This window comes from Flavobacterium notoginsengisoli, assembly GCF_042686225.1.
Lineage (GTDB): Bacteria > Bacteroidota > Bacteroidia > Flavobacteriales > Flavobacteriaceae > Flavobacterium > Flavobacterium notoginsengisoli.
On sequence record NZ_JBHUOT010000005.1, the window covers coordinates 1 to 57,671 of the forward strand.

Annotated in this window: 47 protein-coding genes (1 of these 47 running past the window's edge); 12 read left to right on the forward strand and 35 right to left on the reverse strand. The window is 33.1% G+C overall.

The annotated features are described in order from the left end of the window. The coding region (locus ACFS3A_RS12385) for a hypothetical protein (protein ID WP_379825852.1) at window positions 1-263 on the forward strand (263 nt) is incomplete at its 5' end. Between the two features lie 490 nt (window positions 264-753). On the opposite strand, the gene ACFS3A_RS12390 is transcribed toward ACFS3A_RS12385, so the two are convergent. After that, window positions 754-1,989, reverse strand: coding sequence for an ABC transporter permease (locus ACFS3A_RS12390; protein ID WP_379826267.1), 1,236 nt, complete (start codon window positions 1,987-1,989; stop codon window positions 754-756). Between the two features lie 98 nt (window positions 1,990-2,087). Further along, window positions 2,088-2,582 carry a YkgJ family cysteine cluster protein gene (locus ACFS3A_RS12395; protein ID WP_379825853.1) on the reverse strand — a complete coding sequence of 165 codons (495 nt, stop codon included), beginning with the start codon at window positions 2,580-2,582 and terminating at the stop codon, window positions 2,088-2,090. A gap of 72 nt (window positions 2,583-2,654) precedes the next feature. Between ACFS3A_RS12395 and ACFS3A_RS12400 the strand changes: the two genes are divergently transcribed. Then, window positions 2,655-3,362: a class I SAM-dependent methyltransferase gene (locus tag ACFS3A_RS12400; protein WP_379825855.1), complete on the forward strand. Its 708-nt coding sequence runs from the start codon at window positions 2,655-2,657 to the stop codon at window positions 3,360-3,362. A gap of 19 nt (window positions 3,363-3,381) precedes the next feature. Continuing rightward, a complete protein-coding gene (locus tag ACFS3A_RS12405) occupies window positions 3,382-3,927 on the forward strand; it encodes a YfiT family bacillithiol transferase (RefSeq protein WP_379825857.1) in 546 nt (181 codons plus the stop codon). A 59-nt stretch (window positions 3,928-3,986) separates the two neighbouring features. Here the strand turns inward: ACFS3A_RS12405 and ACFS3A_RS12410 are convergent, their stop codons facing one another. The 8 genes from ACFS3A_RS12410 to ACFS3A_RS12445 all read right to left on the reverse strand — a co-directional run bounded on the left by ACFS3A_RS12410 (window position 3,987) and on the right by ACFS3A_RS12445 (window position 10,458). Beyond that, window positions 3,987-4,619 (reverse strand): 7-carboxy-7-deazaguanine synthase QueE, encoded by a 633-nt coding sequence (locus tag ACFS3A_RS12410; RefSeq protein WP_379825860.1) that lies wholly within the window; start codon window positions 4,617-4,619, stop codon window positions 3,987-3,989. A gap of 99 nt (window positions 4,620-4,718) precedes the next feature. Next, window positions 4,719-6,386, reverse strand: a complete 1,668-nt coding sequence (locus tag ACFS3A_RS12415; protein WP_379825862.1) for a tetratricopeptide repeat protein — start codon at window positions 6,384-6,386, stop codon at window positions 4,719-4,721. Between the two features lie 16 nt (window positions 6,387-6,402). Next, window positions 6,403-7,326, reverse strand: a complete 924-nt coding sequence (locus ACFS3A_RS12420; RefSeq protein WP_379825864.1) for a PstS family phosphate ABC transporter substrate-binding protein — start codon at window positions 7,324-7,326, stop codon at window positions 6,403-6,405. Between the two features lie 2 nt (window positions 7,327-7,328). Continuing rightward, window positions 7,329-7,559, reverse strand: coding sequence for a hypothetical protein (locus ACFS3A_RS12425; protein WP_379825866.1), 231 nt, complete (start codon window positions 7,557-7,559; stop codon window positions 7,329-7,331). After that, entirely contained in the window at window positions 7,559-8,362 is an 804-nt protein-coding gene (locus tag ACFS3A_RS12430) for an energy transducer TonB (RefSeq protein ID WP_289663365.1), read from the reverse strand. The genes ACFS3A_RS12425 and ACFS3A_RS12430 overlap by 1 nt, the downstream gene beginning before the upstream one ends. Before the next feature lie 39 nt (window positions 8,363-8,401). Further along, a complete protein-coding gene (locus ACFS3A_RS12435) occupies window positions 8,402-8,959 on the reverse strand; it encodes an ExbD/TolR family protein (protein ID WP_379825867.1) in 558 nt (185 codons plus the stop codon). A 19-nt stretch (window positions 8,960-8,978) separates the two neighbouring features. Next, window positions 8,979-9,590, reverse strand: coding sequence for an ExbD/TolR family protein (locus ACFS3A_RS12440; protein ID WP_379825869.1), 612 nt, complete (start codon window positions 9,588-9,590; stop codon window positions 8,979-8,981). Window positions 9,591-9,633: 43 nt separating this feature from the next. After that, window positions 9,634-10,458 (reverse strand): MotA/TolQ/ExbB proton channel family protein, encoded by an 825-nt coding sequence (locus ACFS3A_RS12445; RefSeq protein WP_008464979.1) that lies wholly within the window; start codon window positions 10,456-10,458, stop codon window positions 9,634-9,636. A gap of 380 nt (window positions 10,459-10,838) precedes the next feature. Between ACFS3A_RS12445 and ACFS3A_RS12450 the strand changes: the two genes are divergently transcribed. Next, a complete protein-coding gene (locus tag ACFS3A_RS12450) occupies window positions 10,839-12,356 on the forward strand; it encodes a helicase HerA-like domain-containing protein (RefSeq protein WP_379825870.1) in 1,518 nt (505 codons plus the stop codon). A 68-nt stretch (window positions 12,357-12,424) separates the two neighbouring features. Here the strand turns inward: ACFS3A_RS12450 and ACFS3A_RS12455 are convergent, their stop codons facing one another. Continuing rightward, window positions 12,425-13,768, reverse strand: coding sequence for an FAD-dependent oxidoreductase (locus ACFS3A_RS12455; protein WP_379825871.1), 1,344 nt, complete (start codon window positions 13,766-13,768; stop codon window positions 12,425-12,427). Window positions 13,769-14,064: 296 nt separating this feature from the next. On the opposite strand from ACFS3A_RS12455, the gene ACFS3A_RS12460 reads away from it, so the two are divergent. The 5 genes from ACFS3A_RS12460 (at window position 14,065) to ACFS3A_RS12480 (ending at window position 19,222) form a co-directional block, all read left to right on the forward strand. Next, window positions 14,065-14,856, forward strand: coding sequence for a helix-turn-helix domain-containing protein (locus tag ACFS3A_RS12460; RefSeq protein WP_379825872.1), 792 nt, complete (start codon window positions 14,065-14,067; stop codon window positions 14,854-14,856). A 75-nt stretch (window positions 14,857-14,931) separates the two neighbouring features. Next, window positions 14,932-16,461 carry a serine hydrolase gene (locus ACFS3A_RS12465; RefSeq protein WP_379825873.1) on the forward strand — a complete coding sequence of 510 codons (1,530 nt, stop codon included), beginning with the start codon at window positions 14,932-14,934 and terminating at the stop codon, window positions 16,459-16,461. A 26-nt stretch (window positions 16,462-16,487) separates the two neighbouring features. Continuing rightward, window positions 16,488-16,862, forward strand: coding sequence for a nuclear transport factor 2 family protein (locus tag ACFS3A_RS12470; RefSeq protein ID WP_379825875.1), 375 nt, complete (start codon window positions 16,488-16,490; stop codon window positions 16,860-16,862). A gap of 308 nt (window positions 16,863-17,170) precedes the next feature. Next, entirely contained in the window at window positions 17,171-18,622 is a 1,452-nt protein-coding gene (locus tag ACFS3A_RS12475) for a serine hydrolase (RefSeq protein ID WP_379825877.1), read from the forward strand. Window positions 18,623-18,772: 150 nt separating this feature from the next. Continuing rightward, on the forward strand, window positions 18,773-19,222 hold the full coding sequence (locus tag ACFS3A_RS12480) for a hypothetical protein (protein WP_379825880.1): 450 nt from the start codon (window positions 18,773-18,775) through the stop codon (window positions 19,220-19,222). A 160-nt stretch (window positions 19,223-19,382) separates the two neighbouring features. Here ACFS3A_RS12480 and ACFS3A_RS12485 read toward each other — a convergent pair whose 3' ends face one another. Beyond that, entirely contained in the window at window positions 19,383-21,773 is a 2,391-nt protein-coding gene (locus ACFS3A_RS12485; RefSeq protein ID WP_379825882.1) for a penicillin acylase family protein, read from the reverse strand. A 120-nt stretch (window positions 21,774-21,893) separates the two neighbouring features. Here ACFS3A_RS12485 and ACFS3A_RS12490 point away from each other — a divergent pair, with 120 nt between their 5' ends. Continuing rightward, window positions 21,894-23,450 (forward strand): hypothetical protein, encoded by a 1,557-nt coding sequence (locus tag ACFS3A_RS12490; protein WP_379825883.1) that lies wholly within the window; start codon window positions 21,894-21,896, stop codon window positions 23,448-23,450. A gap of 359 nt (window positions 23,451-23,809) precedes the next feature. After that, window positions 23,810-25,618 carry a hypothetical protein gene (locus tag ACFS3A_RS12495; RefSeq protein ID WP_379825884.1) on the forward strand — a complete coding sequence of 603 codons (1,809 nt, stop codon included), beginning with the start codon at window positions 23,810-23,812 and terminating at the stop codon, window positions 25,616-25,618. 62 nt (window positions 25,619-25,680) lie between these two features. On the opposite strand, the gene ACFS3A_RS12500 is transcribed toward ACFS3A_RS12495, so the two are convergent. From ACFS3A_RS12500 to ACFS3A_RS12610, 23 genes are all read right to left on the reverse strand, one after another. After that, window positions 25,681-26,130 carry a YMGG-like glycine zipper-containing protein gene (locus ACFS3A_RS12500; protein ID WP_379825886.1) on the reverse strand — a complete coding sequence of 150 codons (450 nt, stop codon included), beginning with the start codon at window positions 26,128-26,130 and terminating at the stop codon, window positions 25,681-25,683. Window positions 26,131-26,546: 416 nt separating this feature from the next. Further along, window positions 26,547-27,824, reverse strand: coding sequence for a kynureninase (gene kynU, locus ACFS3A_RS12505; RefSeq protein ID WP_379825887.1), 1,278 nt, complete (start codon window positions 27,822-27,824; stop codon window positions 26,547-26,549). Window positions 27,825-28,135: 311 nt separating this feature from the next. Further along, window positions 28,136-29,185: a tRNA preQ1(34) S-adenosylmethionine ribosyltransferase-isomerase QueA gene (queA, locus tag ACFS3A_RS12510; RefSeq protein ID WP_379825888.1), complete on the reverse strand. Its 1,050-nt coding sequence runs from the start codon at window positions 29,183-29,185 to the stop codon at window positions 28,136-28,138. A 365-nt stretch (window positions 29,186-29,550) separates the two neighbouring features. Next, the gene (gene aroA / locus ACFS3A_RS12515; RefSeq protein ID WP_379825889.1) at window positions 29,551-30,780 is read right to left on the reverse strand and encodes a 3-phosphoshikimate 1-carboxyvinyltransferase; all 1,230 of its coding nucleotides are present in this window, start codon (window positions 30,778-30,780) and stop codon (window positions 29,551-29,553) included. 135 nt (window positions 30,781-30,915) lie between these two features. Then, window positions 30,916-31,242, reverse strand: coding sequence for a nucleotide pyrophosphohydrolase (locus ACFS3A_RS12520; RefSeq protein ID WP_012022600.1), 327 nt, complete (start codon window positions 31,240-31,242; stop codon window positions 30,916-30,918). A 2-nt stretch (window positions 31,243-31,244) separates the two neighbouring features. After that, window positions 31,245-33,230, reverse strand: a complete 1,986-nt coding sequence (locus tag ACFS3A_RS12525) for a hypothetical protein (RefSeq protein ID WP_379825890.1) — start codon at window positions 33,228-33,230, stop codon at window positions 31,245-31,247. An 8-nt stretch (window positions 33,231-33,238) separates the two neighbouring features. Further along, window positions 33,239-35,161, reverse strand: a complete 1,923-nt coding sequence (locus ACFS3A_RS12530; RefSeq protein WP_379825892.1) for a DUF3857 domain-containing protein — start codon at window positions 35,159-35,161, stop codon at window positions 33,239-33,241. 2 nt (window positions 35,162-35,163) lie between these two features. Then, window positions 35,164-37,182 (reverse strand): DUF3857 domain-containing protein, encoded by a 2,019-nt coding sequence (locus ACFS3A_RS12535; RefSeq protein WP_379825893.1) that lies wholly within the window; start codon window positions 37,180-37,182, stop codon window positions 35,164-35,166. A 70-nt stretch (window positions 37,183-37,252) separates the two neighbouring features. Continuing rightward, window positions 37,253-39,160 carry a DUF3857 domain-containing protein gene (locus ACFS3A_RS12540; RefSeq protein ID WP_379825894.1) on the reverse strand — a complete coding sequence of 636 codons (1,908 nt, stop codon included), beginning with the start codon at window positions 39,158-39,160 and terminating at the stop codon, window positions 37,253-37,255. Between the two features lie 62 nt (window positions 39,161-39,222). Continuing rightward, a complete protein-coding gene (gene dtd / locus ACFS3A_RS12545; RefSeq protein ID WP_379825895.1) occupies window positions 39,223-39,675 on the reverse strand; it encodes a D-aminoacyl-tRNA deacylase in 453 nt (150 codons plus the stop codon). Between the two features lie 103 nt (window positions 39,676-39,778). Beyond that, a complete protein-coding gene (rsgA, locus tag ACFS3A_RS12550; RefSeq protein ID WP_379825896.1) occupies window positions 39,779-40,756 on the reverse strand; it encodes a ribosome small subunit-dependent GTPase A in 978 nt (325 codons plus the stop codon). A 139-nt stretch (window positions 40,757-40,895) separates the two neighbouring features. Further along, the gene (locus tag ACFS3A_RS12555) at window positions 40,896-44,237 is read right to left on the reverse strand and encodes a VIT domain-containing protein (protein ID WP_379825897.1); all 3,342 of its coding nucleotides are present in this window, start codon (window positions 44,235-44,237) and stop codon (window positions 40,896-40,898) included. A 219-nt stretch (window positions 44,238-44,456) separates the two neighbouring features. Next, window positions 44,457-45,539: a bifunctional 3-deoxy-7-phosphoheptulonate synthase/chorismate mutase type II gene (locus ACFS3A_RS12560; protein ID WP_144217355.1), complete on the reverse strand. Its 1,083-nt coding sequence runs from the start codon at window positions 45,537-45,539 to the stop codon at window positions 44,457-44,459. 13 nt (window positions 45,540-45,552) lie between these two features. After that, window positions 45,553-46,410, reverse strand: coding sequence for a prephenate dehydrogenase (locus ACFS3A_RS12565; protein WP_379825899.1), 858 nt, complete (start codon window positions 46,408-46,410; stop codon window positions 45,553-45,555). A 132-nt stretch (window positions 46,411-46,542) separates the two neighbouring features. Next, entirely contained in the window at window positions 46,543-47,688 is a 1,146-nt protein-coding gene (locus tag ACFS3A_RS12570; protein WP_379825900.1) for a pyridoxal phosphate-dependent aminotransferase, read from the reverse strand. A 64-nt stretch (window positions 47,689-47,752) separates the two neighbouring features. After that, a complete protein-coding gene (locus ACFS3A_RS12575) occupies window positions 47,753-48,580 on the reverse strand; it encodes a prephenate dehydratase (protein ID WP_379825902.1) in 828 nt (275 codons plus the stop codon). A gap of 448 nt (window positions 48,581-49,028) precedes the next feature. Further along, entirely contained in the window at window positions 49,029-50,192 is a 1,164-nt protein-coding gene (locus ACFS3A_RS12580; RefSeq protein ID WP_379825903.1) for a DUF1501 domain-containing protein, read from the reverse strand. 12 nt (window positions 50,193-50,204) lie between these two features. Beyond that, window positions 50,205-51,602, reverse strand: a complete 1,398-nt coding sequence (locus ACFS3A_RS12585; protein WP_379825904.1) for a DUF1800 domain-containing protein — start codon at window positions 51,600-51,602, stop codon at window positions 50,205-50,207. Between the two features lie 284 nt (window positions 51,603-51,886). Further along, entirely contained in the window at window positions 51,887-52,141 is a 255-nt protein-coding gene (locus tag ACFS3A_RS12590) for a hypothetical protein (RefSeq protein ID WP_379825905.1), read from the reverse strand. A gap of 7 nt (window positions 52,142-52,148) precedes the next feature. Further along, on the reverse strand, window positions 52,149-52,523 hold the full coding sequence (locus tag ACFS3A_RS12595) for a hypothetical protein (RefSeq protein ID WP_379825906.1): 375 nt from the start codon (window positions 52,521-52,523) through the stop codon (window positions 52,149-52,151). A 115-nt stretch (window positions 52,524-52,638) separates the two neighbouring features. Further along, window positions 52,639-55,032 (reverse strand): ribonucleoside-diphosphate reductase subunit alpha, encoded by a 2,394-nt coding sequence (locus tag ACFS3A_RS12600; protein WP_379825907.1) that lies wholly within the window; start codon window positions 55,030-55,032, stop codon window positions 52,639-52,641. A 265-nt stretch (window positions 55,033-55,297) separates the two neighbouring features. After that, complete coding sequence (locus ACFS3A_RS12605; RefSeq protein ID WP_109190762.1) at window positions 55,298-56,275, reverse strand: ribonucleotide-diphosphate reductase subunit beta; 978 nt, start codon at window positions 56,273-56,275, stop codon at window positions 55,298-55,300. Between the two features lie 336 nt (window positions 56,276-56,611). Beyond that, on the reverse strand, window positions 56,612-57,181 hold the full coding sequence (locus ACFS3A_RS12610; RefSeq protein WP_109190763.1) for a DUF3109 family protein: 570 nt from the start codon (window positions 57,179-57,181) through the stop codon (window positions 56,612-56,614). Between the two features lie 315 nt (window positions 57,182-57,496). Here ACFS3A_RS12610 and ACFS3A_RS12615 point away from each other — a divergent pair, with 315 nt between their 5' ends. Beyond that, window positions 57,497-57,671 carry the 5' end (the start) of a MarC family protein gene (locus tag ACFS3A_RS12615; protein ID WP_091494800.1) on the forward strand. It continues 404 nt past the right edge of the window, so 175 of the gene's 579 nt are visible here — the first part of the coding sequence; its start codon is at window positions 57,497-57,499; its stop codon lies beyond the right edge, outside the window.

The following is a 57,671-nucleotide window of genomic DNA, read 5'->3' on the forward strand; positions in this document are numbered from 1 at the left end:
GTTTTTCAACTTTTCCTTCCAATCTTTCAATGAGCTTCCGTGTTTTGCGGGGTGCAAATGTAAAAAGCATTTTCAAATCTCACAAGCTTTTCCGAATCTTTTTTTTGAAAATTTCTTTTCTCTTGATCCTTGTTTCCTGTCAGTATTTCTGTGAACGTTTTTCGTTGTTGCGGGTGCAAAAGTACACAACAATTCCAGTTACGCAAGGCTTTTTCCAAACTATTTTTATTCTTTTTTTGTTCTTTTTCTTAACACTCTCATAACTCGCAGGTTATAATCGAAGTTTTTTCTACTCCTTGTGGGGTTTTTCCTCGTTTGGCTATTGTTTCTCTTGTTTTGCCACCAAGGCGCCAAGTCCCAAAGCCTTGTTTTCTGCCCTTTTTGATCTCGAAAAGACGCAAAGGCATTGGTTTTTTAATTCCCTTTCTTGTAAAAACGTCTTTTCCTTCCGAAATTCTCTTCTGAAAACTGGTGCCATAGCCCCGATAGAAGTGGAAATCCTTTTGCTTTTTCCTTTAAAAAGCAAAAGATTGAAACGGATAGCGGGATTTTGCTCCTCAAAAACATTCAAATCTCAATATCGAAATTCCAAAACTGAGGTTTAATTCAAATTCTCAATATTACATATTAGACGTACATCTACGGAAAAATAGGATTTGATTAATTATACTATTACATATATGTACACAAAAAACAAACCCGACAGGTTTTTAAAAACCTGTCGGGTTGAAATATTTTAAACACCTTCTCCTTCTAATCGAACCTAATAGCTTTTACTGGAGATATTTTCGTTATTATATATGATGGAATAAGCAATACTATAAAACAAACAACAACAGTAAGCAGATTCAACAAAAGAATATAAATCCAATTTAAATATACCGGGGCCTGATTTACATAATAGTTTTCAGGATTTAATTGCACTATTCCGAAGTGCTGCTGCAGTAACAAAATCGATATACCGATTAGATTACCCCAAAACAATCCACGAAGAATTAAATAAAAAGCATTATATAAAAATATCTTTCGAACCGCCCAGTTATTCGAACCCATCGATTTTAAAATACCAATCATTTGGGTTCTTTCTAAAATAAGAACCAACAAAGCTACAATCATATTAATAGTAGCTACCAAAATCATAATAGCTAAAATGATCACAATATTAAAATCAAATAACTTAAGCCAGTCAAAAATATAACTGTATTTCTCTACAATAGTTTTAGTATCCAGATTAGAATTTGTTTCCTGATAAATTTTATCACCTACCTCTTTAATAGCATTAAAATCATTTACAAAAACTTCAAACGCTCCTATTTGATCCTGGTTCCATTTATTGATTCTCTGAATATGACGGATATCACCAATTATATATGTTGCATCAAAATCCTGAAATCCTGAATTAAATATAGCTGCAACTTTAAACCTACGACTATTAGGAAGTTTTCCTTGTTCTTCTTTTATAAAAAATGTATTAAACTGATCTCCTACTTCTAAATTAAGCCGATCTGCAAGAAATTTTGAAATAACAATATCTTCATTCAACGCATTTGCAAAATTCGGAAGTTTGCCGGCTACTATATATTCATTAATATTACCCCAATTATAATCCGAACCTACTCCTTTGAAGATAATTCCTTCAAATGCTTTTTCTGTTCTTATAATTCCCGCTTTAGTAGCGATTGCCTGAATATGACTTACTTCAGGAACTGATTTAAAATTGGGATAAAAATCTTGTTTCTTTGAAATTGGAACTAAAGTAACTTCAGAATTATTATTATCGTAATTTGAAATTATAATTTGCCCATTAAATGCCGAAACTTTGTCACGTATTTTTTTCTGCAATCCAATTCCAGTCGCGACAGAAACAATCATCATAATCATTCCTATTGCAATTGCCGAGATAGCAATTTTAATTATAGGCGCCGAGATACTGCTTTTGTTGTCCTTTGCAGTAATAAGTCTTTTAGCTATAAAATATTCTAAATTCAAATTAATAGTATTTCTTCGTATTATATAATCATTACTTTTCAAAAGTACAGCTTAAAAAAAGAAAACAACATGTTCTTCAAAAAACAATTATCTTTTTATTACAACGGAAGTTTCTTTTTCATCTCTTCTACTATATTATAAGCTGCAGGACAAATTTCAACATTTTTCAATGTTAAGTTCGAAATTTGATAAAACTTATTACGATCTGTATGAGGAAATTCACGGCAGGCTTTTGGACGCACATCGTAAATCATGCAATAATTTTCATTATCTAAAAAAGTACAAGGAACACTTTTCAAAACATAATCCTTATCCTCATCAATTCTAAGATATTGCTCAATAAATTGTTGTGGTTTTTGTCTAAAATGTTTTGAAATTCTTTCAATATCTGCCAAAGTAAACAATGGCCCTGTTGTTTTACAACAATTAGCACACTTTAGACAGTCGGTTCTTTTAAACTCGGCATTGTGCAAATCCTGCATAATGTAATCCAAATTTTTGGGCGGCTTCTTTTTAAGCTTATCGAAATACTTTTTATTCTCGATATGCTTATCTTTGGCTAACTTACTTAAGTTATTTAAAATCTGTTTCAAGTTTAAAATTTAAAGTTGATCTGCAAAATTAAGCAACTTTAAACTTGAAACCTTAAACTTTGAAATAAAACAATGAAAGATCTTTTTGGAAAAGCAATATTTGATTTTCACACCCATAACTCACCTGAAGACATTATTACAGAAACTTCAATTTCCGAAGAAGACGAAATGAGCGTTGAATACCTTTTTCGAAGTTACAACGAAATGCCCAAAATCGAACAAAAAGCCCTTCAATTAGCAAAAGGAAAAATCCTAGATGTTGGATGCGGCGCAGGAAGCCATACCTTATCACTGCAAAATGATCGGAATTTAGAAGTTACAGCAATTGATATTTCTAAAAAAGCAATTGAAACTTGTCTTCTAAGAGGAGTTAAAAATGCTAAAGTTGAAAACATTTTAGATTTTGAAGGAGAAAAATTTGACACTATTTTACTTTTAATGAACGGAACCGGCATTTTTGGTAAATTGAAAAACTGCAACCAATATCTCAGTAAACTAAAATCGTTATTGAATCCTGACGGACAGATTTTAATTGACAGCTCGGATATTATTTATATGTTTGACGAAGATGAAGATGGAGGTAAGTGGATTCCTTCTGAAAATGATTACTATGGCGAACTCACTTTCAACATCAGCTATAAAAATGAAAAAGAAGAACCTTTTGACTGGCTGTACCTAGATTATAATACACTTCAAAATGCCGCAATTGCCAACGGATTAAAATGCGAACTTATAACCGAAGGCGAACATTATGACTATTTAGCAAGGCTTTCTATCTAAACAAAAACTATTTAAACCCATGAAAGAATTAGATTTGGAAAAATTAAAATATCCTATTGGAAAATTCACAGCACCCGACCATTATTCTACAGAATATCTTTCTGAAAAAATTGAAGAAATCGCTACGTTTCCAACAAGGCTAGAAAAAGAAGTCGCTCATTTATCCAATAAACAATTGGATACTCCATATCGTCCTGAAGGATGGACAGTAAGACAAGTTATTCATCATTGTGCCGAAAGCCACATGAATTGTTATATACGAATAAAATGGGCTTTAACCGAAAACAATCCGGTAATTAAAGCCTACGACGAAGTGCTTTGGTCTGAATTAAACGATAATTTAACGATGCCAGTTGAACCAACTATTGAATTATTAAAAGGACTTCACTTCAGACTGGCTTATATCATGAAAAATTTATCTCAATCTGATTTAGAAAAGACTTTTGTACATCCTTCAGATAATTCAGAAAATAAAATCAAAAAAATAATTGGTTCTTATGCCTGGCATGGAAATCACCATTTGGCACACATCACAACTCTAAAAAAACACAAAAACTGGAAGTAAATATTATTTCCTCTCTGCCACAAATAAAAAATCTCTTCAGTAAAGAGATTTTTTTATTTTTAAGGGATATTCAAATACTTATGTGTCTGTAATGACACTCTCCATTTTGGATTATTCATAACATAATCGACAATAAGCGGAGTCATTTCTTCTTTTTTACTCCATTCCGGCTGAAGGAATAAAATCGCATTGTCATTAACCAACTCAGCTTGTTCTTCTGCAAAAATAAAATCATGCTTGTTATAAATAATCACTTTTAACTCATGTGCATTATCATAAACAGTCTTCGTTGGTAACTTATTTTTTTTAGGAGAAAGACAAATCCAGTCCCATGTTCCGGATAACTCAAAAGCTCCTGAAGTTTCAATATGAACTTTTAAATTTTTCTCTTTTAATCGATTTGTCAAAAGTGTCATATCCCAAGATAAAGGTTCTCCTCCCGTCACGACGACTGTGTCAGCATATTTCGCTGCATTTTCCACAATTAAATCAATACTCGTTGGCGGGTGAATTTCGGCATTCCAGCTTTCTTTCACATCACACCAATGACATCCGACATCACATCCTCCAATTCTAATAAAATAAGCAGCCCTTCCCGTATGCGAACCTTCTCCCTGAATGGTATAAAATTCTTCCATCAAAGGAAGCATAGCTCCTTTATTTACCTCTAATTGTATTTCTTTTGATAACATTATTATATTTTAAAGTGCAAAGATAGTCAATAATATACGGAACAAAAAAACCGATAGTTTATTGAACTATCGGTTTTCTGTTTATTTTAAAAATCTAAATTATTTTAGAGATTTAATAGACTGTGAAGCGTATGAATTTGCTGGATCTAATACTAAAGTTTTATTGAAATATTCAATTGCTTTAGCTTTATCTGTATTTGCATAAGCAGCACCAATAGCATTATAAGCCTCAATAACTTTTTTAGTTGTTGCAGGTTTTGCTAATTCTTCTGCTCCTTTAGCTGTAATTTTAGTTACGTACTCTTCGTAGTTTTTAATGATCATGTCATCTTTATCCAATGCACTGTTGATTCTTCCTTTGTACAAGTAAGCTTCGTCATATGATGGAGATGCTTCAAGAACTTTATCAAAAGTAGCACTTGCATTTTCTAAAGCAGCTTTATCACGGCTTTCAGCAGGTTTACCAGCATTACCATAGTAAACAGAAATTCCATAATACACAGCATCATCTAAATAATTTTTAGATTCTTTATTGTTTGCACCAAGTTCAAAAATCGCAGCTGCTTGATTATATTGTTTTTTACCAAACAATTCTTTTCCAAAATCTGCAAATTCCTCAACTACCAAAGGCTCTAATTCAATTGCTTTTTTGATATCAGCTAAACCTGCATCAAAAGCAGCCTGATCGATTGTTCCGTCTGCAGCAGTTCCTTTTTTAATTTTTGCTAATCCTAAATAGTAATAATCTCTACCAATCACTTTGTTTGATGGAGTATTAATATAATCCTGGATAGATTTGATAGCTACATCGACATTTCCATTTTCGTAAGCAGCATATCCTAAATATCTGAAGATTCTTGGATTTACTTTATCCTCAGCAATCATTTTGTTTGCAACAGTTTCTAATTGCTTGTAATCTTTTACTAAGATTAAGAAATCTGCATGACGCATTTTAGAATCTAAAGAATAATCTGTCAAAGTCAAATATTTCTCATAGTTCGTAATTGCATTTTGCAAGTTAACTTTAGCTGTAGAAGGTTTGTTTCTTGCCCATTTGTAATACGTTTCAGCAAGCTCTCTGTAAACTGGTCCGTAATTAGCGTTGATAGCAATTACTTCATTGAAAGATTTAATTGCTTCATCGTAAGATTTTGCTCCTTTCAATAAAACACCTAATTGCATTTTTGCTCTTAACAAAGTATTGTCAGCAGTAAATGCATCACGGTAAGCTTTGTAGGCATCATTTTGATTATTTGATCCATAATATGCATCACCAATTGCTAAAAGAGCCTGAGCATTTTGAGGATCCACTAATAAAGCACGTTTTAAAACATCAACCGCACTTTTGTAGTCAGGGTTCTCAGAATTCATGTATGCTCTTGCGATATAGACGAATTCATTTGTATCTTTCTTTCTCATATCTTTAGTTGCCAACGCAAAATTTGCCTGAGCAGCCGCAGTATTTTTAGCATCTAAATCCAATTGCCCTAAACCAATATAGCTTAAGTTCTTTTTATCTGATGCTTGTAATCCATTGTTATAATAGATTTTCGCAGAATCTACTACAGACTGATTTAAATAAACGTTACCTAAAACAAAATTTGCCTCACCATCAGATGGTTTAGATTTGATAATCGATTTAAGGATTGTTTTTGCCTTATCGAATTGTTCTGCATCAATCGCTTTTTTTGCTTCGTTGATGTCTTGCGCTTTTGCCGCGGTAGCCGAAACAACTAAGGCAAGACTAAAAATTTTAAATTTATTCATCTTTATCGTAATTAATTTATTCTTTATCTTTTATAATTTCACTTCTAATGTTAAGTTTACGCCCCGGAGTTTTATATGGAAGTAAACCTGATTTTAAAACTATACGCTGACCGATATCTCCAGCTATAAATGAAGCAAACCCCATTCCTAGCCCAGTATATCCCTGACAATTAATAATAAACAAATCACGTGCCAAAGGATACTTCCCTATTTCCAGGTCGTTTTGAGTAGGACTATAGTATTCATTATCGCTTAATCCTTTAACATATAAAACATTTACTTTTTTTACGGTCTCCAGCATATCAGGAGTTGGCTGATAAATCCAGTTTACTCCGATAACACCAATCATTCCCTCATTCTCAGAAACAAATTTGATCACCTCATTATTTGTTTTAAAAGAAAAAACTCCAGACTTCGGAACTTCATTTATTTTTGCCAGATCCTTCATGTAACGAACCGTACTAGAGTTAGGATTATCGAAAACCAAGCCTTTAATTTTTGAATCTGATTTTCCTTGTAGAAAATCAATTACACTTTTCAACGCAATTAGTGTATCATTATTGCTTTTACTTGAAATAAATGCAATAGCATCATGAGCAAAAGGTGTTACTCTAGGATTAATCTTCTTTTTTTCAAAACGAGCTTTTTCTTCTTCTGTTAAATTTCTTGTTGTAATTGCAACCTTAGCTCTTTGATTCAACAAATCATTTATTACTTCAGCTTCCGATTTTGGTTTAACTATAATTTTTGCATCATAGTAAGTACCTTCAAAAACAGCAACCTGATCATCTACAATTTGCTTAACAGTTTCGTCTACTGCAATGTCAAGTGAGCCTTTTAAAATAGTTTCTTTTTCAGCTTCGTTCTTGTTTTTTTGGTTGCACATTACAAACAAAAAGACAAGAATAACCAATCCTAAAGTCTTACTATATTTCAACATAATTATTCATCTTTTGAATTAATCAATCTTAAAAATCTTATTCCGGAATACACTATCAGTAAACCACCGAAAGCATATCTATACTTCCACTCCATGTTAAGCGGGAGTTTTTCCCAAAACATAATCATTAAACCGAGTACAAGATAAATTAAAAAAAACAGTATTCCTAAAACAAGAAGAAATCGCTCTTTGAGCGATTTCTTCTGAATATTATTAAGTATATCTTTTAACATTATTCTGCAGATTGAATAGTAATAGGCAGCGAGTATAATACCCTAACCTTTTTACCATTTTGCTCGCCAGGAGTCCATTTTGGACATTTTTTAAGAACACGAATTGCTTCTGCTCCTGTACCGTAACCGATATCCCTTAAAACTTTAATGTCGGTTAATGAACCGTCTTTTTCAACTACAAATGTAACGTAAACTTTACCTTTTAAACCTTCTTCTTCCGGAGTTTTGTAATTGTTTCCTACGAACTTGTAGAACTTCTCAATTCCTCCTGGGAAATCTGGTTTTACCTCGATACCAGCTGTGTTATATACAGTGTTATCTTCCTGGATTACTTCTTGAACTGGTCCTTTACCAACTGGCTCATCAACAGTTAAAACTGCATCCGGATCTCCTTTGATAGTTTCAGCACCAACTTTTTTGTCCTTTAAATCCACAATTTTTGGTGGATCTTCAGTAACTTCTTCAGCCTTAGCAACCACAGGTTTTACGAATTTAACCTGATCCACTTTTGGTGGTGGTGGTGGTGGTGGTGGTTGATTTGGTTTAATTTCCTCTTTTTTCTTTGGAGGTAATTTTACCGTTGCAATCTTAACATCGTTGTTTTCTTCCACTTCTTTAGAATCTGGTAAGAAACTCGCAATAAGAGGGGCAGCAACAGCAAAGCTAAAGATCAGTGAACCAATCACAAGTGCTTTCACAGTTGTTTTTCCGTTCGATTTTCTCAGCTCGTATGCTCCATATATCTTATTACGTCCTTCGAATACGATATCAAGCCACTGATTTTTTATAATATCTAATTTCATATCTCTTGATTTTTTAATTTGATAAAACTAAGATCGCTCTTATTTTTTATCTATTAATTTCGTTTCCTCTGGTGAAAACTCAGGAACAATCGCATAAGTATCTACTTCTGAAATTGCCATCTCATCCAAAATATCAACCAAATTACGATAATTTGATTTTTTAGTTGGTTTAATGATTACAATTATCCCTTGACCAGGTTTCCCTTTAGCAGCAGAATACGCTAAAACATTCTTTTTCTCTTTTAGCAATTCTCTACGAATACCATCTTTACCATACGCAACGTCTTTAGGCCCTACCTTTGGAGTAGCTAACAAACCCATATAGTAAACCATTTTGTTATCTGCACCTAACATTACTGTCATGGTACGATTTTCATCTACCTTAGTATCATCTACTGGTTTATCTTCTGGACTCTTATCCGGCAATGACAAATCCATCGATTGAGGTTTTGACAACGAAGTAGTTAACATAAAGAATGTGATCAATAAGAATGCCAAATCCACCATTGCCGTTAAATCGACTTTTGAATTCTGCTTTTTACTTCTTACTTTACCACCTTTACCACCACCGCCGTCGCCTGTATTTAATTCAGCCATTTTAGTGTATATTTTTTAATTAAAAGTCTCTCCCTCTCTTACCTGTAACTAAGTTAAAGGAATTGATTTTCTGATCTTGCAAAATATCCATAATTTTTTTGATTTTTGGATATTCTTCCTTAGCATCTCCTTTAATTGCAATCTGCAATTCTTTGTCATCCAAATCAATTGTTGCTCTTCTAGAAATTAGAAGCCAATCTTTTAATTGATTATCTAATGAATCCAAAGGAATTCCAGGTTGGTTTGCTTTGGTTCTGTCCGCCGCTTTCATGTCAATGATTTGCTTTAAACCTGTAATTGGCACACCAAAATCGTCCATAAGAGCAAATTTGGTTTTATCTTCTTCTGAAAATTCTATACCATATTTTGCACCCATTCCTTCAAGAGTTCTTTTACGAACTTCTCTCCCTTTGATGTCAAAAAACACTTTTCCTTTTCCTATTGTAATAATAGCCAAATCAGTATCCGGCAATTTAGTTTGAGCAACAGAAGAAGGCATGTCTACAGGAAGTGCCTCTGGCACTTTAGCAGTAGCGGTCAAAATAAAGAACGTTAGCAAAAGGAATGCAACATCACACATCGCAGTCATATCTGTCGATGTCGACTTTTTTTTCATTTTTATTTTAGCCATTATCTTTTATTTTATTTTTTTGATATTAAATATCAAAAATTAATTATTGTCTTAAACTTCCTCTGAATTTTCTGTAAGTATTAACGATAGTAGTACCAGCCTCATCGATAGAGTAAGTTAAATCGTCAATTTTAGCAGTAAAGAAGTTGTAAGAAACAATTGCTAAGATAGAAGTAGAGATACCTGTAGCAGTATTGATAAGTGCCTCAGAGATACCTGTTGCAAGAGCAGCCTGATCAGGAGTACCAGCAGAAGCTAACGCACCAAACGCTTTAATCATACCAGATACAGTTCCTAATAATCCTCCTAATGTACCTAAAGATACTAAAGTTGAGATAATAGTCATGTTTTTCTCTAACATTGGCATTTCTAATGAAGTTGCCTCTTCAATTTCTTTGTGGATTACTTCTGAAGCTTCTTCGCTGTTGAATCCTTCTTTTTTAACATCTTGGTATTTTACCAAAGCAGATTTAATTGCGTTTGCAACTGAACCTTGTTGTTTGTCACATGAAGCGATAGCAGCCTCGATGTTTCCTTCTTTAATACTACCTTGAACACTTTTCATGAATTTGTCAAGGTTAGTTTTTCCTGCAGCTTTACCGATAACAATAAATCTTTCAATAGAAAAAACAACAACCATTAAAAACATACCTAATAATACTGGTACGATGAAACCTCCTTTATATACTTGTCCTAATGTATTGATTGGATGTCCTGTTTCTGGATTACCTCCTTCGAAGTTAGCAGAATCCCCCATGATTACTTTCCAAATAAACACCCCTACTAAGATACACGCTACAATAATGATTCCCGTAATCATTCCTCCGCCATTTGAAGTGCTTTCTTTTTTAACTTTAACGTTTGCCATTTTTTTTAATTTTAATAGTTTTAAATAATTTTTATTTTTTAGTTATATTTAACTTGTAGAGGAGCAAATTTATACGTTTAGTTTAAATAAAAAAACTTTTTTTAATTTTATTGACCGAAATTTAACTTCAATTTAAAAAATATCTCATTAAATTGCCGGTATCATTTTTTAGATAAAACAAAAAATGGGACGATAATTAGAAAAATTACAACGTTTTAGTAAATATTCAAAGATTCCTTTGATATCTTCTTAAAAAGCTGCGAATTTTTTTTTTATTAAATTTTCAATCAAAAAAAGCTTTTTCTTACTAAAAAAAACACATAAAAAACGCCCGAAAACAGAGCTATACTTATATAACCCTCTAAATTACAAATAAAAACATGAATATAAAAGATAATTTTATTGAAGCTATAAATAAAGGGTATTCTTCTAAGGGAGACAGCATTATTCTAGGAGGCGCAATCCTTGATGGTGAGCCACTTGCAGAGGCACATGTTAAAATTCCTTTAAAAACTTTAAATCGCCACGGACTAATTGCCGGAGCAACCGGAACAGGTAAAACCAAAACAATTCAGGTTTTTTCTGAACAGCTTTCAAATGCCGGAATTCCAGTTTTAATGATGGATATAAAAGGAGATTTTAGTGGTATTGCAAAAGAAGGCAAAGAAGAAGGCTTTATTACAGAAAGACATGCTAAAATAAACCTTCCTTATAATGTAGCTGCATTTCCTGTTGAACTGATGTCGCTATCAAAACAAAATGGAGTTCGTTTGCGTGCTACAGTTTCTGAGTTTGGACCGGTTTTGTTTTCCAGAATATTAGACCTTAATGATACTCAGGCAGGAGTTGTAGCCGTAATCTTCAAATATTGCGATGACAAACAAATGCCCTTATTAGATTTAAAAGACATTAAAAAAGTTATCAATTATATTACAGAAGAAGGTAAAGATGAAATCGCAGCAAGTTATGGCAAAATCTCCACTGCTACCACCGGAACTATTCTTAGAAAAATAATCGAACTGGAACAACAGGGCGGTGATTTATTCTTTGGGGAATTATCTTTTGAAACGGATGATTTAATGCGAATTGACGAAAACGGAAAAGGTTATGTAAATATCATTCGCCTTACGGATATTCAGGATAAACCAAAACTATTCTCTACTTTTATGTTGAGTCTTTTGGCAGAAATTTATCAGAAAATGCCAGAAAAAGGAGATGCAGATCAGCCGGAACTAGTAATCTTTATTGACGAAGCTCATTTAATTTTTAATGAGGCAAGTAAAGCTTTACTGGAACAAATTGAAACTATTGTAAAACTGATTCGTTCGAAAGGTGTCGGCGTTTATTTTGTAACTCAAAACCCAATGGATGTTCCTAGCGGAGTTTTGGCTCAATTGGGATTAAAGATTCAGCACGCATTAAGAGCTTTTACAGCCAATGATCGACAAGCGATTAAAAAGACGGCTGATAATTACCCAACTTCTGAATATTATAAAACGGATGAATTATTAACCAGCTTAGGAATTGGTGAAGCATTGGTTACAGCACTTAATGAAAAAGGTGTTCCAACCCCTCTTGTTGCTACCATGATGCGCGCACCTGAAAGCCGAATGGATATTTTATCTGCTTCAGAAATCGATGAAATAAACAGCAAATCGAAATTGGTTAAAAAGTACGCTGAAGAGATTGATCGCGAAAGCGCTTTCGAAATTCTAACTAAAAAACTGACCGAAGCTGCTGAAGCTGCTGCACAACAAGAGGAAGAAGCTCCTGCTAAATCCTCAAAATCTGAACCTAGCACCGCAACAGTTGTCGGAAAATCGGTTTTAAAAGTAGTAACCAGCGCAACTTTTATACGAGGTGTTTTTGGTGTCTTGAATAAAATATTTAAGAAATAATAGCAATATCAAAAAGTAATAACAATATCAATGTCAATTTAAAATTGATTTTTGATATTGTTATTGTTTTATTTCTTTAGCAATAGCTCTAAAATTTTATTCTCAACCTCCGGAGTATTCCAGATATTTTCGATGTTATCCATTCTCAAAACTTCTTCCATAATTCCGTTTTGATAATCTCCAATTGCCAAAGCTTCAGCATACGGACGATCACTAAAAGTGACACGACTGTAAAGCGGAATCCATTTATCAGGATGTTTATCTGAAAAAACTTTCTCTATTTTCTTTTGTAGCAAGAATTTTTCATCTGCCGTTTTGGTACTCATTTCTAAGAAATTTCGATATGAAAGTTCTGCAATGGCATCTGCATTTGGTTTGCGTGAAATTTGATATTCTGCAAAGATCTTTTTCCAGTCGTCTCCGTACTTTTCTATCATTTCATTCAAAACCGTAATATCTTCAAAACCGGCATTCATTCCTTGTCCGTAAAAAGGAACAATGGCATGGCAGGCATCTCCAATTAAAGCAATTTTATTTTCAAAAGTCCATGGAAAACATTTCATTGTTACCAAAGTACTCGTTGGATTTTTAAAGAAATCATTTGCCAGTTCCGGAATTACTTCAATTGAATCCGGGAAATTTTTCTCAAAGAAATCTTCGACCATTTTACGATCTGTAAGCGATTCAAAAGAGTTTGCTCCTTCAAAAGGCATAAATAAAGTACAGGTAAAACTTCCGTCCAGGTTTGGAAGTGCGATTAACATATACTCTCCTCTCGGCCATATATGAAAAGAATTTTTATCCAGTTTGTGCGTTCCGTCTGCATTTGCCGGGATATTCAATTCCTTATATCCCATATTTAAAAATTCCTGAGAATAATTAAACATACTCTGGCGCTGCATTCTGTGGCGAATTCTTGAAAATGCACCATCGGCGCCAAAAACCATATCAAATTTTCTTTCTTCCCACTCGCCTCGTTCACTTTCTCCAATATGAAGTGTTGCATCATTCAGCGTCACATCCCAAACTTTTTGTTCAAAATGAAATTCTGCCCCTGCTTCTTCAGCCAAATCAATCATTTTACGGTTTAGTTTTCCTCTTGAAATTGAATAAATAGATTCGCCTTCCTGTCCGTAGTTTTGAAAATTCAGCTTATCAACCAAATGAATGGCACGTTTGTCCATTGGAATCGCAATTTCACGTACCGAATCACCAACGCCGACAGCGTCAAGTGCTTTCCAGCCACGATTAGACATCGCTAAATTAATAGAACGTCCAGAAAAATTAATTTTTCGAATATCGGGACTACGATCATAAACATGAACAGTATGACCGGCTTTTTTAAGATAAATTGCCAGCAGTGATCCTACAAGTCCAGAACCTACGACTGCAATTTTTAGTGAAGTTTGCATCAGGGATAATCTAATATTGGGTCGTAAAAATAACTAATAATTGTACATGAGCTTTAAAATAACTGAAATATTTGCTTATAAAACCCAATATTTAGCAGACATACTAAACAATATTACTTTCTGCCGTAAAAAAGCAAAATTATTTCTTCTTCAAATAAATTGTATTTTTAGCTGTTAAAATTGCTTATTTTTTCGATAACCATAAAACAAAAATTATTGAGAAAGAAAGCAAGAAAATTAAAACTAAAATATATTTGAATACATTAAAATCTAATACGATTCAAGAAAGCCACAAAATGAACCTATACTCAGAACATTACGTATCTCAAAAAACAGAAAGGTTCATCAACAAAATTTGGTGTCTCGATAACAGCATCGGCGAAAGCCTGATCGAAAACAAACTCGTTTTACCAAATGGCTGTTTTAATCTCGCCATTATAAATGGAAATGGTATCGAAGTTCATACGAGTAAAAACAAATATGAAATGAACGAAGGTTTTTACTTTTGTTCTCAAATGACCAATAAAGTTTTGGTTAATATACAGCCTAAAACCAAAGTCACTATCATTCAGCTTCACGCCTGGACAATTTCATTTTTTCAAAAGTACGATTTAAGTAATTTTATAGATTCAATTCTAAAAATTGATATTCAGGAGTTGCCTTTTAAAATTCAAACTAACACCGATATTGCGACTTTATTAGAAACCATTAATGTTTATTTTGAAGAATTATCCAATACTAATCCAAACAAAAACAGTATTGAAAAAATAGCCGATTTTATTAAATCTCACGAAGAAATTTCAGTTTCTGAAATTAGCTCTACATTGAAAACTTCACAACGTTTATTACAGATTAAATTTAAAGCTGCGACAGGATTAACCATTAAAAAATACATTCAGATTTTAAAGTTTAGAAAATCGGTTGACCAAATGGTGAATGCCAATTTAGAAAAGATGAGTCTGACCGAAATCGCTCTTTACAACAAGTACTTTGATCAGTCACATTTTATTAAAAAATTCAAAGATGTGACCAAAACAACTCCTAAAATGTTCGATCCCGATTCGTATTTTCTTTCTCAAAAAAGATAAGATTTCGCTTTTGTACAATTTTGTGAATTCTGATTGGATTATTTTTGCAAAATCATCAATCAATCATTAATTACAATGAAAATCAATCCTTTCTTTTTTCTATTAAAAATCTTTTTATTTGGAATCTTATGTTTTCAATTCCAAATGGGATTTTCTCAGGAGCAAAAAAACTCTCCATTGTACAAAATCATTATGTCAAGAGACAGTCTTTTATTTAATATTGGCTTTAATACCTGCGACATTTCTGTTTCCGAAAGCCTTTGTAGCGATCAGTTAGAATTTTACCACGATAAAAATGGGCTTTCTAACAAAACGGATTTTGTAAAAACAATGAAAAGCGGTTTATGTGCTTCTCCATCAACGTATCAATCTAAAAGAGAACTAATTGACGAAAGCACTAAAATTTATCCGTTATACAAAAATGGGGTTCTGTACGCTGCTTTACAAAACGGAATTCATTATTTCTATGAAAATAAAACAAACAAAGGTGAGCCATTTTTAAAGGAAAATGAAAAACTAGTTGGAAAAGCGAGATTTTCACATCTTTGGGTTTTAGAAAATAATGATTGGAAATTAAAACGAATTTTAAGTTACGATCACCAACCAACCAACTCTGTAGAAGAAAAAAGTGCTCTTTTTGACAATGAACAAGAAACCGAAAAATGGCTGAAAGAAAACAATGTCCCGACTTTAGGAATTGGAATTATTTCTGACGGAAAACTAAAACAAGTAAAGGTTTTTGGTAATCTTAAAAGAAATGTTTCTGCTCCTTATAATACAATCTGGAATGTTGCTTCTCTAACCAAACCCGTTACAGCAATTGTGGCCTTAAAATTAATCAGTCAGGGAAAATGGGATTTGGACGAACCGCTTTCTAAATATTGGACAGATCCGGATATTGCAAAAGATCCTTATTTAAAACTGCTTACAACCAGATTTGTGTTAAGCCACCAAACGGGTTTCCCAAATTGGAGATCTAATAATGAATCTAAAAAACTGGATTTCAAATTTAAACCTGGAACGCAATACCAATATTCTGGTGAAGGTTTTGAATATTTGCGAAAAGCTTTGGAGAAAAAATTCCGCAAAACATTAGACCAATTAGCTTCAGAATTGGTTTTTAAACCTTTAGAAATGCACGATTCTCAACTAATTTGGAATAATAAAATTGATCTTTCCAGATATGCTGTTAATTATGATAATAAAGGAAATGATTACAAACCAACCCAAAACGAAACTGCAAATGCTGCAGATGATTTATTGACCACTATTGAAGATTATGGAAACTTTCTATGCAGCATAATGAACAGTGAAGGCTTAAGTCCAAAAGTTTTTAATGAAATGATTTCGCATCAGGTTACTACGAAAAAAGATAAATATTTTGGTTTAGGCTTTGAAATCTATGATCTCGGAAATCAAAATTATGCTTTATCTCATGGTGGCGCAGACCAAGGCGTCCAGACCATTTTTCTTTTGCTTCCAAAAACAAAACAAGGTTTAATCATTTTTACCAATGTTGATGATGGTTATAAAGTTTATGAAAAGACAATTCAACATTATCTAGGAGAAATTGGAAACCGAATAATTTCCATAGAAACAAAGTAAATGTTAAACCATAAAATATGATACCGATGATCAATACATTAGTACTTTTTATGCTGTTTTTAAGCAGGCAGGCACTTGCCTATACGAAAAATGAACACATCCGAAAAAACCTTTTACATAACGAAATTATCGAAATGGATCATCAACTTTTTGATTATGCTTTTAACCAATGTGATGCTGCTCTTTTTAGAAAAATAATTGCAGATGATATCGAATTCTACGATGACCAATATGGCTTAAACATCTCTAGAGGTGAAAATGTAAAAGATTTAATTGGAAGAAAAACTCGTTTTCAAAAAGTGACAAGAAAGTTAAATTTCTGCACGGTTGAAAAACTAGGAGATTTTGGTGCTTTGCAAATTGGCGAACACACCTTTTGTCTAGTGATATTCCGCATCTAACCGGAAAATTCATTCATATTTGGGAACGAAAAGGTAAAAATTGGAAACTAAAAAGGGTTATCAGTTATGAACACAAACCCTATCAGGATAATTTGGACTAAATTTTAAAATAAAAGTGAAAAAACTAATTGATTTATGAAACCAAATCAAAAAATGATCGTCTAAACTTTTGAGATCATTAATTTATTACAAGTGAAAAAATTGTAATTTAGATTTAAAACACTGAATATCTTTTAATTACAAAGTTTCAATCATCAATCAAAAACGAATCATTTTTATTAATCTAAAACCCATAATTATCAATCATTATGAAAAAATCAATCAAACTTATTGCATTTTTTGTTGCTTTTCAACTCTCGACTCTGAGTGTTTTTGCTCAGGACAAGGCACAACAAATTGAACAACTTTTAAGCAAATACAATGAATACGGACAATTTAACGGTTCGGCTCTTGTTGCTGAAAACGGAAAAATTATCTTAAAAAAAGGATTTGGTTCTGCTAATATGGAATGGAATATTCCTAACCAGCCTGACACAAAATTCAGATTAGGTTCAATCAGCAAACAATTCACAGCGCTTTTAATTGTAAAACTGGCAGAAGAAGGAAAATTAAAACTTGACGTTCCTATCACGACTTATCTTCCGGATTATCCAAAAGAAAACGGAGGCAAAATTACCACACACCATTTATTGACGCATACTTCAGGAATTCCAAATTATACCGATTCTCCAAATTTCTTTAAAGATAAAGCCCGAAATCCATACACGCCTGAACAGTTTGTAAAAACCTTTTCAAGTCTTCCCCTTGAATTTTCTCCTGGCGAAAAATTCAGCTACAGTAATTCCGGGTACTTTTTGTTAGGATATCTTATTGAAAAAATTACTGGCAAAACTTACGAGCAATATTTACAGGAAGTAATTTTTACTCCTTTAAAAATGGTTAATTCAGGTTACGATCACAGCGATGTAATTTTGAAAAACAGAGCTGCAGGGTATGAAAGAAAAGGGAAATTAATCACTAATGCTGCTTATGTTGATATGAGTATTCCGTATGCCGCCGGATCTTTGTACTCTACTGTTGAAGATTTATATATTTGGGATCAGGCGTTGTACACCAACAAACTACTTTCTGCAAAATCTATGGAATCATTATTTAAACCTTACATAAGTCTTGGAAGACCTGCTTACGGCTATGGCTGGTTTATTGATGAAGTAGATAACGGAGATAAGGGAAAACTAAAAACTATCGGTCACGGAGGAGGTATTAATGGTTTTAATACTATCATCTCACGTTATCCGTCTGATAAAAATTTAATTGTTTTATTGAACAATACCGGAGGAACTGTTTTAGGCGAAATGAACGATGCTATTCGAGCTATTTTATACAACCAAAAATTCGAACAGCCAAAAAGATCTTTAGCATTTGAATTACTAGAAACATTCGCTGCTAAAGGAACAAAAGCCGGAATAGAATCCTATAACAAACTCAAAAACGATCCTACTTACAATATTAAAGAAAACGATATGAACAGAGTTGGATATCAATTATTACAAGACGGAAAAAAGAAAGAAGCAATTGAAATTTTTAAAATAAATACCCAAACTTTTCCAAAATCAGGAAATGCTTATGATAGTTTAGGAGAAGCTTATTTAGCCGATGGCGATAAAAAACTGGCTATTGCCAACTACACAAAATCTGTTGAACTGGATCCTTCAAACGAAGGCGGTAAAAAAGCCCTGGCGGAACTTTTGAAAAAATAAAATCCAATACTATTTTATCAATAACACTTACAGAATCTTCTTAAAATTGATTTTGTAAGTGTTATTTTTTGTAACAACTTGACCATTCTGCTTGGAGATTTATTGTTGAAAGCACTATTTTAGCCCTACCCTAAAACAATAAATTAACCTATGAAAAATTTCAAAAAGCACAGTTTCTTAACTGTCTGTTTCTGCTTGTTTATTTCTTTTACAAGTGTAGCTCAAACGAATTACACTTCTGCTAAAATGCCTTCTCAGCAAAACAAAATTATTATAGACAGAATCGTCGAAGCAACTCATTATAAAAATTATGTAGTCGATTTTTGTTTGTCCAAAATAAACGAAACTTCTGCAAAAGAAGGATGGAATGAACAAAAAGCTATGGAAATTACCCAAAGCATTAATTACAAAAATTTCAGAGATGCGATATACAACAGTTTTGTTGTTTTTGACGAAGTTGAATTGGAAACTTTATTGAAAGCTTATGAAAAAAACACCGCTTATCAGACCAAAAATGTAATGACCAATAATAAGGTACTAATTAATAATTTGAACATTTTTGCTAATGATATTGTTTTGGGGAAGTATCTTTCTAAATAAGGTTCAAAGGGACAAAGCGACAAAGGTTCAGAGGTTTTTAAAAACGAAAATCTCTGAACCTTTTTATTTTTTTAGATTTTAATTGGAAAAACTTGAAACTTGAAACTTGAAACTTGAAACTTGAAACTTGAAACTTGAAACTTGAAACTTGAAACAAAAACTAATTCTTCGGTTTTAAAACCAATTTAGTCGAAGTCTTTATAATCTCTTCTTTATTCAATTTCATTTTTCTGAATTTTCCGGAGTTGTACATTTCTGCCTGATCGTCATAATGTTTACTGAACGGATTTCCGGATTGTCCTGTTGGCAAAATACTCCAACTGTTTTCGATATCAGAGAAATCTACAATTCTTCTGGTTGAAGGGCCACCTTTGGTGTAATATTTCCCTTCTTCATTAAATCCGAAGAATAAATTATTGATGACTTCGTTTGATCCTGGAGAATTAAACGGTCCAACATTAAATAGTCCGCGAAGTGCTTTTACTTTTCCTAATGGATGTTCGTGTTCTACTGTATGAACTTGTCCCCATTTCCAATCTGAAATGGTATTTCCTAACTGTTTTTGAAGTGCTGCAACTGTTTCATGGAAAGATTTTGAAACAATTTGCTTTCTGGTTTCTTTTACATTTTTGGTTTTGATATTATCCCACCAAACCGAATTTTCATTTTTGATTTGATTGGCGATAACTTGTTTTCCAACAGAAATTCCCAGAAACAAATTAAAATTTTCTTTCCCCATTTCGTCTTCAAAAGTATTTTTCAGATATAAATAAATCCATTTGTTATAAATCGTTGGTGCAACATCTTCAAGATTAGTTGTTCCTTTCCAGGATTTTAAAACATTTATGACTTCTTTTTCTTCTGCTGAAATAGAAGTAAGATCAGTATTTGAAATTAAATTTTTCACCACCTCAACCGCAACATCCGAAGTATTGTCATAAATCATTTTACTAATCGCCTCTTTATCCCAATCTGATTTTGCATTCAAAATTCCTGAAATTCTTTTTGCGCGATCTTCCGGTAGATAATAACCCGGATATAAATAACCATTATCTATAGTTTCAGGCTGATTATTGGCAGAATAAACATAACCCCACTCCGGATTTTCTGCCGACGGATTTTGTTCGAAATCTAAATATTTTACAATATCATCTTTTTCGCTTGAACCGTCCAAAATTAAGTGTGTGTTTACGCCTTCGTTATGACGGTATAATTTTCCTGTTGCCCACCAGCCCACATTTCCTTTAGCGTCTCCGTACATTACATTCAATCCCGGTGCTGCGATTAAACTGGCTGCTTTTTTAAATTCTTCTTTATTTTTTGCATGTGAAAGTCCATATGCGGCATCTAAAATCTGAATGGGCTGATGCGTATAAGTCCACAACATTGCAATTGGATTTTTCTTTTCCAAGCGTTCCATAAAATCATTCATGATTGGTCCATGACGGCTCGTTTTAATCGTCAAAACTACATCTGATGAATCTTTTACTTTGATTGTTTTCTTTCTGATTTCATATTTCGCAAAACCAGTTGGTGTTTGATATTGTGTACCATCTCCCTCTTTATTTTTTTCCTGATAAAAATCGATATCATCATTTTCAAACATTGTTAATCCGTAAGCATAATCACGATTGTGTGCTAATAACGGAAACGGCGTCCCTGCCAAATAACAACCGTACAGCTCATGCTGCGGCGTTACCAAATGCGCCTCGTACCAGGTTGCAGGCTGAGAAAAACCAATATGCGGATCATTTGCAAAAATCACTTTTCCACTCTTAGATTTCTTCGGACCAACAACCCAACTGTTACTACCGATAAATGGTGGAATTGGAGATTGATCCAACATTGCTGTAATCGATTTTGAAATCTCGCTATATTCTTCTGTTTTCTCTTTTGAAATTTTAATTCTCGTTGTATTGAATTCTCCTTCAATGCCTAAATCTTTCAGATAAGAAGCTCCATATTTATTTTTAATATCAGTCAATAACGGATCTGTTTTCTGAGCCATTGCAAAACTAAAAGACATATATCCATAAATATTGTAAACGTCTTTTATGGTAAATTTTTGTTTTTTCACGCCAACTAAAGTAAACTCAATTGGGGTTACACCTTCTTCCAGATATTGATTAATTCCGTCCAGATAAGCCTGAGTCAGTTTATAGCTTTCACTATTTTTGTCTAGTTTGGCAATCGCTTTCGCCGAAGCTTCTTCGATTCCGATTCCGGCAAAAAATTGATCATTCTTTAGTGCCACTCCTCCAAAAATTTCAGACAACCTTCCAGGGGCAATTCGGCGTAACAATTCCATTTGCCATAATCTTTCCTGCGCGTGAACATAGCCTAAAGCTGTCATAACATCTTTTTCAGAATCGGCGTAAATATGCGGCACTCCAAATTCATCAAAATATACTGTCGTAGGTTTGTCCAGATTTTTTATTTGTAACTCTCCTTCATATTTGGGTTTTAAATGAAAAATATAACCGCACAAACCAATTCCAAGAAGTACAATAAGTACCAATAAAACCAACAGGATTTTTTTAAGTATTTTCATAATCACGCAAAAAAATATAAATAATGAATTCTAAAAAATGATATAACGAAATTGCAGAATAATGTAAAAATCATTCCTTTTTAAAACTCTAAATTTATGTATTTAAAATTAATACTGTAAATGTCAATCTATAAAAAAATAGCGATCGGAGTAATTTCCTTATTTATTATTGTCGTTCTGGCCAATGTTGGACTGAATTACTGGATTAAGAAACAGCTTCCGATTATTATTCACGAAAAAAACAAAACAGTCTACAATATCAATTATGAAAAAATTGAGGTTTCTCTTTTTTCCCGAAATATCTACGCTCAGACTTTATTGGTAAATCCGAAAAACGAACCGAAAGACAGTAAAAATGGGCTTTTTACCAAAATAGAATCCATCACAATCAAACATTTCAATATTTGGGATTTGGCTTTTCGCGATATCATTCAGGCCGAAAGTATTATTATCAATAAACCTCGTGTGATTCTATACAAAAAAGGCGAAAAACTTTTAAACAACAGTAAAAGCATCAAAAACGAAATCGTCGAACCATTTCGAAAAATCATCGGCGTTTCGAATATTTATCTGAATGACGGAAGTGTAGATGTCGTTTCTTTGGATACGCAAAAACCAATTTTCAGCATTAAAAAAATCCTTCTGAAACTGGAAGGCATTTTAATTACTGATGCCACTTTAAAAGAAAAAATTCCGCTTCAATATAAAAGTTATGCTTTAATATGTGATAGTTTATTTTATCGTCCGAGTGCTTTTTATCATATCACAATTGGCAAAATCAATACTGAAAAGAACTTTTTAGCAATTAATAATTTTGCTAATATTCCGCAGTTTTCCCGTCCGGAATTTGTAAAAAGACTAAAAACAGAGAAAGATATTTATACGCTGAACGTAGATTCTGCCAGCATCCAGAAAATGGATTGGGGATTTAAAAATGATCGTTTTTTCTTTAAAGCAAATTCCCTTGTAATCAATCATTTTGACGCCAATATTTACCGCGGAAAAATGCCAAAAGACGATTTAAGCAAAAAATACCTGTACAATCATTTATTACGAAATATAAAATTCCCGCTTCAAATTGACACTTTACAGGTTTTAAAATCAAAATTAGTTTACGAAGAAGAGATTGATTTTTCTAAAGGTCCCGGAGTTTTAACTTTCGACAAATTTAATTTGCAGGCAACCAATCTTCGAAGTGGTTTTGGTTTGAAAAAAACAGCTGATGTTAAAATCAAAGTGAAAACTATTTTTATGAAAACTTCTCCTTTAGACGTAGATTGGAGTTTCAATGTTTTAGACAAAAATGATGGTTTTCATATTCAGGGCATAATTTCCAATTTTGATGTAAGAGCGATGGGACAATTCAGCAAACCGTATATGAATGCGTCCTTTACCGGAGTTTTTAATAAATACCGTTTTAATTTCTATGGAAATGATAATATCTCAAAAGGAAATGCTTCTTTGGATTATGACGATCTAAAAGTGAAATTATACAAAAAGAAAAATCCTGAAAAAGAAGCCAAACTCAAATCGGCAATCGCTAATTTATTAGTTAAAAATGATTCGAAAGACAAAGCCAAAACTGCAGATGTTGAAATCGAAAGAATTCAGGAAAAATCGTTCTACAACTTTTTATGGCGAAGCATAGCAGAGTCTTTGAAGAAGATTTTGATATGATTTTGATATGATTTTGATATGATTTTGATATGATTTTGATATGATTTTGATATGATTTTGATATGATTTTTTTTCGCCACGAATTCACGAATTTTATTTAAAATGATTGTGTTGACAAACAATATTACGAATTGTAAATAAACATCGCCAGTGGTTTCAATCAAAGAGAACATATTGTGGGAATTCATTATGGAAATTGGTTGTGTTCCTGCGGTTTCAACCGCAGGCTATGCAGCCAGACATTTAAAATAAAATTCGTGAATTCGTGGCTAACAAAACTTTACCCGCAAACCTGACAATTATCAGCTTTTAAAAAAATCCTTTTTCCAATATTTGTCTCTATTTTAATTGGAAGACAAATGACAAAAACACCTATACACACTTTTCATATTCCGGTAATGGGGCTTGCGTACACGATTGACAGTCCGATTCGTGTGGCGCAATACGGGATTTCGTCTGTTATCGCTCTTGCTGATGATGATTTGATTGAAAAGATGCGTAATTTTTATAGCACTAAATTCAATATCCCGTACGAGGAAATTACACAAAAATTTCACGATTACCGAGCCGAAAGAATTACTTCTTACCTCAATTTAGTTGACAAAATAGTAAAAGAAAAATTCGAAAATTTCAAAACCGAATTAGCCGAAAGCAAAACCGCTCTGGAAAATTTCATGTCGATGTTACCTAACACTTCCGACATTAAAAAAGGATTTCAGAATTTATTGGATGACGGAATTTCTTTTAAGGAAAACATTCAGAATTATATAGAAACACATCTTTTTCCAGGAGAAATTGATGTGAACATTATGACAAAATTGGATAAAGATAACTTCATAAAAAACGAACAGCTTCCAATTGAGTTTAATGATGCGCATGCAGCTTTGAGAGGTTTTGCAAATAGTAATCTGGAATCGTCTGTTGTCCTTTCAGCAGGAATGAACCCGAGATTGTTTGGTTACTTCGAAAATTTCAAAGACTTTTTTCCAAATGAAAAGAACGAACTTAAAAAGAAAATCATTCTAAAAGTAAGCGATTTCAGATCGGCCATGATTCAGGGAAATTTCCTTGCTAAAAAAGGCCTTTGGGTTTCAGAATACCGAATCGAATCTGGATTAAACTGCGGAGGACACGCCTTTGCCACTGACGGACTTCTTCTAGGCACCATTTTAGAAGAATTCAGGCAGAAAAAAGAACAATTAGTACAATCTGCCCATGATTTAATGATTAAAGCTTTACAGCTAAAAAATCAAGCATTTTCGGAAAAACCTTTAGAATTAAAAATTACCGTTCAGGGCGGTGTTGGAACTTCAGAAGAACATGAGTTTTTATTGGACGAATATAAAGTAGATGCTGTTGGCTGGGGTTCACCATTTTTATTAGTTCCCGAAGCTACTTCTGTAGATCAGGAAACGAGAAATCTATTAATGAAGGCCAAAGAAGATGATTTTTATTTAAGTAACATTTCGCCTTTGGGAGTTCCATTCAACACTTTAAAAGGGACAACAAACGAATTTTTAAAACAAAAAAGAATTCACGAGAATAAAGCCGGAAGTTCGTGCCCAAAGAAATTCTTAGCGTTAAGCAAGGAATACGATCCACACGGAATTTGTACCGCTTCTAAAAAATATCAGGATATTAAACTTGCAGCATTAGAAAGCAAAAAAGATAGTTTATCTGCGGAAGAATTTGAAAAGAGCAAAATCAAGATAACAGAGAAATCATGTTTATGTGTGGGTTTGGCGAATGCTTCTTATCTTGAAAATGATATCAAAATAAAAGGTCAGGCTCAAGGTGTAGTAATTTGCCCGGGACCAAACCTCGCGTATTTTGATCAGGAAGTTTCTTTAAAAGAAATGGTTCAGCACATTTATCATGGAAAATCGGTTTTAAGAACAGACCGACCTAATTTGTTTGTGAAGGAATTGAAAATGTATGTTGATTATTTCAGAAATGAAATTGAAACCATTTCCGGAGAAGTTACCGCAATGCAATTAAAAAAATGGAATTCTTTTAAAACAAACATTTTAGAGGGAATTGAATATTATCAGAATCTTTTTTCTTCCACTTTTTACTTTAAAAAGGAAGAAGAAAAAATCAAAAATCAATTCGATTTTTATAAATCAGAATTAAATGCGATCCAGATTCCGACACTTGAATTAGTATAAACAAAAACGCCGATTTAGAAATTCTAAATCGGCGTTTTTAAATATTGTTTAAGTTTTAAAACTTATTCTTTCTTCTTGTTTTTACTGTCAATAACAGCTCCTGTTCCAGTTCCTAAGGCAGCACCAGCTAAACCGCCGATAATAGCACCTTCTCCTTTTTTCTTACTTACGATTGCTCCGGTTGCAGCTCCAACTCCGGCACCAATTACAGCACCTTTAGCAGTTGCACTCCATCCTTTCTTTTTGGTAGTAGTTGTAGTGGTTGTGGCATTTCCATTTGCTGGCTGATGCACTACAACAACTTTTTGAGATTCTACCTTTTGAGATTCAACTTTCTGCTCTTCTTTGATCTTCGCCATTTCAGTCTTCATTGAATCGATAACACGTTGTTTGTTAATTTCAACTTTCATGGAATCAATACTGGCTTGCTTGGCTTTGTTTATATCTTCTTTACTTTGATGCTGACACGAAGTAAAAATTATTGCTGCTAATAAAATATATAAGCCTTTCATGATTGTAGTTATTTAAAATTATACACTACAAAATACGGAATATCTGCTATAATGATTGTTACAGAATTTTTTTGAAAATTTATATTATTAGAAGATTTTATGTCGTTTCTTGCAGAGTTTTTATTCAAAGTTTAAACGATTTAATCTCGCAGAGGTGCAAAGTTCATTTATCATTTAAAAATAATAAGCGGTACTGTTTGTAATTTCGAGGAACGAGAAATCATACGCGGGATTCTACAAAGATTGGCTACATACTTCGCGGAGTTTCTAGTGTGATTTCTCGTTCCTCGAAATGATAAATTTTGTGCTTAAAGATTTTTTCACGCAGATTTAAAAAGATTTAAGCAGATGTTCGCAGATTACTTATAGAAATCATTTTAAATCTGCTAAAATCTGCAAAATCTGCGTGAAATAATTTACTTCCCTAAAATTCCTTTTTTCAGAATCTGTCCAAAGTCGTACATATCTTCATAAGAACAATATAGTGGAACTGGTGCCAGACGAATTACATTGGGTTCGCGCCAATCTGTGATAACTCCGTTCTTCATTAAATAATCAAATAAAGCTCTTCCTTCTCCATGAAGAAAAACAGATAACTGTGAAGCTCTTTCTTCGGGGTTTGAAGGCGTAATAATTTCAAAAGTACTTTCTACTTCCTTGTCAATTTCGTGAAGAATAAATTCAAGATAAGAAGTAATATGATCACGTTTTTTAATTAAAGCATCCATTCCAACCTCAGCAAACATCTCTACAGAAGCTAAGTAAGGCGCTAACGAAAGAACTGGTAAATTACTAATCTGCCATCCATCTGCTCCGTGAACTGGGTCAAAGTTTGGTTCCATTTTAAAACGACGTTCCTTGTTGTGTCCCCACCAACCGGCAAAACGAGGCAGATCCGGATCGTTATGATGTCTTTCATGAACAAAACATCCAGAAGCATTTCCCGGACCTGAATTCATATATTTATAACTGCACCAAGCAGCAAAATCTACATTCCAATCGTGCAGTTCTAATTTAATATTTCCTGCTGCGTGTGCTAAATCCCAACCTACTTTTGCTCCTGCTTTTTGTCCAGCTGCTGTAATCGTTTTAATATCGAAAACTTGTCCGGTATAATAGTTTACTCCGCCAATTAAAACTAAAGCAAGCTCATCTCCTACTTCTTCAATTTTTGCCAAAACATCTTCTAAACGAATATTGTGTTCTCCCTCACGACGTTTAATTTCTACAATGGCATCTTCTGGTTTATAACCATGAAAATGAACCTGACTCTGAAACATATATTGATCTGACGGAAAAGCTTTTTCTTCGCAGATAATTTTATAGCGTTTTCCTTGTGGCTGATAAAAAGAAACCATCAGCAAATGAAGATTCACAGTCAAAGTATTCATTACCGTAACTTCTGATGGAAGCGCGCCAACAATCTTACTCAATGGTTCAGAAAATCTTTCCTGATAATCCCACCAGGGTTTCTCAGCATAAAAATGACCTTCGACGGCAAGTTCTGCCCAGTCATTCATTACTTCGTCTATATAGGTTTTGGTACGTTTTGGCTGTAATCCTAATGAATTTCCTGTGAAATAAATTACTCGTTTATCATTCACTTTCGGAAATATAAATTGTTCCTGATAATGGTTTAATGCGTCTTTCGAATCTAGCTCTCGTGCAAATTCGCGTGTATTTTGAAAAGTCATTGTGTATTTTTGTTTTGTTTGCTAAAATAACAAAAATTGTTTGTTTTGTTTCAGATTGATATGCTTTGTGTGTTTTTTAACGCAAAGAGCGCAAAGTCTTTTTTTATCAAGGCTAACGTTTATAAACGCTAAGTTCGCAAAGCTTTGCGTTCTTTTGTTTCTGGTAAACACATACTGAGCAAAAAAACTTTGCGCTCTTTGCGTTTAAAATTTCTCAACGAATGTCAAACTTGAAACCTGAAACTTGAAACAAATAAAAAACCCGACAGGTTATAAAAACTAGTCGGGTCTTTTTATACTATAAATTCTAATTAAAGAATTAACATCGCGTCTCCGTAAGAATAAAATTTGTATCCTTCTTTAATCGCTTCTTCGTATGCTTTTTTCATTAAATCGTGACCACAGAAAGCAGAAATCATCATTAATAATGTTGATTTCGGTGTGTGGAAGTTTGTAATCATACAGTTTGCAATACTAAAATCGTGAGGAGGAAAAATAAATTTATTTGTCCATCCTTCATATGGATTTAAAGTGTTTGCAGAAGAAACAGAACTTTCGATGGCACGCATAGAAGTTGTTCCTACAGCACAAATACGTTTTTTCTTTGCTTTTCCTTCGTTTACGATATCACAAGCTTGTTGTGTGATAATCAATTCCTCAGAATCCATTTTGTGTTTAGATAAATCTTCTACCTCAACCGGGTTAAAAGTTCCTAAACCTACGTGTAAAGTTACCTCAGCAAAATTTACTCCTTTGATTTCTAATTTTTTCAAAAGGTGTTTTGAAAAGTGCAAACCAGCAGTTGGCGCCGCTACAGCTCCTTCTTCTTTTGCGTAGATTGTTTGGTATCTTTCAGCATCTTCAGCAGTAACTTCTCTGTTGATGTATTTAGGAATTGGAGTTTCTCCAAGTTCTGTCAATTTGTTTCTGAATTCTTCATAAGAACCGTCGTATAAGAAACGTAAAGTTCTACCACGAGAAGTTGTGTTGTCGATTACCTCAGCAACTAATGAATCGTCATCACCAAAATAAAGTTTGTTACCAATACGGATTTTTCTAGCCGGATCAACTAAAACATCCCATAAACGTTGCTCAGAATTTAATTCTCTTAACAAGAAAACTTCAATTCTAGCTCCGGTTTTTTCTTTGTTTCCATACAAACGTGCAGGGAAAACTTTTGTATTATTTAGAATTAAAACGTCTCCGTCATCAAAATAGTTGATCACGTCTTTAAACATTTTATGTTCGATAGTGTTTTTTTTACGGTCAATTACCATTAAACGAGATTCATCTCTGTTTTCTGCCGGAAATTCAGCCAAAAGTTCTTTCGGTAAATTGAAATTGAAGTGTGATAATTTCATATTTGAAGTTAGATTTTAAAAAATAAATCTTAGACTTTTTTATCTAAAATTTTAAATCGCTTGCAAATATACGATTGTGAGATAGGCGTTGTCAAGTGTTTTGACGTTTATTTTCAAAAGTCCTTGATTTAGTGAGGTTTCGGAAAGCATTAAAAATGTTTTTTTTGAACCATATAAGTGATATAAGTTCATATCAACTGTTTTTTTACTTACTATTAAACCCGACAGGTTTTAAAAACCTGTCGGGTTTACTTTTAAATTCGCATAAAAAAACCTCTGGTTGAAACCAGAGGCTATGTTTTACATACTTTGCGTTAAGCTTTTATTTAAATGAACTTATATCACTTATATGGTTTCAAAAATTTTTACAATTCTGAAACTTGAAAGTTCAACGCTTTTAAATCATTCCAGAAATCCGGATATGATTTAGAAACTACCTCAGCATCATCAATGATAATTGGAACTTTGATTGCTAAAGGTGCAAACGCCATTGCCATACGGTGATCATTGTATGTTGCAATATGTATATCGTGATTAATAGCTCCTGAACGCTCTAAAGTCAAGCTGTCATTTGTAACTGAAATATTCGCTCCTAATTTTGTAAGCTCGATTCTCAATGCTTCTAATCTGTCTGTTTCTTTAATTTTTAAAGTATGAAGACCTGTTAAATGACATCCTATTCCTAAACCTAAACAAGTTACGACGATTGTCTGTGCAATATCCGGAGTATTGTTTAATTCAAAATTTACATCCTGATAATTGAAACCTGCTACTTTTTCCAAGGTCATTTTGTTATTTTGGAAAGTCGTTTTTACACCCATTTTTTCATAAAGAGAAACTAATTCTGAATCTCCCTGAAGACTGTTTTCTTTGTAACTGCTCAATGTGATTTTTGCAGATTCAGATAAAGCAACCAGACTAAAGAAATAAGAAGCTGAACTCCAGTCAGATTCTACAACCATTTCTTTGGATTCAACTGATTCTTTAGGAAACACTTTTATTACATTTCCTTCAAAAGTGGTTTTAATATCTAAATCAGCCAGCAAAGCTAAAGTCATTTTGATGTATGGAATCGAAGTAATTTCGCCTTCTAAAGTCAGTTCTAAACCATTATCCAATTTAGAAGCCACTAATAAAAGTGCCGAAATATACTGACTGCTTACGTTTGCAGCTAATTTAACTTTTGATTCTGTTACTTTTTTTCCTTTAATTCGAATTGGCGGATAACCTTCTTCTTTTTCATAAGAAATCTCAACTCCCAGTTGCGCTAAAGCTTCAACCAAAATTTTGATTGGACGCTCCTGCATTCTGCTGGATCCGGTCAAAACCACTTCTCTTCCTTCATTAACTGAAAAATAAGCCGTTAAAAAACGCATTGCTGTTCCGGCGTGGTGAATGTCTACAATTTCATCATTTCCAGCCAAAGCTTTCTGCATTACTTCGCTGTCATCAGAATTTGAAGTGTTGGCTAAAGTAATGTTTGTGAATAATGCTTTTAGCAATAATAAGCGGTTGGTTTCGCTTTTAGAACCTGTAATATTGAGTTGCGAATCATCAATGATGAATGATGGATTCGTCGTTAATTTTAAATTCATTTTTTTAATTGTAAGTTGTGAATTTATGAATTATGAATGATTAGAAACATAATTCAGCCCCGCAATTTACCACTCCCCATTCATAATTCAAAATTCAAAACTCATAATTCAAAACTTATGCGTGATATTTCACAATTATTTCAATTTATCATTGTTTTTGTGACGATCTTTATCTCTAACCGATTTTAAGTCCATTTTTTTATCAAAAGCAGCTTGTAAATCGATTCCCGTTTGATTGGCCAAACATAAAACTACAAAAACAACATCGGCCAATTCTTCGCCAAGATCTTTGTTTTTATCACTTTCTTTTTCTGATTGTTCTCCGTAACGGCGAGCAATAATTCTGGCAACTTCTCCAACTTCTTCTGTAAGCTGCGCCATATTGGTTAATTCGTTAAAGTAACGAACTCCGTGTTCTTTTATCCAGGTATCAACGTCTAGTTGAGCGTTTTTTAAATCCATTTTTAAGCTTTTTTAAGGACAATTTTTTCGTTTTGACTAGCAATCATTTTTTGAAACAGTGTTTTCAATCCATTGTAGTGCTCAGCTGCAAAAATACTACTGTTGATCTCTTTTAAAAAACTAATTTGAATTTTGTTTGTGTCACTTAAAAAATTCAGTGTTAAATTTATAGTTTTATCTTCTAAAGAAAGCCTTGTAGACGCTGGAAGTCTTTCTATAACATACCCTTCGGGAATTTCAATGTTTACAAAAAGTTTTTCTTGTTTTGGATATCCAAAATAAATTCCCATCTGTCTATTTTCCTGTACAAAAGGATTTTTGGCAGGCGTGTAAAACAACATAGGACTTACATAGAATTTGTCATCAATAATTTCAACAAAATTATCGGTTTCAAAACTGAAAGTTTCTACAATTGGATCGGATATATTAGAAACTTTATTAGTTATTAAGTAATCAGAAATCTTTAGACCTCCCAAATCTTCTTCCAGTTTTTCGATATAATTGTCTTGATTGCCATTTCCGTTTTGGATTCTAAATTTATAAGCTTCATAATCTGTTCTCTGAATTCTAACTTTCCCGCTAATCTTTCCGCTTTCGTTTAATTTGATTGTAATACTGGCATTTTCTTTAGAAGGTTTCGACGGAACTAAATCTATTTCTTTAGAAGTTCCATCACTTTTAATTAACCTCCCTTTCCAGTTTAAAGTGTTTAAGGGCAATATATCCGGTGATGTAAATTTTCTCGAAGCATCTAATAAAACTTGCTTTTCATCTATTTCTGCAGCTACAATAATATAATTAAATCCTGTTCTTGTCGGATAAACCGGAATTCCATTTTCGATTGTACTTACTAATATAGGATTAGCTTCAATTCCTGCCCATTTTAGCATATTTAGCAATATAAAATTGATTTCTGCAATATTTCCGGTTTGATCTTTATATGCTTTTTCGACTCCTTTATCAGTATAATAACCGTATTTTTCATTCCAGTTCATTTTGTTCTGAACGAATTGAAAAATAATATTCATTCTCTCTTTTTGAGATGAAACATTTGCTAGTATCTTTTTTACATCTTCCAGCAAAAAACTATTTTTGTTGATTTCTTTACCGAAACGATCGTCTTTAAAAATCGTTGAAGCTACTCCTTCCCAAGTAAGAGTATAGTCTTTAACAGGCTGTTCCGGCATTCGAACACGTTCTAACTCGTGTTTAATTGAACCTCTGTAATTTTCGATATTATTGACATAAGGTTCCTCTTTTAAAGCTGGAATATTTTTTCCTGAATAAAATGCATCTATCTGCTTATAGGACATACTTCGGCTTTGACCATGTTCACTTGTAAAATTCTGGCTTCCCATTACAATTTTAGAATCGTTTTCTATAGTATGGGTTCCTAATAAAAGTGCTTTATAAATATAAAATTCCGGAAATTCTGTTTTATACCCAAAATAATTCAAAGGAATACTAAATTGAAAATCAAAATCTGGAAACTGGACTATATTTTCGGACTTTAAAACGTATTTGTATTCTATAACAGATCCTTCTTTCACGTTTGGAAACGTTATCCCTTTTTCATTCCAATATTCATTAATCTTTCTCTTGAAAGTTCCTTGATTTTCTAACTTTGTTTTTTGTATTTTACCATTTTCCAGATTGTATGTCACTGTATTCGAAAAAGACAATAAATCTTCGTTTAAGTTTTGGTAACCAACATAATACTGGACTTTTTGATCAGCCCACTTTAAACCTTCTTTTTTGTATATTTTGATTTTAAATTCATAAGTATGAGTTGCAGAAAAACCATTTTTTTCATCATACGTAAAAACGGTTTTTCCTTTTTTAAACAAAATTGCCGCCGGCGCCGTAGAATCTACAGGATGTATTTTTTCCTGAAGTTCGCCAATAGTAACTTTTCCAAGTTCATAACTTTGAGCCTGGACTTGAGCACCATTCCATAAGAATATAAAAAAAAGGAGAAGAGATCGCATCGACATATTTAGATTCGTTTTAAAATTATCTTTTCTGTTTGTTTCGCCATCATTACTTTATAATATTCTCTTAAAATAGTATATTGTTCACGTGACACAATAGGAGAATTTATTTGATGCAAAACCAACAATTGAAGCACATTATCATTGAGTGCAATATTGTACTTAAAAATTCCCAGACCTTCTTCCATAACTAATCCTTCGGCTTTTGGAATGCTTTCTACAGCAAATCCTTCCGGAATCCGTATACTAACGTTATATTTTTCTGCAAAAGGAAATCCGAAATCGACCGGATATTCCCTATTTTCCTGTTTGAAAGGATTTTTTGTATTTGAGAAAAATAGCATTGGACTTATGTAAATTTTATCTCCTATCACTTCAGATAAATCATTACTTATAAACGAAAAACTTTCTGTTGCCGGCAATAAATACTCTTTTTCATTATCTCGTTTATAATCACTTACCTGAATTTTACCATGATTATTTTCAAGATTCTCCAAATAGGTCTCTTCTTTGGTATTTTCAAAAGTGTTTCTAACAGCCATAGCATTATAATCTGTAGTCTGTCTTCTTATTTTACCATTAATTTTACCGTTTTGTTCAATGGTATAATCAATTGAAACATTGTTATTAGATAGCTTCTTTGGCATTAAATCAATACTTTCAAAAGTTCCGTCTTTACGAATTAATCTTCCAATCCAATTCAAGTCTCTTAACGGAAGAACATTTGGTGTTGAAAATTTATCTGCAGCATCAATTAAAATAATATCTCCTCCGCTTTCAACGGCAGTTATGACAGAGTTAAAAGCATTTATGTTTGGAAAAAATGCAATTCCGTTAGAACGCGTACTAATCAGAACCGGATTTGCAGTAAGTCCGGCGTACCGAAGCATAGCGGTCAGCATTAAATTAATATCCGCACCGTTTCCTGTTTTTTCTTTATATGCCTTACGAACACCCTTCTCGCAAGAGAAACCTAAATGATTATTCCAGTTTACATTCGTTTTTATAAAATTAAGAATCGCTGTAATTTTTTCTGTCGGATTATTTTTTCCTGCCAATACTACTTTCAAATCTTCTTCAAAATATCCCGTTTTGTTTAATTCAGGGCCAAAACTGTCAAATCCGTAAATTGTTTTAGCGACACTTGTCCAGTCTGATGAAAATGTTTTGTAAAACCGTCCCGGAATTTCTATCTTTTCGAGTTCAAAAAAAATTCCAGTCCTGTAGTTATTAATATTGTTTACATAACTTTCTTCTTTCATTGCTGGAAGGTTTTGATAAACATAAATGGTTTCTGTCGCATTTCGTCCATATGCGTGCGTCGCTTTTGAAATAATTTTTGGAGAAAAAAATCCTTTCGTATTTCTTTTAAATATGAAATCATCCGGAATGGTCGTTTTAAGCTCGGAATAATTTACCGGAATATTTTCCTGAAAATTCCAGTCATAAAGACTTAAAAAACCCACATCTTCTCTATATTCATATTCTATTATAGATCCCTCTTTTACATCTGGAAAAGCCAGTTTTTTTGTCCAATAACTGTCATTTGTTTTTTCGATGAACTCACTTTCGGGTTTTAATTTAGACTTGATGATTTTACCATCAATTAAATTATAAGTATAAGCACTTAGAATGTGTAAATATCCGGATCTTCCAGCACCAAAATACAGATGAACGTTTGATAAATGATATCCGTCACTTTTATAAATTTTGATTTTTTTACGAATAATCTTTTCAGAATTTCCACTCAGATTTAAATTGACTGTAACATTACTTGCTAAAATAGCTGCTACGGCTCCAGAATCTTTTGGGTGCATTTTCTCTTCCAGTTCAGCTATTGTTATCTTTCCAGGCGCATAATTTTGAGCCTGAATATTCCCACTACTCCAAAAAAATATAAAGCAAATTAAAAGGATACGACTTAGCATATTTAAATTCTTTTTAAAACTATTTTCTCCGTTTGTTTCGCGATCATTCCTTTATAATAATCTTTTAACATTTCGTATTCATCAGTGCCAACGATTGCTTTGTTAATTTGATGTACAATGCTTAATTGTAAAATATTTTCGTTTGCAACAATATTGAATTTAAAACTTCCTAAATTATTCTCCATATTGTAAACTACTGCTGTTGGAAGTGTTTCGACGGTAAAACCTTCAGGAATTTTAATCGTGATGTTATATTTGTCTAAAAATGGATAACCAAAATCTACCGGATATTCTCGTACTTCTTGTTTAAAAGGATTTTTATCTTTTGTAAAGAAAAGCATCGGATTTACATAGATTTTACCACCTATAAGTTCACATAGATTATTACCTGTAAAAGAGTAGGTTTCAACAGTTGGAGCTAATAATTCTTTCTCATTCGTTCTTGAATATTCTTTTATTTCGATTTTATTACTGTTGTTTTCGAGTTTTTCCAGATATTCTTCTTCTTTTAATTTTTCAAAATTCTCTCTTGCAATCATAGCATTATAATCAGAACATTGCCTTCTGGTTTGACCTGTAACTTTTCCTCCGGCATCAATATCGTAATTCATAAAAACAATATCATTAGATGTTTTTGTAGGCATCAAATCGATTTCCTCCGAACTTCCGTCTTTTCTGATTAATCTTCCCATCCAGTTCAAGACTCTAAAAGGAAGTATATTTGGTGTTGCATATTTATCAGTAGCATCTAATAAAATATAACCATTTGGAGTTTCTACTGCTGCTATTACATAATTGAAGGCTGTTCTGTTTGGAAAGAAAGCAATTCCGTTAGAACGTGTACTTACCAAAACCGGATTTGCTGTTAAACCTGAAAAACGCAGCATTGCTGTTAGCATTAAATTAATATCTGCAACATTTCCTGTTTTTTCTTTATAGGTCTTTTTAACTCCGTTATCACAGCCATAACCATAATAACTATTCCATTTTACATTTGATTTTACGTGATTTAAAATAACCCACATTTTTTCTTCCGGTGTATTAATTCCTGCCAATAATTTTTTCAGATCTTCTTCAAAATAGCCGGTTTTATTCAGTTCAGGACCAAAATCTTCATATTCATAAATCGTTCTCACAACCGAATTCCAGTCTGTAGAATATTCTTTAATTGGTCTGTTTGGAAAATGTGTTAATGATAATTCATGTTCAACACTTGACCTGTAATTGTTAATATTATTGACAAAACTTTCGTCTTTCAATGCCGGAAAATCCTGAGCTACATAAGTAACTTCTGTCTCTATATAATCTATTTTATCTGTGTAAAATTGAGTTGTAGCTGAATAATTACCTCCTGCTCTTTCTTTACTATTAATCGTAATGGTTTTTGGATTTTTTAATGTGGTAGTTTTAGGAAATATATACCCTTTTTGGCGTGGTTTAAAAACATAATATTCCGGATAAGCTACTTTAAACTCTGAATAATTTACCGGAATCGAAGTCTGAAAATCCCAGTCACGTATCATGGCATCACTAGGAGATCTGACAGTATAACGAAATTCTATTACTGAACCTTCTTTAACGTTAGGCATCGTTATTTTTTTCTGTCCTCTGTATTTTGAAAGTACCTCATCAAAAGATCCGTCACTTTTCAGTTTTGTTTTTTCTACTTTACCATTTACCAGGTTATAAGTCACTGCATCGGTAAAAAATACTCTTTCTTTTAATGAGTTGTAATTGTAATACCAAACCTCTTGATTCGCCCAGTCATAACCTTCTTTTTTATAAATTTTAATACGGGTTTCGACATCGGTCATCATATAAAAACCTTCGTTTTGGTCAAACTCCAATCTGGATACTCCTTTTTTATAAAGGATAGCAGCCACTGCTGAAGTATCTTTTGGATGCACTTTCTGTTCCAATTCTGCAACAGAAACTTTTCCTAATCTAAATTCCTGTGCAAATGCACTTGTTGTGGCAACAAATAAAATTGCCGACAAGCTAAAAAGTCTGATAATTTTCATTGGTAATTCTGGTAGTTTTTGGTTAATTTTTTGGTTAGTTTTTTGGTTAGTTTTTTGGTTAGTTTTTTGGTCAGTTTTTGGTTAATATTATTTTGGCGTTATCATTTCTTGAAACCTGTTCCATAAACAGGCGATATTCATCATATTCTTTGTTTGAATATTTTCCTTTGTTTAAAAACATAAATCTTTTGTACATCAGTTTGTTTGAATCAGTTTTGATAATTTCGGTTTTATACTCGCCAAATTTACCTTTCAGCTCATAATTTTGAGGCAGAAATTCAATACTGAAACCAGAAGGTAGATTGATTTCAATTTCATCTGTATCCAAATAACCACGCTGAATCTGGAATGGATTTTTACGATTTCTGATTCGTTTTACATTTTCTGAATTTTGATTAAAAGCATCAACTGTAAAAATCATTTTATTACCGGAAATCACTCCATAATTTGAAGCTGATAATTGCACATTTTCAACAAAACAGATATTCTCTTTATCGTTCGTAAAAATGATTTTCCCTAATTTCAAATTGTTGATATTATTCCAATATTCTTTGTAGTGTTGTTCTTTTTCATGAGGTTGTAAAGTCTCCACTCTTGACTTAGAAGCATATTGACTTCCTTGCGATGAGATGTTTAAATTGCCCGAAAAATCCCCATTTTCATTAATGGTATAAACTCCTTTTCCTGTTTGAGTATTTCCGTTGTCCTCATAAACCTTAGTACGAACAATTTCTCCTCCTTCAGGTTTAACGACTAAAACATCCCTGTCATCTGTAAAGGTTCCCTGATAACCAAAAGGATCATCCTGACTCGTACATTCCAGCCAAATATAATTATCTCCATTTGGAACAGCCAAAATCATATGATTTCCCTGCATCGAAACAAAATCGGATTGAATATTTGCTTTATAACGATCTCCATATAAAATGGTATTATAAGAAGGAACGTCTACAACTTGTAAAAGTGCTTTTGTATAATTGGATAAGGCTTTACAATCTCCATAGCCCAAACGATCTACATCTGAAGCCTGCATGGGTTTCCATCCGCCAATACCTACAGCTATATTTACATATCTTGATTTCTTTTGGACATAATCGTATATGATTTTTGTCTTCTTTACAGGATCTTTTTCATCTCCAACCAAAGCCTTAATTTTGGCTTTCGTTTCTTCAGGTAAAACAGTAGTTCCTGATAGAATCTTATCTCCATACCATTTCCCAAAAGCTTCCCAGGTTGTCGCTGTGCCATCGACTCCTTCTAAATGGAAATGCTCCAATCCCATCATAATTTTGGGATAAAGATCTGACGGAGACGGACTATAATCTTCGGCTTTTTGTGCTAAAATATTAGTTGCTGTATAACTTAGTTTTGTAGCTGTATCAACTGTTTTTTTTATTTTAAAATCTGCTAACTGAAACTCTTTCTTTTTAAAACCTAAATTATTAGGAAAGGACACATTTAAAATGCAATTTTCAACACTTACATTATAGCCACTTAAAAAATACCATTTTGGTATAAAAGCTGTGTTTGAAGTTTCAATTTCGCTACTGTAGGCTACAGTAAACGGGAACGAAACTGGAGTATAATTTAAATAAAGAACACGATTATCCGAAAAAAGGGTACTACCACTTACCGCACTTTGATCTTTAAAATCTTTTCTTTTTATCTTTTTGATTTCATTACCAAAAGCATCATAAACTACAGCTTCAATACTTTTAATTGCTGTCGATTTATCATAAAATTCATAACCATCTATTTCACTGAGACCTTTCTGATTTAAAACCGTAACAATTCTCTGTTTTTTAATATTCATACTTCGTTGCGAAAGAATATTAATATCCATTTGATCTAAACGAATGACGGCATTTGCATTCTCTTTAAGACTGTCCGAAATTTTAAGGATAGAATAATCGTTCTTTTGAGCAAAGGAATTAGCAATAAAAAATAAAAAAAACAACGTGAAACAAAGGTTTTTCATTAGTAAGGATTTTCTTCAAATATATATTTTTTTCAGAAATCCTTAACAAATGTTTAATTTTTTTATTCCTTGTTTTTACTGTCTATTAAGATTGTAACTGGTCCGTCATTTAGAAGATTGACTTTCATATCAGCACCAAAAATTCCCGTTTGTACTTTCTTTCCAAACTCTTTTTCTACTGATTTTACAAAATTCTCATACATAGGAATTGCAAAATCCGGTTTTGCAGCTTTTATATAAGAAGGACGGTTTCCTTTTTTTGTAGAAGCATGAAGTGTAAATTGGCTTACTACAATTATATCACCATCGACATCCTGAACTGAGCAATTCATGACATCATTTTCGTCGCCAAAAATTCTCATTTTTATGATTTTTCCAGCAAGCCAATCAATGTCTTCCTGAGTATCAGCTTCCTCAATTCCAACTAAAACTAATAATCCTTTTTTTATATCGGCTGTTTTTTGACCGTCAACCGTAACTGATGCTTCTGAAACTCTTTGAAGTACAACTTTCATAGAAATGTTTAATTGGAAAGTATTAATTATTGATTTTTTCTTTAGAAATAATAATTATTAAATTCTCTTTGGTCAATCAGAATTAACCATTCACAATTAATAATTATTTACGCGTTTCATCACTCGCAGCACGATCTTCTCCATAAGTATCGGTACGGTAATGTTCCTCGTCACCCTCCAAAATTTTAAGGTAACTATTATAGCGAGACCAGGCAATTTCATCTCTTTCTAAAGCGGCTTTAATAGCACAATGGGGTTCTTCTTTGTGCAAACAGTTGTTAAACTTACATTGCTCTTTTAATTTAAAGAATTCTGGAAAATAACCACTTATTTCGGATGGTTCCATATCAACAATTCCGAAACCTTTAATTCCAGGCGTGTCAATAATTCGGGCATCAAAAGACAAATCATACATCTCGGCAAAAGTAGTGGTATGCTGCCCTTGTTTGCTTTGTTCTGAAATTACAGAAGTTTTTAAATGAAGACTAGGTTCCATTGCATTTACCAAAGTTGATTTCCCAACTCCCGAATGCCCGGAAAACATACTGACTTTTCCAATCATCATTTCTTTAAGCTTATCAACTCCTTTATTTTCTGTTGATGAAATTCGCAGGCATTTATAACCAATTTCAGAATAAATATGCTGCAAATAAAGCTGATCATCTAAAGTCTGATCGTTTAGTGTATCAATTTTATTAAAAATAAGAATAGCTTCAATGCCGTATGCTTCAGCAGTAACTAGAAAACGATCGATAAAACTTGTAGTTGTTGGCGGATTATCAATGGTTACCAATAAAAAAACCTGATCAATATTAGAAGCAATTATATGAATCTGCTTTGACAAATTAACCGATTTACGAACGATATAATTTTTTCTTTCGTGAATATTATGAATCGTTCCGGTAACAGCGTCTGAAGTTTCGTCTAATTCATAATCGACAATATCGCCTACAGCAATTGGATTGGTACTTTTTATACCTTTTATTCTGAATTTCCCTTTCATACGGCATTCCACAAAATCCCCATTTTCAGATTTTACGGTGTACCAGCTTCCTGTAGATTTATATACGGTTCCTGTCATTCAAATTTTAGATTTCTGATTTTAGATTTTAGATTGCTCTTAAAAACTAAAAATTTTAAAAGGCAAAATTACGTTTTTAGAATGGAACAACGCAATTTCGCCTTTTAAAATTGAAAGACATCCGCTTAATTTGCAGACTTTACCAAATAATCTCTGCTAAAGCTTGATTCTCTTTTATTTTCCCTAACTGAATTGTTTTTAAAGTTCTGGAAGTTTTTCCTGCTTTGGTAATATAAATTTCGACCATTAAAGTTGCCGGACCATTTTCTGTTAATTCAGTTTCTCCAAAATAATTGGTTTTAATTTGATATTTCCCTTTTACAGCATTTCTGATTATATATTGTTCCGGGCCATAACCTTCAGTAAAATCTTTAGAAAATCTTCCTCCAATTTTTGTAGAAGTGTGGCTGTAATAACATTCTTCATTTGTTGGTTCAATTACATGCAAATCCAAATCAACATCCATTTGGTTCCAGTTCATAATGACTCTGATATCAACCGGCATTTTTGCAAGATACTTTTTATCAAGCTTATTCGTTTTTATGCCAGAATGTGCTGTTATCATACGATTAACATCCATCAAAATAATATCTTCCACACCTTCATACTGACCGCTCATTTCTCCATAATAATTCACTTCAAGCGCTTTAATTAATTGATCAAAAGCTTCCTGATATTTCCCTGTATCTTCCAGCGCCAAAGCATAATCTCTAAGACTTTGTGGCTCGTGTTCTCTCCATTTTGCAACTTGTTTTGCAGTAAACACGGCATCATCATAATCTTTCCATTGACGCAGAGTGTAAGTCAGCGTTTTATAAAGCTGATGATTCTCTAAACCTAAATCGGCGATATTGCTAATGATTAGCAATGCTTTTTTAACATCGCCCTGATTGTAGAAAAAATGCGCTACATCAAAATAAAAACTTGGGTTTCTTTCCTGCGCATTTCTTAATTCAAAATACAAATCGTATTGTTTTTCTTTTGGTGCCGATGCCAATGCTTTTAAATACAATCGATCCGGATTCCAACTTTTTGTCTGAACAATACCACTATTTGAAGACTTCTTTTTTGTTGTTATAATAATAACTCCATTTGCCCCTCTGCTGCCATAAGCAGAAATTCTGGCAGCATCTTTCAAAACATCTACCGATTCAAAATCATCTGAATTTAAATCGGCCAATTCGCCCTCATAAAACTGACCATCAACAATAAGTAAAGGCTTTTTTGAATCTCCAGTTAAATAACCTTCATCGATACCTGAATCTTGAGGTATAAATTTACTATCTGTAACAGCACCAACTACTTCACTTTTCTTTTGAGTTCCGTATCCAACGACCACCACTTCTTCTAATTTGGCAGAATTTGAATTTTGACCAATTACTTCACTACCAACTTTTTTATCTTTTATATCAACAATTTTTGGTGTATCCTCAGTAACCTCTTCTGCTTTTGCAACAACTGGTCTAGCAAATTTTACCTGATCCACTTTTGGTGCAGTTGGCGGAGGGGGCGTATTATATACAGCATTATCTTCAACAACAACACTGACAGAACCTGCTCCAACAGGTTCATCAATTGTAAATACCGCATCAGGATTCCCTTTTATCGTTTCACGTCCATAAGCTATTCCTGATTCATTCTCATTCTTAGGCTTATGTTTAGATATAATTTTTTGTCCGTTATATTTAATATCTTTTTTCCACCAAACATTTAATCCCTTAAAATAACTTTCTATGTTTTCCCAATTACTTTTTTGTTGTGCTACTGTAGCATCTTGTTCCTGTTTTTTTATTTGATCAAATTCAGAACGTAATTCTGCAGGCGGAATAATATCATACAGAATATAATCTCTTACATTTTCCAGCACAATCAGCGAAGTATTTTTGGTTACAATACCGAATTTCTTTCCAAGAAGTTCAATTTCATCAGTGTTCTTAGCATATTGTAATTCAAGATTGGCAATTTTTTTCTGTGCCCAAAGTTTTTCAATATTTACGTCATTAGAATTTTGAACAGCCACATCAAGCATAATTTTCTTTTCTAAAACAGCTTCACTATCATAGCCAAATACTAACGTAATTTCATTTTTTGGATTTAAAGAAATTCCTGAAAAGCTAAAATTTCCTGAAACCGGAGTTCCTTCCATCGGAAATAAATCAGTTACGGTTAAATTCTCCTTTATTCCTAAAAATTTCAAATTGGTATTCGTTAATTTATCCAAAGCCGTTTCGGCATTTATCTGATTTAAATTGATAAAATTACCGCCTGTTTTCGTTGCCGAAAAATTCAGAAAAGAAAAATCAGCCGATACAGAAGAAGTAATAGTATAAACAGGTTTTTTAGTTTTTGGAAGAAGATTTTCACTTAAAGAAGATAATCCATCTGTAAAAAACAAATATTCATCCTGACTAGTAAAGTTCAATTTCGAATAACGAGTTCCGCCATCGTATCTGGTTTTTTCTAAAACAGCTTTTAAAGCGGACCAATTTCCATCAGAAATACTATATTCCTGCTGTTTCTCAAAAGTGTAATTCAAAAAGTACAAAGTCACTTTTGTATTTTTTATTTTCTGAAAATAAGCATCCAATAAATCTAATTCTTTTTTCAAATCACGATTTTTACAGCTTAAAGAATTATCCCAAATTAAACCAATTGAAGCTGGTACTTTTTTGGCTGTTTTGTTGCCTTCGATAAAAGTATTTCCGTAAAAATAATACTGACCACCAGCATCCTGCATCAAAACACTTGGACTATTTTGTTGTATTGGAATTTTAAACACTATTTTTTCTGTTGGCTGATAATTTTCTTTTTTAATAGATGCCTGAAAAGCCTGATTCCATTTTGAAAAAATAATTTCGTTTCCTGAATTTTCAGTAACAGTTGGTGCTGTCGAAGCTCCTAAAACCGAAACATTGATTTCAAACTGATCTAGTTTTTTAGGAAAACGGCTTACCAATTGATACGCAAGATTATCTTTATCAAAAGCCGAAAGTTCTTCTTCGTAACCAATAACAACGGTTCTCTCACCATTTGGCAGCAACGGATAAATTCTGGTTTTAAAATTATTTCCATCCACTTTCTCCAATAATCCCGGATCAACACGACGATGTTCGATTGCCTCAAAAACCTGTTTCCCTTTATTTTTATTTACCGGAACCGCTTCACGCAATTTTCCGTTTATGTCAATCGCATATCTCGAAACTGAAACATTTTCCGGTAACGGAAAAATAAGTTCTGCTTCCATTTGTCTTGTACCTGAATTAAAAAAATGCATTTCGGCAGTAGTATAAGCAATATTGCCAACCACTTTTACATTGACAAAAAGTTTATTCATTCGCACTTTTTCTGCTTCTTCACCTTTCACGGTAAGTTCAGGACTTTGTGCAAAAGTTTTTGTTCCAAGAAAAACCAGAAAGAAAAACAAAACATTCCAATTCATTTGAAAAATGCGTGGCGCAGACGAAAACAATTTTAATTTCATGATACAAAAATTAAGGTTCATATTGTTATAGAGAACAAAAAACGTCAAAAGGTTGGGAAGATAAAACTTATTTATCAAAAAAAATCTCCAAAGCCCGAAAGCAGTGGAGATTTAATATAAAAAACAATCTAATTTTAAATACGTGATATAACAAAACTTGAAAACAACTTTTAAGTCAGGTTAAAATTATCTTATATCATTTATATGGTTTGAAGAAAATTATGCGTTGAAAATTTTCTCTTGGTGTCCAATACTTTCCTGGTGAATTGCTTTGAACATTCTTAAAACGAATTCTTCAGTAAGACCTTTTTTCTCACCTTCAAGAATCATTTTTCCTAAGATTTCGTTCCAACGGTTATTTTGAAGAATCGCAACGTTTGCATCTTTTTTAACCTGACCAATTTCGTCAGCCACTTTCATACGTTTTCCTAACAATTCTAATAAGTTAGCATCAAGTACATCAATGTTAGCTCTTAGTTTAGTCATTTTTTGGCTGTACTCATCTGTAGTATCATCCGTTTTTCTGATAGTCAAATCTTTAATGATTTGTTTCAAAGTATCTGGAGTTACTTGTTGAGCAGCATCAGACCAGGCATTGTCCGGATCAATGTGTGTTTCGATAATCATACCATCGTAGTTCAAATCCAAAGCCTCTTGCGTTACTTCGAAAATCATTTTACGATCTCCGGTAATGTGAGATGGATCGATGATTAATGGTAAATCAGGGAATTTATTTTGTAATTCGATAGCAATCTGCCATTCTGGAATGTTTCTGTATTTTGTTTTTTCGTAAGTAGAGAAACCTCTGTGGATAACTCCTAATTTCTCGATTCCAGCCATGTGTAAACGTTCAACACCACCTAGCCATAAAGCTAAATCCGGGTTTACTGGATTTTTAACTAAAACAATTTTATCAGTTCCTTTTAAAGTATCAGCAATTTCCTGAACTGCGAAAGGATTTGCCGTTGTACGTGCTCCAACCCATAAAACATCGATATCGTACTCTAAAGCTAATTTACAGTGAGCTGCAGTTGCTACTTCAGTTCCCATTAATAAACCAGTTTCAGCTTTTGCTTTTTGCAACCATTTTAATCCAATTTCTCCAATACCCTCAAATCCTCCCGGACGAGTTCTTGGTTTCCAGATTCCAGCTCTGAATACGCTTACTTTTGAATCTTTCAATTCGTGAGCGATTTTCAAAACCTGATCTTCCGTTTCTGCACTACAAGGTCCAGCTATCACAAGTGGGTGATTTAAATTGAAATCTTCTAACCACTTTCTCATTTCTTTCTTATTTTCCATTTTATTATAGTTTTTACTTTTTAATTGTTAATCCGTTTAATATCTCTTTAATTTTATTTGTGCTTTCCATTTCTTCAAAAATGGCGTTGTAATCTTCTTCTTTTAACAAATCTCTAAACCGACTGAGATTTGAAATATAGGCTTCTAAAGTTTCCAGTACATGTTCTTTATTCTGCTTAAAAATGGGCGTCCACATGGCTGGTGAACTTTTGGCCAAACGAACGGTGCTTTCAAATCCGCTTCCCGCCATATCAAAAATATCCTGTTCGTCTTTTTCTTTATTCATTACCGTTTTCCCAAGCATAAACGAACTGATGTGCGACAAATGCGAAACATAAGCAATGTGTTTATCGTGCGAAACGGGATCCATATATCGAATTCTCATTCCAATTGAAGTAAAAAGATTTAATGCTTTTTCCTGTAATTTAAAAGCAGTCTTTTCAACTTCACAGATAATGTTTGTCTTTCCTTGAAACAAACCTCTTATTGCTGCCGAAGGTCCTGAAAACTCCGTCCCCGCAATTGGGTGTGTAGCAATAAAATTTCTTCTTTTCGGATGATCTGCTACTGCTTCACAAATTGGCTTTTTCGTCGATCCTACTTCAAAAACGATTGTTTTATCTCCAACTAAATCCAGAACTTTTGGCAGGAGCGTCAGTGCTACGTCTACCGGAACCGAAACAATTACAAAATCGGCTTTTTGTAAATCTTCAAAACTTCCCGCTTCGTCAATAACACCTAAATCAATTGCCTGCTGCAAATGCTGTTCATTACTGTCGATTCCTAAAATAGTCGCATCAGGATAACGTCCTTTGATGTCTAACACCATTGAACCGCCTATTAATCCTATTCCTATTACGTATACTTTCATACTTTTTCTTTAATTTCCAATTTTAAAATTCCAAATTCCAACCTTAATTTAACCCAATCCCGATAGCTATCGGGAGCAAAGAATTTACGCAAGGTTCGCAAAGTCTGAAATCTAAAATCTACATTCTAAAATCTAAAATCGGTCGATCGCTTCTTGTACTTTTTCTTCTTTCACACACAATGAGAATCTGATATATCCTTCGCCGTTGCTTCCAAAAATGGTTCCCGGTGTAATGAAAATATGTTTCTCATATAATATTTCGTCAATGAACTTCTCTGCTGATTCGATTCCTTCCGGAAGTTTTGCCCAAACAAAAAGTCCAACTCCTTCTTTATATACTTTACAGTTTAGCTTTTCTGCTAGTTTCTCTGTTAATTCTCTACGGCGTCTGTAAATTTTGTTTTGATCTTCGAACCAGGATTTATCACATTTCAACGCTGCGATTGCACCTTTCTGGATTCCGTAATACATTCCACTGTCCATGTTGCTTTTTACTTTTAGAACTGAATCGATAATTTCAGGATTTCCTAAAACCATTCCGACTCTCCATCCTGCCATGTTGAATGTTTTACTTAGCGAATTCAATTCTAAAGCTACATCTTTCGCACCTGCAACCTGCAACAAACTCATTGGATTATCATTCAAAACAAAACTGTACGGATTGTCGTTGATCAATAATATATTGTGTTTTTTAGCAAAAGCCACCAATTTTTCAAATAACGCTAAACTTCCTCTCGCCCCTGTTGGCATGTGCGGATAACCCAGCCACATAATTTTTACTTTCGAAAGATCCATTTTTTCTAAAGCTTCAAAATCCGGTTCCCATCCATTTTCTTCTTTCAAATCATAATAAACCGGAACTGCCTGAACCAAATTGGTTACCGAAGTATAAGTTGGATAACCTGGATTCGGAATCAAAACGTGATCGCCTTCATTTAAAAATGCCAGCGAAATGTGCATAATTCCTTCTTTCGAACCCATTAATGGTAAAATCTCATTATTCGGATTCACTTCAACACCAAACTGATCTTTATAAAAATCCGCCATCGCCTGTCTCATTTCTGGTAATCCCTGATAGCTTTGATAACCATGCCCGTTTTCGTCTTGAATTGCCGCAGCGACTGCTTCAATTACTGCTTTTGACGGACTCAAATCAGGGCTTCCAATTCCCATATTGATGATCGATTTTCCTTCAGACATCAACTGACGAACTTCTCTTAATTTTGATGAGAAGTAGTATTCTTCAACTGTGTCTAATCGTTTTGCTGTTGTAATCATTTTTTTTATTGCTTTAGGCTTTCTTTTTTAACTTCTAACTTTTAACTAATAACTCTTAACTTCCTTACGGCCTTGTATTTTTATATTCTCCCAAGACTTTAAAATATTCTGCCATGATGTTTAATAACGATTTGGCTTTTGCAAAATCTTCGTATTTCTCAAATGTCACATCTACGAAGAATGAATATTTCCAAGGTGTTTCAATTTTTGGAAGCGACTGGATTTTTGTCAAATTTAATTTGCAGTCACTCATTACATTCAAAACTGCTGCTAAGCTTCCTCTTTTGTGATCTAATTCAAACTTAATAGACGCTCTATTGATTTCGCTTTCCGGCAAAAATGAATTTTGCTTTTTGATGATTACGAAACGTGTCATATTGTTTTTAATCGTTTGAATTGATGACGCAATAATATCCAAATCATACATTTCAGAAGCTGTTACACTTGCGATTGCCGCAATTCCTGTTAACTGCTTTTCCTGAATTCTTCTTGCCGTTTCGGCTGTATCTTTATCCTCAATCAATTTGATATTTGGATATTGTTTCAAAAAATCCATACACTGCAAAAGTGCCATCGGGTGTGAATGAACTTCCTTTATGTCTTCAATTTTCTGACCTTTTAAAGCCATTAAATTCTGTTGAATGTTTAAATAATGCTCTCCAATTATGTGCAGATTGTTCTTGTCAATCAAAGCATAATTTGGAATAATCGGACCTGCAATCGAATTTTCAATCGCCATTACGGCCTGATCAGATTTTCCGGCAATAAGGCTGTCGATCAATTCTTCAAAAGACAAGCATTCATCAATATCCACATTTTCAGAAAAATACTCCTTTACAACCTGATGATGAAATGATCCTTTAATACCTTGTATTGCAATTTTCGTTGTCATATAGTCAAAAAAAAATCCTGATTTGCATCAGGATTGTATATTAGTTTTATTTGTCTTAATTTTTATCTCAAATAACCATAGCACAATCCTGACTTCTACTAAAGAAGAAATAAAAGTTGTTGCTAAAATAAAAACGGTTAGTTGCCATTTTGTTTGTGTTATTTTGTAAATTCTCTGCGAATGTATAAATTATTTTTAGTGCACCAAAAAAAAGATTGCATTTTATGAAACAAAAAAGGATTTCTTAACAAATTTAGGATGATTTGTATGATAATATAAAAATATGGGCTTAAAATGAGATATTTATAATGAGGTCCTGAGGTTCTAAGCTGCTGAGATACTAAGTTTTTTTCGCCACGAATTCACGAATTAGCGCAAATATCTGTGAAATTAGATCTAATCACACAGATTTTCAAATAAAAATTCGTGAATTCGTGGCTATTTCCAATCAAAACAATCCCGAAACGGGTTTAGTAATAATCCCAATTTTAGCATAATCGAAGTTCATTTTTTCTTTTAATAAAGAAGCATACACACTTCTAAAATCAATTTGGTATTTTAAATCTCCGTTATCCAGATCAGCTAGATTTGGATTGTTTCCTAAAATAGTTCCTTTGTTATTCCCTCCTATAATAAACATTGGTGCGGCAGTTCCGTGATCAGTTCCGCTTCCGTTGTCTTTTACTCGTCTTCCGAATTCTGAGAAAACTACGACTGTGACATTCTGTAATAACTGTGCTTCTTTTAAATCAGAATAAAAACTATAAAGAGAATCGTTTAAGTCTGTTAGTTTTCGGTCATGAATGGCAAGCTGATTATCATGCGTATCAAATCCATTCAAAGACGTATAATATACTTTAGAGTTCAGATTCCCTTTTATCAGTCTTGCAATCCATTCTAAGTTTTTAGATAGTTCTGTTTTGGGATAACTGATTTCTGTTTTGGATTTTGCTAATGCTTTTTGGATTTCATCTGAACCTTCTGTAACGGAATTAGCAATCTTTCGAACAAAATCTAAATGTGGATTTTTAGACAAAGTCACATTTTCTTCTTTTGGTTTTACCTTAAATCGGTCCGGATCTTTTACCGTTATAAAATTAGGCTCTACTCCTTTTAAAGCTAAATTATCAATCGAATCTAAATTAATTCCGGCTGTTGCCTGATGTCCGTTGCATTGCAAATCGAGAAATCTTCCGAGCCAGCCTTCGTTTATATATTTATTAGAATCCGTTGCCGTCTGCCAAATTTCCTGACTTCTAAAATGCGAACGAATTGGCTCTGGATAACCCACATTTTGAATTACGGTTAAATCTCCATTTTGCTGCATTTGAGCAAAATCTTTTAACGAAGGATGAAATGCCATTCCTTTATTCTTTCCAACAACCAAATCTTTATTTAAAGCAATCTTCGTTCGTAAATCATAATATAACGGATCATCGTACGGAATGAAAGTATTTAAACCATCATTTCCGCCATTCAACTGTACAAAAACGACACATTGTTCTCCTACAATCAAATTGTTTTGAGAACCAAAAGCGTGTAAGAAATCAGGGAGCACAAGTAATCCACCTGTAAAAGTTCCTGTCAGTGTTAGAAAATTTCTTCTGTTCATGATTACTGCTTTTTAGATTAATTGATATTCTGGAAGTTTGGTGATGTAATTAAAAAGTCGGATCACCGCAAAATCAGCATGCGGATCTTTCGGGTCAAAATCGTATTTCAAAAGATTCTCCATGTCTTTCTGAGCCGAATCGCTGACGGTAAATAATAATCGGTCTGATAATTCCGAAATAATCGTTTTATTATTTCCTTCTGAATCAAAATTGACTTTTACCGTAACTTTTTCATATTCCGATTTTTCTTTTTCAACTCCGTTCATCATCGTTTTCAAAACTCTTCGATTGAGACTTTTTCCACTGCATAATAAATCGGCTGTATTGTTTCTTTGAAGATAAATCTGCGAAGTCAGCCAGGAATTTCCGCCGTCCCAACCTTTTACATTTACCTGATTATACAAATCCATTCCCTGCTGTTTTACAAAAGCCATAATTGCGGCGTCATTAACATTCTCCATCTGGAGTTCGTCACAAAGCTGTAAAATATAAACCAACGGGTTTTTGATTTTATTTCCAGAATTTTCTTTTTTAAATTCTTCCGTAAAGATTTTAGTCAATAAAGGTTCTATTTCAAACTTTTGCTTTCGGAAATAATCGCCATAATACACAACCAGATCTTCAGGCGGATTATCATATACAAACCATTTCAGAATTTTTCTTGTAATGAGATATGGAATGTTTTTTTGTTCGAAAATAATATCTACTAAATCATCTGCTTTCCAGTTTCCGGTTTTTCCGAAGTAAATTTTATCGCTGTTGTCTTCAATATTTTTTCTATAAACAGCACCTTCATCGCCAATATTAAATCCAGCCAAAGCTTTTGCACCGTTTTTAATATCATTTTCGGTATAATTTCCAATTCCGATTGTGAATAGTTCGAGCAATTCACGGCTTAGATTTTCGTTGACTTTTCCTTTTTTATTATCGCCATTATCGAGATATCGAACCATTGCATTTGATTTCAGAACCTGTTTGGTTAATTCTTTAAAATTGCCAAAAGCATTTTCGCGCAAAATCATATTGTGCTGGTAAATCCAGTAATTGATTTTTACTTTTTGCGAAGTCGAAACAAAATGATTGTGCCAAAAGCAAACCATATTTTCACGAAGTGGAAATTCGTCATTACGCATTTTGGCAATCCACCATTTTTTGAATTCAGCAGTAGCTTGATTTTCTTTTTTCTGAATTTCCTTTTTAGTTTCGGGATCTGAAGTTTTGATTATTTCGCGAATTTGTTTCAACTCTAAAGTAGTTTTAGGCTGATCTTGAAGAAAGCCTGGAATTGCTGTATCAAATTTTGAATTATAAGATTGCTTTAGAAATTTTTCTAAGCCGAGTTTTTCAATTTTTGAAGTTTGTTTTCCTGAAAAACCTAATCGTAAGGACCAAAGACTGCTTTTTTTCATTGTTCAGAAATTATTACAATAAGACTTGAGTTTCTTTTAAAGGTTTAATTTTAAAAGAGGCTAAGTTGCTAAGATTCTGAGGTGCTAAGTTTTGAAAAGTCTTTGGTAATAATTAGAACGGGGAATTTTCGGAGATATTGTTTTCACAATATTGAACAACCATAATCAAATATAGCCCGTGGTTTCAACCACGAGAACACAATGCATTTCCATAATCTATTTTCACAATCCGTTTCCCGTGGTTGAAACCACGGGCTATATCCACAAAAAGCTCTTAAACCTCCTTAGTACAAAAATTCATCTACGAATTCTTTATTTTCATTTAGATAAAGAAAATAATTACCTGACTTTATCTGATTCTTATAAAATTCCAATTTGATTTCAATACATAGAGTTGGAATAAAATCATGGTCGATTAAAATCGAAATGGATTTTGGAATAATTTCAACAATATTCAATTCTACAAAATCATTTTTCTTCAAATACTCTTGAGCTAACTCATAATATTCGTTTTTATACTGAACAATATTTAAATCCATGTGAATATTAATATTTAACTTTTTTCCAGCAATGATCAGCTCTTTCAATATCATCAATTAAAAAAGCTATTTTTTTATTATTCACTTTGATAAACTTCATTTGCTGCCTATTATCATAAAGCATCAAAGTATCTTCCAGCATTTTCCATTTCCCATATTGATCTTCTACACTTCTTATAACATTTTTTCTAGCCATTTTTCTGGAATTATACTTTTGATCTGAAAGTCTATAACTATAATCATCTCGCAGGTACAAGACACTGACACCATAAGAATACCCGATTGCAGGATAAGAATCATAAGAGATTCTATAAATAACATCTCTTTTCTGAGCAAATACAGAATTAACCAAAAAGAAGACTACGACTAAAGTTTTGTTCATATTAATTACCCAATACGTTTAACAACAAATAAACAAAAAAGCAGCTATCATTACAATAACTGCTTTTCATATATCAAATTAAAATCTAAAATCTCAGATCTAAACTCTAAAATCATTAAGACCCACACATTTCACAGTCTTCAGGATCTGCGGCTTGTGCTTTTAAAAGCATTGCTTTGTAATCCTCAACACTGATTTCTTCAGTTTCCTGAACTAATGATGGAGCTGTTTCTTCTTTTTTATCGTTGTTCAATGTGAATTTAATCGCATCTACAGCCGCTTTTGTTCTTAGATAATACATTCCTGTTTTTAAACCAGACTGCCAAGCATAGAAGTGCATTGATGTTAGTTTAGAATAGTTTGCATCCTGCATGAACAAGTTTAACGATTGAGACTGGTCAATGAAGTATCCTCTTTGACGAGACATATCGATAATATCTTTCATCGACATTTCCCAAACTGTTTTATAAAGATCTTTCAAGTCTTGCGGAATCTTATCAATATTTTGAACAGATCCGTTATGACGCATAATTTCTTGTTTCAAATCTTCGTTCCATAAACCTAGTTTTACTAAGTCTTCCAGTAAATGTTTGTTTACTACGATAAATTCTCCAGACAATACACGACGAGTATAAATGTTTGATGTATAGGGTTCGAAAGCTTCGTTGTTTCCAAGAATCTGAGAAGTTGATGCAGTTGGCATTGGCGCAACCAATAAAGAGTTACGAACTCCGTGCTCTACAACTTCTTTTCTTAATGAAGCCCAGTCCCAACGGCCTGATAATTCTTCATCTTTCATTCCCCACATATTGTGTTGGAATTCTCCTTGTGACATTGGCGAACCTTCAAAAGTTGAATATGGCCCCTCTTCTTTTGCCATTTCCATAGAAGCAGTTACAGCAGCAAAGTATAAAGTTTCGAAAATTTCCTGGTTTAACTTTTTAGCTTCATCGCTTGTAAACGGCATACGTAACATAATGAAAGCATCTGCTAAACCTTGTACACCTAAACCAACTGGACGGTGGCGTAAGTTAGAATTTTCAGCTTCTTTTACTGGATAATAGTTTCTGTCGATTACTTTGTTCAGGTTACGAGTTACACGTTTTGTAACATTGTAAAGTGATTCATGGTTGAATTCTCCATTTTCAATGAACATTGGCAATGAGATTGATGCTAAGTTACAAACTGCAATTTCATCTTTAGAAGTAAACTCCATAATCTCTGTACACAAGTTAGAAGAACGGATTGTTCCTAAATTCTTGTGGTTCGACTTACGGTTTGCTGCATCTTTGTACAACATATATGGCGTTCCAGTCTCGATTTGAGATTCCAGGATTTTCTCCCACAATTCACGAGCACGGATTGTTTTTCTACCTTTTCCTCTAAATTCATAATCCGTATATAATGCCTCGAATTCATCTCCGTAAACATCATATAATCCTGGACACTCGTTTGGACACATTAAAGTCCATGTAGAATCTTCCTGAACACGTTTCATGAATAAATCTGAAGTCCACATTGCGAAGAATAAATCTCTTGCACGCATTTCTTCTTTTCCTGTATTTTTCTTCAAATCTAAGAAATCGAAAATATCAGCGTGCCAGGTTTCGATGTAAATCGCAAAACTTCCTTTACGTTTTCCACCACCCTGATCTACGTAACGAGCCGTATCGTTAAAAACTCTCAACATCGGAACAATTCCGTTTGAAGTTCCGTTTGTACCGCGAATGTAAGATCCAGTTGCACGAACGTTATGAATAGAAAGTCCAATTCCTCCCGCTGATTGCGAGATTTTTGCTGTTTGTTTTAATGTATCGTAAATACCATCAATACTATCATCCTGCATAGCCAAAAGGAAACAAGAAGACATTTGCGGTTTTGGAGTTCCTGCGTTGAACAACGTTGGCGTTGCATGTGTAAAGAACTTTTTAGACATTAAATCGTACGTTTCAATAACCGATTTTAAATCGTCTAAGTGAATACCAACAGAAACACGCATTAACATGTGCTGCGGACGCTCCACGATTTTTCCGTTTATTTTAAGAAGATAAGAACGCTCTAAGGTTTTGAAACCAAAGTAATCGTAATTAAAATCTCTTGTGTAAATGATATGAGAATCTAAAAAAGCAGCATTTTCCTGAATCACTTTGTAAACATCATCAGCAATTAACGGTGCGTCCTGACCGTTTCTTGGGTTTACGTAGTTGTACATATCTTTCATCGTTTCCGAAAAAGATTTTTTTGTATTAGAGTGTAAATTTGAAATTGCCACACGAGCTGCTAATTGTGCATAATCCGGGTGAGCAATTGTCATAGATGCTGCAGTTTCTGCCGCAAGATTATCTAGTTCAGAAGTCGAAACTCCGTCATACAATCCTTCGATAACTCTCATCGCTACCTTTACCGGATCTACAAGCTCATTCAAGCCGTAGCACAATTTTTTGATTCTTTCTGTAATCTTATCAAACATTACGGGCTCTCTGTGGCCATCTCTTTTTACTACATACATAAGCTTACCTTTTATAGTTATTGAAAAAATGAAAGTAACTGGAAAACGAATTCCAGCACCTAAACATTGCGTGTTTTTAAATTAATTTTAGAGAATTACCAAATTCTCAATAGTTACTTGTTTCAAATTCGAAAATCGAATTTAAATGCGTCAAAAATTGCTATTGAACCTGCGACTTGGGGAAAGAGATTCAACCTTTAAAAATAATCTGTTAATCTTTTTTCAGTGCCTTTAGAAGACAGACACTAAAAGTATTTTTTGTTGTCTAAAAATCTGCATCGAATGAAATTTTCTGAGCATCACTGTCTGTGTTCATCACACCGGATTTTTGATACTCGGCAACACGTTTTTCAAAGAAATTAGTTTTTCCCTGAAGTGAAATCATGTCCATGAAATCGAATGGATTTGCTGATCCGTAAACACGCTCGCATCCTAATTCAACCAAAAGTCTATCAGCAACAAACTCTAAATACTGTGTCATCAAACCAGCATTCATACCAATTAAACTTACCGGAAGAGATTCAGTCACAAACTGTCTTTCGATATCCAATGCATCAACAATAATTTCTTTGATTCTTTCTTTTGGTACTTTGTTTACCAAATGATGATTGTGTAAGTGAACTGCAAAATCACAATGTACGCCTTCGTCACGAGAAATCAATTCATTAGAGAAAGTCAAACCTGGCATTAAACCACGTTTTTTCAACCAATAAATAGAACAGAAAGCTCCAGAGAAAAAGATTCCTTCAACAGCTGCAAAAGCAATAAGTCTTTCAGCAAATGAATCAGACTCGATCCATTTTAAAGCCCATTCTCCTTTTTTAGCAATTGCAGGGAACACTTCTAAAGCATTAAATAACTCTGTTTTCTCAGCTTCATCTTTAACGTAAGTATCAATTAATAAAGAATAAGTTTCACTGTGAATATTCTCCATCATAATTTGGAAACCATAGAAAAACTTCGCTTCAGCATATTGAACTTCGTTTACGAAATTCTCAGCCAGGTTTTCATTTACGATTCCGTCAGAAGCTGCGAAGAAAGCTAAAATATGTTTGATAAAATATCTTTCATCATCATTTAGCTTATTATTCCAGTCTGTCAAATCCTGGTGTAAGTCGATTTCTTCGGCAGTCCAGAAACTTGCTTCCATCTTCTTGTACCATTCCCAAATATCATGATGTTTAATCGGAAAAATAACGAAGCGGTTTTTATTTTCTTGTAATATTGGTTCGATTTGTGACATGACAGATTCTGTTAATTTTTGTATTGAATTTTGCGCTTAAACAAGCAGTACAAAGATTGTCAATTAACGGGAAAAATGAAAGGCAAACTTATTCACAATCTGCCGTAGTTTTTAACAACTGCTAAAAATTGCGATATTTTTCAGACAATAATTAATTATTTGTAAATGAGCTATTTAAAAGCTATAAATCTTCGGAAACAGCCGTAAAATATAGACTTTTAAATATAAAATGCAAGTAATTTTTAATAGTTTTCAAAAAAGATTTTTTGAGTTAAAATTTTATTTTTTTGAGTTAAAAATATGTAGTCAAAAAGACTATATAACGGATAAGTATTTTTATGAATTTTTAAGCTCCTCGGCTACTTTTTCCAGTTCCATATACCAATCCTCGCCAAAACGTCGTATTAGCGCTTCTTTGACAAATTTGTAAACCGGAACTTCCAATTCTTTTCCTAAAGAACAAGCATCATCACAAATATCCCATTTATCATAATTTACCGCAGCAAACTCAGTGAAGTCTTTTACACGAATTGGATACAAGTGACAAGAAACCGGTTTTTTCCAGTCTACTATTCCCTGATTATAGGCTTGCTCGATTCCGCAAAGTGCTGTTTTTCCATCAAAAATGACATAAGCACAATCTTTATTATCGATAAGCGGAGTTTCAAGATCGCCGTCAGTTCCCGTAACCCAGGTTCCTTGCGCCTCGATTGCCTCGATTCCTTCTTTTCTTAAAAAAGGCTTTACTTTTGGGTAGATTTCTTCTAAGATTTTAGTTTCAGCCTCATTCAAAGGCGCACCCGCATCTCCATCAACGCAACAAGCTCCTTTACAAGCAGACAAGTTGCACACAAATTCTTTCTCCAGAATGTCTTCTGAAATAATAGTTTTACCTAACTGAAACATGATATTAAAATACTGTAATTTATAAAGTGCAAAGATAGTCAAAGAATAGACATAAAAAATATAACACAGAGATTCGCAAAGATGCCACAAAGTTTACAGAGATTTCCTCATTAAATGATGATTCAAAAAATAATACTTCGTGCATCTTTGCGGAAAATTTTTGCGAAACTCTCGGCAAAAAACACAATTGTTACAAATATCACTTTTTTAATCAATAAAACATGTTTTTATAACAAAAATACATTCTATAGAAAAAACACCTAACTTTATTATTTACTTTTGCAGCAGTTTTTAAACCCTAAAAATCAAAACGATATGTTAGAAATCGACTTCAAAGAAATCATTACCGTAAGCATGGTACTTTTTGCCGTAATTGATATTGTAGGTTCTATTCCAATTATTGTGAATCTAAGAGCAAAAGTTGGGCATATTGAATCTGAAAAAGCTTCTATTGTAGCCGGAGCAATTATGATTGTTTTTCTTTTCGTTG

Coding starts and splice junctions, on each gene's coding strand:
- ACFS3A_RS12535 (WP_379825893.1), bottom strand. CDS start 37,182: ATGAAAATTATCAGACTTTTTAGCTTGTCGGCAATTTTATTTGTTGCC.
- queA (WP_379825888.1), bottom strand. CDS start 29,185: ATGAAATTATCACACTTCAATTTCAATTTACCGAAAGAACTTTTGGCT.
- ACFS3A_RS12415 (WP_379825862.1), bottom strand. CDS start 6,386: ATGAATAAATTTAAAATTTTTAGTCTTGCCTTAGTTGTTTCGGCTACC.
- ACFS3A_RS12410 (WP_379825860.1), bottom strand. CDS start 4,619: ATGTTATCAAAAGAAATACAATTAGAGGTAAATAAAGGAGCTATGCTT.
- ACFS3A_RS12540 (WP_379825894.1), bottom strand. CDS start 39,160: ATGAAAAACCTTTGTTTCACGTTGTTTTTTTTATTTTTTATTGCTAAT.
- ACFS3A_RS12465 (WP_379825873.1), top strand. CDS start 14,932: ATGAAAATCAATCCTTTCTTTTTTCTATTAAAAATCTTTTTATTTGGA.
- ACFS3A_RS12440 (WP_379825869.1), bottom strand. CDS start 9,590: ATGGCTAAAATAAAAATGAAAAAAAAGTCGACATCGACAGATATGACT.
- ACFS3A_RS12565 (WP_379825899.1), bottom strand. CDS start 46,410: ATGAAAGTATACGTAATAGGAATAGGATTAATAGGCGGTTCAATGGTG.
- ACFS3A_RS12605 (WP_109190762.1), bottom strand. CDS start 56,275: ATGTCACAAATCGAACCAATATTACAAGAAAATAAAAACCGCTTCGTT.
- ACFS3A_RS12525 (WP_379825890.1), bottom strand. CDS start 33,230: ATGCGATCTCTTCTCCTTTTTTTTATATTCTTATGGAATGGTGCTCAA.
- ACFS3A_RS12485 (WP_379825882.1), bottom strand. CDS start 21,773: ATGAAAATACTTAAAAAAATCCTGTTGGTTTTATTGGTACTTATTGTA.
- ACFS3A_RS12490 (WP_379825883.1), top strand. CDS start 21,894: ATGTCAATCTATAAAAAAATAGCGATCGGAGTAATTTCCTTATTTATT.
- ACFS3A_RS12495 (WP_379825884.1), top strand. CDS start 23,810: ATGACAAAAACACCTATACACACTTTTCATATTCCGGTAATGGGGCTT.
- ACFS3A_RS12455 (WP_379825871.1), bottom strand. CDS start 13,768: ATGCAAACTTCACTAAAAATTGCAGTCGTAGGTTCTGGACTTGTAGGA.
- ACFS3A_RS12425 (WP_379825866.1), bottom strand. CDS start 7,559: ATGTTAAAAGATATACTTAATAATATTCAGAAGAAATCGCTCAAAGAG.
- ACFS3A_RS12435 (WP_379825867.1), bottom strand. CDS start 8,959: ATGGCTGAATTAAATACAGGCGACGGCGGTGGTGGTAAAGGTGGTAAA.
- aroA (WP_379825889.1), bottom strand. CDS start 30,780: ATGAATTTAAAATTAACGACGAATCCATCATTCATCATTGATGATTCG.
- ACFS3A_RS12585 (WP_379825904.1), bottom strand. CDS start 51,602: ATGAAAAAAAGCAGTCTTTGGTCCTTACGATTAGGTTTTTCAGGAAAA.
- ACFS3A_RS12575 (WP_379825902.1), bottom strand. CDS start 48,580: ATGACAACGAAAATTGCAATACAAGGTATTAAAGGATCATTTCATCAT.
- dtd (WP_379825895.1), bottom strand. CDS start 39,675: ATGAAAGTTGTACTTCAAAGAGTTTCAGAAGCATCAGTTACGGTTGAC.
- ACFS3A_RS12480 (WP_379825880.1), top strand. CDS start 18,773: ATGAAAAATTTCAAAAAGCACAGTTTCTTAACTGTCTGTTTCTGCTTG.
- ACFS3A_RS12560 (WP_144217355.1), bottom strand. CDS start 45,539: ATGGAAAATAAGAAAGAAATGAGAAAGTGGTTAGAAGATTTCAATTTA.
- ACFS3A_RS12610 (WP_109190763.1), bottom strand. CDS start 57,181: ATGTTTCAGTTAGGTAAAACTATTATTTCAGAAGACATTCTGGAGAAA.
- ACFS3A_RS12530 (WP_379825892.1), bottom strand. CDS start 35,161: ATGCTAAGTCGTATCCTTTTAATTTGCTTTATATTTTTTTGGAGTAGT.
- ACFS3A_RS12595 (WP_379825906.1), bottom strand. CDS start 52,523: ATGAACAAAACTTTAGTCGTAGTCTTCTTTTTGGTTAATTCTGTATTT.
- ACFS3A_RS12590 (WP_379825905.1), bottom strand. CDS start 52,141: ATGGATTTAAATATTGTTCAGTATAAAAACGAATATTATGAGTTAGCT.
- kynU (WP_379825887.1), bottom strand. CDS start 27,824: ATGACTTTTCAAAATACACGCGAATTTGCACGAGAGCTAGATTCGAAA.
- ACFS3A_RS12460 (WP_379825872.1), top strand. CDS start 14,065: ATGAACCTATACTCAGAACATTACGTATCTCAAAAAACAGAAAGGTTC.
- ACFS3A_RS12555 (WP_379825897.1), bottom strand. CDS start 44,237: ATGAAATTAAAATTGTTTTCGTCTGCGCCACGCATTTTTCAAATGAAT.
- ACFS3A_RS12420 (WP_379825864.1), bottom strand. CDS start 7,326: ATGTTGAAATATAGTAAGACTTTAGGATTGGTTATTCTTGTCTTTTTG.
- ACFS3A_RS12500 (WP_379825886.1), bottom strand. CDS start 26,130: ATGAAAGGCTTATATATTTTATTAGCAGCAATAATTTTTACTTCGTGT.
- ACFS3A_RS12475 (WP_379825877.1), top strand. CDS start 17,171: ATGAAAAAATCAATCAAACTTATTGCATTTTTTGTTGCTTTTCAACTC.
- ACFS3A_RS12600 (WP_379825907.1), bottom strand. CDS start 55,032: ATGTATGTAGTAAAAAGAGATGGCCACAGAGAGCCCGTAATGTTTGAT.
- ACFS3A_RS12405 (WP_379825857.1), top strand. CDS start 3,382: ATGAAAGAATTAGATTTGGAAAAATTAAAATATCCTATTGGAAAATTC.
- ACFS3A_RS12580 (WP_379825903.1), bottom strand. CDS start 50,192: ATGAACAGAAGAAATTTTCTAACACTGACAGGAACTTTTACAGGTGGA.
- ACFS3A_RS12470 (WP_379825875.1), top strand. CDS start 16,488: ATGATCAATACATTAGTACTTTTTATGCTGTTTTTAAGCAGGCAGGCA.
- ACFS3A_RS12450 (WP_379825870.1), top strand. CDS start 10,839: ATGAATATAAAAGATAATTTTATTGAAGCTATAAATAAAGGGTATTCT.
- ACFS3A_RS12570 (WP_379825900.1), bottom strand. CDS start 47,688: ATGATTACAACAGCAAAACGATTAGACACAGTTGAAGAATACTACTTC.
- ACFS3A_RS12400 (WP_379825855.1), top strand. CDS start 2,655: ATGAAAGATCTTTTTGGAAAAGCAATATTTGATTTTCACACCCATAAC.
- ACFS3A_RS12520 (WP_012022600.1), bottom strand. CDS start 31,242: ATGGATTTAAAAAACGCTCAACTAGACGTTGATACCTGGATAAAAGAA.
- ACFS3A_RS12430 (WP_289663365.1), bottom strand. CDS start 8,362: ATGAAATTAGATATTATAAAAAATCAGTGGCTTGATATCGTATTCGAA.
- ACFS3A_RS12445 (WP_008464979.1), bottom strand. CDS start 10,458: ATGGCAAACGTTAAAGTTAAAAAAGAAAGCACTTCAAATGGCGGAGGA.
- rsgA (WP_379825896.1), bottom strand. CDS start 40,756: ATGACAGGAACCGTATATAAATCTACAGGAAGCTGGTACACCGTAAAA.